This is a genomic window from Streptomyces sp. NPDC002825, from assembly GCF_040295385.1.
Lineage (GTDB): Bacteria > Actinomycetota > Actinomycetes > Streptomycetales > Streptomycetaceae > Streptomyces.
In genome coordinates, this window is sequence record NZ_JBEOVH010000041.1 from 1 (window position 1) to 56,736 (window position 56,736).

The 56,736-nt window shown below is 71.8% G+C and carries 49 protein-coding genes, 1 tRNA gene and 3 pseudogenes; 28 read left to right on the forward strand and 25 right to left on the reverse strand.

Features of this window, described 5'->3' with window-relative positions; translation table 11 throughout:
- Together ABT041_RS34900 and ABT041_RS34905 are read right to left on the reverse strand one after the other, a co-directional pair.
- Positions 1-164, reverse strand: a 164-nt coding sequence (locus tag ABT041_RS34900; protein ID WP_351192244.1) for a LacI family DNA-binding transcriptional regulator, incomplete at its 3' end; no start/stop codon positions are given.
- A gap of 97 nt (positions 165-261) precedes the next feature.
- Positions 262-699, reverse strand: a pseudogene (locus ABT041_RS34905) (hypothetical protein); the annotation flags it as partial.
- 58 nt (positions 700-757) lie between these two features.
- Here ABT041_RS34905 and ABT041_RS34910 point away from each other — a divergent pair.
- Positions 758-837, forward strand: a tRNA-OTHER gene (locus ABT041_RS34910).
- Between the two features lie 55 nt (positions 838-892).
- Here ABT041_RS34910 and ABT041_RS34915 read toward each other — a convergent pair.
- Positions 893-1,507, reverse strand: coding sequence for a TetR/AcrR family transcriptional regulator (locus tag ABT041_RS34915; protein ID WP_351192161.1), 615 nt, complete (start codon positions 1,505-1,507; stop codon positions 893-895).
- 107 nt (positions 1,508-1,614) lie between these two features.
- Here ABT041_RS34915 and ABT041_RS34920 point away from each other — a divergent pair, with 107 nt between their 5' ends.
- Entirely contained in the window at positions 1,615-2,184 is a 570-nt protein-coding gene (locus tag ABT041_RS34920; RefSeq protein WP_351192163.1) for an ester cyclase, read from the forward strand.
- 193 nt (positions 2,185-2,377) lie between these two features.
- Positions 2,378-3,139 carry a hypothetical protein gene (locus ABT041_RS34925; protein ID WP_351192165.1) on the forward strand — a complete coding sequence of 254 codons (762 nt, stop codon included), beginning with the start codon at positions 2,378-2,380 and terminating at the stop codon, positions 3,137-3,139.
- A gap of 114 nt (positions 3,140-3,253) precedes the next feature.
- Here ABT041_RS34925 and ABT041_RS34930 read toward each other — a convergent pair whose 3' ends face one another.
- The 15 genes and pseudogenes from ABT041_RS34930 to ABT041_RS35000 all read right to left on the reverse strand — a co-directional run bounded on the left by ABT041_RS34930 (position 3,254) and on the right by ABT041_RS35000 (position 20,322).
- A complete protein-coding gene (locus tag ABT041_RS34930; RefSeq protein WP_351192167.1) occupies positions 3,254-4,423 on the reverse strand; it encodes an agmatine deiminase family protein in 1,170 nt (389 codons plus the stop codon).
- Positions 4,424-4,482: 59 nt separating this feature from the next.
- Entirely contained in the window at positions 4,483-5,934 is a 1,452-nt protein-coding gene (locus tag ABT041_RS34935; protein WP_351192169.1) for a purine-cytosine permease family protein, read from the reverse strand.
- Between the two features lie 150 nt (positions 5,935-6,084).
- The gene (locus tag ABT041_RS34940) at positions 6,085-7,224 is read right to left on the reverse strand and encodes an agmatine deiminase family protein (RefSeq protein WP_351192171.1); all 1,140 of its coding nucleotides are present in this window, start codon (positions 7,222-7,224) and stop codon (positions 6,085-6,087) included.
- Positions 7,225-7,262: 38 nt separating this feature from the next.
- A complete protein-coding gene (locus tag ABT041_RS34945; protein WP_351192173.1) occupies positions 7,263-8,060 on the reverse strand; it encodes an ABC transporter ATP-binding protein in 798 nt (265 codons plus the stop codon).
- On the reverse strand, positions 8,053-9,039 hold the full coding sequence (locus ABT041_RS34950; RefSeq protein ID WP_351192175.1) for an ABC transporter ATP-binding protein: 987 nt from the start codon (positions 9,037-9,039) through the stop codon (positions 8,053-8,055). The genes ABT041_RS34945 and ABT041_RS34950 overlap by 8 nt, the downstream gene beginning before the upstream one ends.
- Positions 9,036-9,890 carry an ABC transporter permease gene (locus tag ABT041_RS34955; protein WP_351192176.1) on the reverse strand — a complete coding sequence of 285 codons (855 nt, stop codon included), beginning with the start codon at positions 9,888-9,890 and terminating at the stop codon, positions 9,036-9,038. The genes ABT041_RS34950 and ABT041_RS34955 overlap by 4 nt, the downstream gene beginning before the upstream one ends.
- The gene (locus ABT041_RS34960; RefSeq protein ID WP_351192178.1) at positions 9,887-10,846 is read right to left on the reverse strand and encodes an ABC transporter permease; all 960 of its coding nucleotides are present in this window, start codon (positions 10,844-10,846) and stop codon (positions 9,887-9,889) included. Before ABT041_RS34960 ends, ABT041_RS34955 begins: the two co-directional genes overlap by 4 nt.
- Entirely contained in the window at positions 10,843-12,519 is a 1,677-nt protein-coding gene (locus ABT041_RS34965; RefSeq protein ID WP_351192180.1) for an ABC transporter substrate-binding protein, read from the reverse strand. The genes ABT041_RS34960 and ABT041_RS34965 overlap by 4 nt, the downstream gene beginning before the upstream one ends.
- Positions 12,520-12,585: 66 nt before the next feature.
- Positions 12,586-13,599, reverse strand: a complete 1,014-nt coding sequence (locus ABT041_RS34970; protein ID WP_351192182.1) for an agmatine deiminase family protein — start codon at positions 13,597-13,599, stop codon at positions 12,586-12,588.
- A 163-nt stretch (positions 13,600-13,762) separates the two neighbouring features.
- Entirely contained in the window at positions 13,763-15,499 is a 1,737-nt protein-coding gene (locus ABT041_RS34975; RefSeq protein WP_351192184.1) for an urease subunit alpha, read from the reverse strand.
- On the reverse strand, positions 15,496-16,191 hold the full coding sequence (gene ureA, locus ABT041_RS34980) for an urease subunit gamma (protein WP_351192186.1): 696 nt from the start codon (positions 16,189-16,191) through the stop codon (positions 15,496-15,498). The genes ABT041_RS34975 and ureA overlap by 4 nt, the downstream gene beginning before the upstream one ends.
- Before the next feature lie 157 nt (positions 16,192-16,348).
- Positions 16,349-17,104 (reverse strand): alpha-ketoglutarate-dependent dioxygenase AlkB, encoded by a 756-nt coding sequence (locus ABT041_RS34985; protein WP_351192245.1) that lies wholly within the window; start codon positions 17,102-17,104, stop codon positions 16,349-16,351.
- Positions 17,091-18,264, reverse strand: a pseudogene (locus ABT041_RS34990) (hypothetical protein). The gene ABT041_RS34985 and the pseudogene ABT041_RS34990 overlap by 14 nt, the downstream one beginning before the upstream one ends.
- 86 nt (positions 18,265-18,350) lie before the next feature.
- The gene (locus ABT041_RS34995) at positions 18,351-18,932 is read right to left on the reverse strand and encodes a TetR/AcrR family transcriptional regulator (RefSeq protein ID WP_351192188.1); all 582 of its coding nucleotides are present in this window, start codon (positions 18,930-18,932) and stop codon (positions 18,351-18,353) included.
- Positions 18,933-19,155: 223 nt separating this feature from the next.
- On the reverse strand, positions 19,156-20,322 hold the full coding sequence (locus tag ABT041_RS35000) for an agmatine deiminase family protein (RefSeq protein ID WP_351192190.1): 1,167 nt from the start codon (positions 20,320-20,322) through the stop codon (positions 19,156-19,158).
- 153 nt (positions 20,323-20,475) lie between these two features.
- On the opposite strand from ABT041_RS35000, the gene ABT041_RS35005 reads away from it, so the two are divergent.
- From ABT041_RS35005 to ABT041_RS35015, 3 genes are all read left to right on the forward strand, one after another.
- The gene (locus ABT041_RS35005) at positions 20,476-21,057 is read left to right on the forward strand and encodes a TetR/AcrR family transcriptional regulator (protein WP_351192192.1); all 582 of its coding nucleotides are present in this window, start codon (positions 20,476-20,478) and stop codon (positions 21,055-21,057) included.
- 171 nt (positions 21,058-21,228) lie between these two features.
- Positions 21,229-22,095: a D-alanyl-D-alanine carboxypeptidase family protein gene (locus ABT041_RS35010; RefSeq protein WP_351192246.1), complete on the forward strand. Its 867-nt coding sequence runs from the start codon at positions 21,229-21,231 to the stop codon at positions 22,093-22,095.
- A gap of 116 nt (positions 22,096-22,211) precedes the next feature.
- Entirely contained in the window at positions 22,212-22,631 is a 420-nt protein-coding gene (locus tag ABT041_RS35015) for a DUF3592 domain-containing protein (protein WP_351192194.1), read from the forward strand.
- Positions 22,632-22,713: 82 nt separating this feature from the next.
- On the opposite strand, the gene ABT041_RS35020 is transcribed toward ABT041_RS35015, so the two are convergent.
- Positions 22,714-22,968, reverse strand: coding sequence for a DUF6332 family protein (locus tag ABT041_RS35020; protein WP_351192196.1), 255 nt, complete (start codon positions 22,966-22,968; stop codon positions 22,714-22,716).
- A gap of 115 nt (positions 22,969-23,083) precedes the next feature.
- Between ABT041_RS35020 and ABT041_RS35025 the strand changes: the two genes are divergently transcribed.
- The 7 genes from ABT041_RS35025 (at position 23,084) to ABT041_RS35055 (ending at position 31,848) form a co-directional block, all read left to right on the forward strand.
- Complete coding sequence (locus ABT041_RS35025; RefSeq protein WP_351192198.1) at positions 23,084-23,548, forward strand: GNAT family N-acetyltransferase; 465 nt, start codon at positions 23,084-23,086, stop codon at positions 23,546-23,548.
- A gap of 345 nt (positions 23,549-23,893) precedes the next feature.
- Complete coding sequence (locus ABT041_RS35030) at positions 23,894-24,145, forward strand: hypothetical protein (protein WP_351192200.1); 252 nt, start codon at positions 23,894-23,896, stop codon at positions 24,143-24,145.
- A gap of 122 nt (positions 24,146-24,267) precedes the next feature.
- Entirely contained in the window at positions 24,268-25,074 is an 807-nt protein-coding gene (locus ABT041_RS35035) for a biotin/lipoyl-containing protein (protein WP_351192201.1), read from the forward strand.
- Positions 25,071-27,374: an NHLP family bacteriocin export ABC transporter peptidase/permease/ATPase subunit gene (locus tag ABT041_RS35040; protein ID WP_502976673.1), complete on the forward strand. Its 2,304-nt coding sequence runs from the start codon at positions 25,071-25,073 to the stop codon at positions 27,372-27,374. Before ABT041_RS35035 ends, ABT041_RS35040 begins: the two co-directional genes overlap by 4 nt.
- A gap of 1 nt (position 27,375) precedes the next feature.
- Positions 27,376-30,372, forward strand: coding sequence for an NHLP bacteriocin export ABC transporter permease/ATPase subunit (locus tag ABT041_RS35045; protein ID WP_351192203.1), 2,997 nt, complete (start codon positions 27,376-27,378; stop codon positions 30,370-30,372).
- A gap of 61 nt (positions 30,373-30,433) precedes the next feature.
- Complete coding sequence (gene bla / locus ABT041_RS35050) at positions 30,434-31,378, forward strand: class A beta-lactamase (protein WP_351192205.1); 945 nt, start codon at positions 30,434-30,436, stop codon at positions 31,376-31,378.
- A gap of 44 nt (positions 31,379-31,422) precedes the next feature.
- Positions 31,423-31,848 (forward strand): SRPBCC family protein, encoded by a 426-nt coding sequence (locus tag ABT041_RS35055; RefSeq protein ID WP_351192207.1) that lies wholly within the window; start codon positions 31,423-31,425, stop codon positions 31,846-31,848.
- Positions 31,849-31,874: 26 nt separating this feature from the next.
- Here the strand turns inward: ABT041_RS35055 and ABT041_RS35060 are convergent, their stop codons facing one another.
- Positions 31,875-32,384: a hypothetical protein gene (locus tag ABT041_RS35060; RefSeq protein ID WP_351192209.1), complete on the reverse strand. Its 510-nt coding sequence runs from the start codon at positions 32,382-32,384 to the stop codon at positions 31,875-31,877.
- Positions 32,381-33,328: an arginase family protein gene (locus ABT041_RS35065; RefSeq protein WP_351192211.1), complete on the reverse strand. Its 948-nt coding sequence runs from the start codon at positions 33,326-33,328 to the stop codon at positions 32,381-32,383. Before ABT041_RS35065 ends, ABT041_RS35060 begins: the two co-directional genes overlap by 4 nt.
- A 125-nt stretch (positions 33,329-33,453) precedes the next feature.
- Between ABT041_RS35065 and ABT041_RS35070 the strand changes: the two genes are divergently transcribed.
- Positions 33,454-34,158 carry a CGNR zinc finger domain-containing protein gene (locus tag ABT041_RS35070; protein ID WP_351192213.1) on the forward strand — a complete coding sequence of 235 codons (705 nt, stop codon included), beginning with the start codon at positions 33,454-33,456 and terminating at the stop codon, positions 34,156-34,158.
- Here the strand turns inward: ABT041_RS35070 and ABT041_RS35075 are convergent.
- Together ABT041_RS35075 and ABT041_RS35080 are read right to left on the reverse strand one after the other, a co-directional pair.
- Positions 34,121-34,726 carry a TetR/AcrR family transcriptional regulator gene (locus ABT041_RS35075; protein WP_351192214.1) on the reverse strand — a complete coding sequence of 202 codons (606 nt, stop codon included), beginning with the start codon at positions 34,724-34,726 and terminating at the stop codon, positions 34,121-34,123. The genes ABT041_RS35070 and ABT041_RS35075 overlap by 38 nt on opposite strands.
- A 94-nt stretch (positions 34,727-34,820) precedes the next feature.
- Entirely contained in the window at positions 34,821-36,089 is a 1,269-nt protein-coding gene (locus ABT041_RS35080) for an amino acid deaminase/aldolase (protein WP_351192216.1), read from the reverse strand.
- A 175-nt stretch (positions 36,090-36,264) separates the two neighbouring features.
- Between ABT041_RS35080 and ABT041_RS35085 the strand changes: the two genes are divergently transcribed.
- The 7 genes from ABT041_RS35085 (at position 36,265) to ABT041_RS35115 (ending at position 47,481) form a co-directional block, all read left to right on the forward strand.
- Positions 36,265-37,587: a D-arabinono-1,4-lactone oxidase gene (locus ABT041_RS35085; protein WP_351192218.1), complete on the forward strand. Its 1,323-nt coding sequence runs from the start codon at positions 36,265-36,267 to the stop codon at positions 37,585-37,587.
- Positions 37,588-37,784: 197 nt separating this feature from the next.
- Positions 37,785-38,414, forward strand: a complete 630-nt coding sequence (locus ABT041_RS35090) for a class I SAM-dependent methyltransferase (protein ID WP_351192220.1) — start codon at positions 37,785-37,787, stop codon at positions 38,412-38,414.
- Positions 38,415-38,797: 383 nt separating this feature from the next.
- Positions 38,798-40,714, forward strand: coding sequence for a DNRLRE domain-containing protein (locus ABT041_RS35095; RefSeq protein ID WP_351192222.1), 1,917 nt, complete (start codon positions 38,798-38,800; stop codon positions 40,712-40,714).
- Positions 40,715-40,859: 145 nt separating this feature from the next.
- Positions 40,860-42,242 (forward strand): rhodanese-like domain-containing protein, encoded by a 1,383-nt coding sequence (locus ABT041_RS35100; protein WP_351192250.1) that lies wholly within the window; start codon positions 40,860-40,862, stop codon positions 42,240-42,242.
- Between the two features lie 94 nt (positions 42,243-42,336).
- On the forward strand, positions 42,337-42,909 hold the full coding sequence (locus ABT041_RS35105) for a rhodanese-like domain-containing protein (protein ID WP_351192224.1): 573 nt from the start codon (positions 42,337-42,339) through the stop codon (positions 42,907-42,909).
- The gene (locus ABT041_RS35110) at positions 42,906-43,754 is read left to right on the forward strand and encodes a sulfite exporter TauE/SafE family protein (RefSeq protein ID WP_351192226.1); all 849 of its coding nucleotides are present in this window, start codon (positions 42,906-42,908) and stop codon (positions 43,752-43,754) included. Before ABT041_RS35105 ends, ABT041_RS35110 begins: the two co-directional genes overlap by 4 nt.
- Before the next feature lie 82 nt (positions 43,755-43,836).
- On the forward strand, positions 43,837-47,481 hold the full coding sequence (locus ABT041_RS35115; RefSeq protein WP_351192228.1) for a hypothetical protein: 3,645 nt from the start codon (positions 43,837-43,839) through the stop codon (positions 47,479-47,481).
- 62 nt (positions 47,482-47,543) lie between these two features.
- Here ABT041_RS35115 and ABT041_RS35120 read toward each other — a convergent pair whose 3' ends face one another.
- Entirely contained in the window at positions 47,544-48,218 is a 675-nt protein-coding gene (locus ABT041_RS35120; protein ID WP_351192230.1) for a DUF4232 domain-containing protein, read from the reverse strand.
- Between the two features lie 181 nt (positions 48,219-48,399).
- Here ABT041_RS35120 and ABT041_RS35125 point away from each other — a divergent pair, with 181 nt between their 5' ends.
- Positions 48,400-49,134, forward strand: a complete 735-nt coding sequence (locus ABT041_RS35125) for a DUF7873 family protein (protein WP_351192232.1) — start codon at positions 48,400-48,402, stop codon at positions 49,132-49,134.
- Between the two features lie 35 nt (positions 49,135-49,169).
- Positions 49,170-49,257: pseudogene (locus ABT041_RS35130) on the forward strand.
- A gap of 310 nt (positions 49,258-49,567) precedes the next feature.
- On the opposite strand, the gene ABT041_RS35135 reads toward ABT041_RS35130, so the two are convergent.
- Positions 49,568-50,353 (reverse strand): SDR family oxidoreductase, encoded by a 786-nt coding sequence (locus tag ABT041_RS35135; protein WP_351192234.1) that lies wholly within the window; start codon positions 50,351-50,353, stop codon positions 49,568-49,570.
- A gap of 203 nt (positions 50,354-50,556) precedes the next feature.
- Between ABT041_RS35135 and ABT041_RS35140 the strand changes: the two genes are divergently transcribed.
- The 5 genes from ABT041_RS35140 (at position 50,557) to ABT041_RS35160 (ending at position 56,725) form a co-directional block, all read left to right on the forward strand.
- The gene (locus ABT041_RS35140; RefSeq protein WP_351192236.1) at positions 50,557-51,483 is read left to right on the forward strand and encodes a helix-turn-helix transcriptional regulator; all 927 of its coding nucleotides are present in this window, start codon (positions 50,557-50,559) and stop codon (positions 51,481-51,483) included.
- A 172-nt stretch (positions 51,484-51,655) separates the two neighbouring features.
- Positions 51,656-54,349, forward strand: a complete 2,694-nt coding sequence (lanL, locus tag ABT041_RS35145) for a class IV lanthionine synthetase LanL (protein WP_351192237.1) — start codon at positions 51,656-51,658, stop codon at positions 54,347-54,349.
- A 151-nt stretch (positions 54,350-54,500) separates the two neighbouring features.
- Positions 54,501-54,656 carry a VenA family class IV lanthipeptide gene (locus ABT041_RS35150; RefSeq protein ID WP_351192239.1) on the forward strand — a complete coding sequence of 52 codons (156 nt, stop codon included), beginning with the start codon at positions 54,501-54,503 and terminating at the stop codon, positions 54,654-54,656.
- A 117-nt stretch (positions 54,657-54,773) separates the two neighbouring features.
- Positions 54,774-55,871: an ABC transporter ATP-binding protein gene (locus ABT041_RS35155; protein ID WP_351192241.1), complete on the forward strand. Its 1,098-nt coding sequence runs from the start codon at positions 54,774-54,776 to the stop codon at positions 55,869-55,871.
- A complete protein-coding gene (locus ABT041_RS35160) occupies positions 55,868-56,725 on the forward strand; it encodes an ABC transporter permease (RefSeq protein ID WP_351192243.1) in 858 nt (285 codons plus the stop codon). Before ABT041_RS35155 ends, ABT041_RS35160 begins: the two co-directional genes overlap by 4 nt.
- The last annotated feature ends 11 nt before the right edge of the window (positions 56,726-56,736 follow it).

Here is a 56,736-nt window from a genome sequence, read left to right on the forward strand (position 1 = left end):
CGGTAGCCCAGCCTGTCGGCGACCTCGCGGACGTGGCGGCGGGTGGCGTCCGGGAGTCGGCCCTTGCCGTTGAGCGCGTCGGAGACAGTCGTGATCGAGACCCCGGCGGCCGTGGCCACGTCCCGGATGCCTGCCCGGTCAGAACGGTGATCAGCGTGGTTCATAGAGCGTCGAAGGATAGAGGCAAGATCCACCCGCTCGGATCTCCACACCTTCGGCACACGCGGAGTTGACGGTACGTCCGCGGCGGCTCCGCTCGCGTCAGGCCGGCGACCCGCGCTCGGCAAGTGCGTGCGCGAGGAGGAACTCGGTCGCTCCCGCGATGGCCTCGGCGTACGTGCCGTGAAGCGGCTCGGACTCCTCGCTCTGCTGGTCGGCGGCAGTGGCGGTGTACCACCAGGCGTCGGCGTCGGCATCGTGATGCACGACGGCCGTGCCGCCCGCGTAGCTCAGCGGGGTGGACTCCTTCGCGGAGTTCCGCACCACGGCATGGGGCCACTTGAGACGGGCGGACTGGCGCTTGATCCCGCCCCGGGCGGCGCCGAGTTGGGCGTGGTTCGCCCCGCTGCGGCCGGCCACGGTGGCCGCGCTCTCCGCCAGCCGGTCGACGGACAGTTTGGCCTCGCACAGCGCCCGCAGGAGCGCCGGCTGCACATCGGGCGCCGCCATGAGTACGGGGTCGAAGGGCTTACCGGCGGCGTCGGGTCCTCGCTCTATCCCGGTGCGCCCCTTCGCCCCTGCTTGCAGCCCGGCGCAGGCCCTCGTCGTCCAGCGGCCAAGGACACCGGTCGCCGGTTCGCCGGAGCCGGAACCCGGGTTCGAATCCCGGCGAGGGCGTCCCCCGCCAGGGCGCCGCACGCCCTCCGGCCATCGGCCGCCTGGCCGCCCGGACTCAGGGCGTCCGGAGTGTCGCGAGGGCGGTGCGGAGGAGGAACGCTTCGGCGCGGTCCCAGGGCCAGCCGTTCTCCGCGACCAGGGTGCGCCAGCCGCTCGGGCCGAACCAGAACCACAGGAGGTCCGCGGTCTCCTCCTCCCCGAAGGCCGGCGCCGCCACGGTGCGCAGGTGCCGCGCGGTGGCACGGAGGGCAGTGCGGTAGTCGGCCGTGGCACGCTCCCACAGCGCCTCGCCGTCCTCGTGCGAGGGCAGCGCCTTGTGGATCGCCTCGTGCACGGTGAACAGGCCCTCGTTGCCCCTCCGGGTGCCGTGGGCCAGTGCCCCGAGCACGGACTCCAGGTCCCGCTCGGCGAGCACCGCCCGCATCGTCTCCTCGTCGCCGGAGGCTCGTACGGCCGTGTCGACGATCTCGTTGAGGATGTCCCCCTTGCTGCCGGCGCTCGCGAAGACGGCCTTCGACGAGACGCCCGCCTCGGCCGCGATGTCCGCGACGGTCACGCGCCCGTAGCCGCGTTCGGCGAACAGCCGGGTCGCCGACCGGAGGATCAGCGCGCGCGTCTGGGCTGCGGCTTCCTCGCGCCGGGGCGAGACGTACTTGCGTTTGGTCGGCATGGGGTCAGCCTAGCCGTGGAAATGGTCAACCTATTCAATAGGTGGTGTGTAACCTGAATATCGGTCAGGGCGGCGACCCGCCCCATGCGCGAGAGGAACCGAACCCGATGGGAATGTCACCCGAGGACGCGGCCCGCGGACTCTTCACCGTTCTGGCGACCGGCGACGCGGCGCTCGCCGCCGAAGTCGTCCACCAGGACTTCACCAACCGCGAGGCGGTCGTCTCCCCCGCCGCCTGCTCACTGCCCGGGCCCGCGGGCGCGCTGGCGTCGGGAGCCTGGCTGCGCTCCGCCTTCACCGACCTGAGCTTCCCCGTCACCGACCTCGTCCACGACGGCGATCAGGTGTGGATACGGCTGCACATGCGGGGCCGGCACACGGGTCCCTTCGTCCACTACCGCGACGGGGCTCTCCTCCAGGCCATCCCGCCCACCGGGGCCGAGATCGACTCCGAGCAGGTCCACGTCCTGCACCTTCAGGACGGCAAGGTCGTCCGGCACGAGGCGGTCCGCAACGACCTCTCCCTGCTCGGGCAGCTCGGCATCTTTCCTCCCGGCCCCACCGTCCAGCTCATCGACGAGTGGCTCGCGGACGGACGCGCCGCCCGCGCGGCCGCCGAAGTCGCCGAGGCCGCCGAGGGGGCGGCCGCCACTGCCCGCGAGCACGCACGCGGCTGAAGCCGGACCTCGGCGGCGCCGGTCACTCGCATGACGGCGCGGCCGTTCTCCACGCTTCGGACGATCGGGCGACGAAGCACGCGAGAACGGCCGCAGGCCTCCCCCACAAAGCCGTGGCGGCCCGGATGCAGTGCCGGTAAGGTCGCGATCTTCGGCCGTCCGTGGCGGACCGGAGTCCCCGAAGGCGAACGCCATGACGAACCCTCCTCAGCGCCCCGCACGACTGCGCCTCGACGCAGCGCTGGACCGACTCGCCGTCACTTTCCGCGGCATGACCGCCCGCCCCGACGAGTCCAACTGCGACTGCCACTGGGGCAGCGCGGAAGAGGTCGCGCAGCTCAAGACGGCGGACGTGGAGCTGGATCTCGATCTCCTGGAACGCACATGGATGGCCACGGACTGGAAAGACAAGCCGTCCGTGCTGCGCCGGATCCTGCCCCAGCTCGCCTCCACCCTCGTCCACGGCCTCACCAGGCCCGTCTCCGGCATGGAACGGGTCGGGCTGGCCTTCGCTCTCGGCCGGTGGCAGGAGTGGCCCGCCGAGCAGGCCGCCGCGGTGGAGGAATTCCTACGGGCCTGGTGGGCCCACACGCTGTCCGATCCGGATCCCACCGTGGCCGCGCATGAGCTCCTCGTCCTGACCGCCGAGGCCACGGGCACGCTGAGTCCGTGGCTCGACACCTGGGAAGCGCTGCGCGGTCCGGTCCCGGACGGACACCTGGCCGAGATGGCGGACTGCTGGGAGTACGACCTGCTCGGCGACCAACTCCCCTGGAGTGCGTGGGAGAACGGGGAGGAGATGCGCAGCGAGCTGACCGCCTGGCTCGTCCGCCACGCGCCGGCCCGGCTTCGCGCCCCTGGCGTCTCCGAGGATCTGCTGCACCGGATACGGCTGCTCGGCCTCACCGGCCCCGACCGCTGGGAGGACCCGCATTGGCCTGGGCACCGCTACTGATGCGGCGCCCTGCGGTGGAACCTGGACGCGTCACGTTCCAGCACCGCCTGGAAGGCCGATGCCCCTACGCGCCGAACCCGGGTCTCGGAGGCGAGACCCGGGTTCGGCGTTCGTTCAGCGGCTGGGCTCCTGCATCGTGACGCAGTGGGCGCCACCGCCGCCGTTGCCGTAGAGGTTGTCGAGGTTCAGCTGGACGACGGGCCGGCCGTAGGCGGCGGCGATGGCCGACTTGGCCGCCGCGTCCTTGGCGGTGTCGCCGAACTGGGTGGTGATGATCGCCTGGTTGGTCACCGTCCAGTTCATGTAGGAGCTGAGGAAGTCTGCCTGCTTGCCCACCTGGATACGGGGCAGGGTGTCGGGTCCTTCGATCGTGAGGACCTGGAGCCTGCGCCCCCTGGCGTCGGTCGCGTTGACCAGGGTGTCGCGGATGGCCTGGGCGTTGGCCGTCCAGACGTCGGGGCGTACGGCGCCGGCCAACTGCACCATGACCACGCCGGGCCGGATGTAACGGGCGGTTCCGTCGATGTGGCCGTCGGTGACGTCCTGCCCGGTGACGCCGGGCAGCCAGATCATCTTGGAGGCGCCGAAGCGGGACAGCAGCTCCGCCTCGATCTGACTGCGCGTCTTGCCGGGGTTGCGGTTGCTGTTCACCCAGCAGCTCTCGGTGGCCATCAGGGTGCCGTCGCCGTCGTACTCGATGCCGCCGCCCTCACCGACCACGGACGCCTTCGCGAACGGCACGCCGTCGTAGGCGGCGACCTTCTGGGCGACCGTGCGGTCCTTGTCGTAGGCGGAGGCGGGGAGGCCGTAGAAGGTCGTGGCGTTCTCGCCCCAGGCGTTGAAGTTGAGGCCGAAGGCGTCGAGCCCGCCGGCGTCGTCGATGCGGAACAGCGGGCCGGTGTCCCGCATCCAGCAGTCCGAGACGGGGATGGAGCTGATGACCGTGACGGTGGAGCCGCAGGCGGTCCTCGCCTGCGAGGCGGCCGAGGAGCCGTCGGCGCACATGACGACCGGCTCGTACTTGGCGACTTCCCTGGCGAGCTTGGCGATGTCGCTCTGGATCTTGGACAGCAGATTGCCCCAGATCGTGTAGCTGGACGGCCAGGCCATCCAGGTCCGCTTGTGCGACTCGTCCTCGCCGGGCACGCGCCAGGACGCGGCCACGGCGGGCTGGACGCCGCCGAGGACGGGGCCGACCGCGAGGGCGGCCGCGGCAGCTCCGGTGCGGGCGAGGAGGGTTCTGCGGCTGATGCCGGGGCGTTCGCCGTCGTGCTCTGTCTTCACGTGGTGCTCCTTCTCTCAAAGGTTCTGTACGTGCAGGCGCGGTGTGCTCAGCGGATCGCTCAGTGGAGTGGGTCCAGCAGCCCCTCCTCCCGGACCATCCGGCGTTCGGTGGCCAGATCGAGGCTTCGGGCGAAGGCCCAGTAGAGGCCTCCGGCCACGGGCAGGCCGACGAGGATCGAGCAGTCGACGCCGCCGAGGCGCTCCGCGACGGGCCCGACGAAGAGACCGGTGATGACCATGAACGGGGCCATGCAGGCCAGGCCGATCACATAGGCGAGGTTGCCGCGCCAGCCCCATCGGCCGTAGATCCCGTGCGGATTGAAGATCTCCTTGACCACGTACAGGCCGCGCCGGACGAAGAAGAAGTCGACGAGGTTGATGGCGGTCCACGGGATGAAGAGGTACGTGAGGACGACCACCACGTTGGCGAAGAACCAGTTGAACTGGTCGATGCCGACGAGGGTGGAGACCGTGCCGACGGCGGCCAGCATGATCCCGATCGTGGCGACCCGGATGGTCCGGGTCGGCTTGACCGGTCGGAACGAGTCGACGATGGAGATCATCGTGAGGCTGCCGCCGTACTGGTTGATCGCCATGATGGACAGCAGTCCGATCAGCAGGACGACGACCGCGACCGTGCCGAACCCGCCGAACAGCCGGTCGGCAGAGAGCTTCAGGGCGGTGACCGGGTCCGTGCCCTCGGGGGCCGCGGCCGAGACGACGGCGCCGAGGACGAAGACCCAGATCCCGGAGACCGCGCTGGGCAGGTAGGTCCACCAGAAGGTGCTGCGCACGGAGACGTCGGGTCTGAGATAGCGCGAGTAGTCCGAGACGTACGGCGCCCAGCCCAGCTGGAAGCCGGCGACGAAGACGAACACGAGCATGAACGGTGCGAGTTCGAACGGACCCGCGCTCCAGACGCCGTCGGGCAGCCCTCCGCCGAACAGGGCGGACGCGGTGACGGCAGCGGTGATCACGACGAAGGGCCAGGTGAGCCACTTGTTGATCTTGTGGATCCACTCGTATCCGAAGAGCGCGATCACGGTCGCCACCGCGGCGGCGAGGAGGTATCCGAGGGTGTTGGGTATCCCGGTGAGCAGGTTCACTGCCTGGCCGGACAGCAGGGCGTCCGAGGTGTTGAAGGCCACGTAGTTGACCAGGGCGAACACCCACACGGTGAGCGCGGCCCCCAGGTAGCCGAACTGGGGCCGCGACTGCACGAGCTGGGGCAGCCCCAGCTGGGGTCCCTGGGCCGAGTGGAACGCCATGAAGAACGTCCCGAAGAGGGAGCCGAGCACGGTGGCGATCACCGTCCACAGGAGCGTGGCTCCCATGGACAGCGTGACGACGCCGGTCGCGAGTCCGGTGAGGTTGAGACTGCCGACGAACCAGATGGCCCCGACGCTCGACGGTGTGCCGTGCCGTTCCGAGAGGGGCACCCAGTCGATCGAGTGCTGTTCGATGCCCGCGTGCGGCGCGGATCCACGCGTGGACGAGTCAACTGGCCCCATGTGGGCTCCTGTTCAGGGGTGTGTTCATGAAGCCGTACAGCGCTGGGCGACCCGCCGGCGCTGTACGGTGCGCTCACCCTAGGGACTGACTCAAATTTCAGTCAATGACCGGGACGCGGCTCGCTGACGAAAATTTCAGTCACGCGGGCCTCAGGCGACCGGCTGCTGCTGCGTGACGCAGTGGATGCCTCCGCCGCCCGTGCCGAGACGGTCGATGTTCAGCTGCTCGACGTATCGGTCGGGGTAGAGGCGCTGCAGCGTCGTCCGGGCCGCCTCGTCCGCCCTCCGGTCGCCGAACTGGGCGGAGACGACCGCGTCGTTGCAGAGGTAGAAGTTGGCGTACGAGGCGAGGAAGTCCCGGTGGGTGGAGCGGATCCTGTTGTAGTCGGGGCCCTGGAGGCGCATCACGTCCATGGCCCGGCCCTTCGCGGTGGTCGAGGCCGACAGGGTGCTGTACTGCCGGCGGGCGTCGCGGGCGAAGGCGTCGTCGGCGGCGGCGACGGGCATCTGGACGAGGGCCTCCCCGGGCGCGAGGAAGCGGGAGGTCGCGTCCACGTGGTCGTCGGTGATGTCCTGTCCGCGTACGCCGTCGAACCAGACGACCTTCGACGCGCCGTACGCGTCGCACATCGCCGCCTCCAGCTGCCGCTCCGACACCCCGGGGTTCCGGTTGCGGTTCACCAGGCTGCTCCGGGTCGCCATCAGGGTGCCGGCGCCGTCCTGCTCGATGGCTCCGCCCTCGCCGACCAGGTCGGCGGAGGTGAAGGGCACGCCCACATGGGCGGCGATCCGCTCGGCGACGAGGGCGTCCCTGGTGTGGGTCTGCTTGTTGCCCCAGCCGTTGAAGTTGAGGCCCACGGTGTCGAGGCCTCCGTAACCGTCGGTACGGAAGACGGGTCCGGTGTCGCGCATCCAGCAGTCGTCGACGGGGATGGAGCTGATGACGGTGACCGTGGAGCCGCACATCGAGCGGGCCTTCGCGGCGCTCTCCGGGTTGGCGCACAGGACGACGGGTTCGTACCGGGCGATCGTACGGGCGATCAGGGCGATGTCCGCCTGGACGCCGCTCAGCCTGCCGGGCCAGATCGCGGTGCTGTCCGGCCAGGCCATCCACGTACGGGTGTGCCGGACGTCCTCGGCGGGGACCCGGAAGGTGCCGGCGACGGCGCGCGCCTTCTCGGGCAGGGTCGTCGTGAGCGCCGCGCCCGCGGCGGCCGCGCCGGTGGCGACGAGGAACCCTCGCCGGTTCAGGCCCCTGTTCGCGTGCCGGCCGGCGGTTCGTTCGTCCATGGTTGACCTCCTGTGTCAACGGCAGTGGGGGGTTGTGTTCAGAGCGCCCGGCGGGCCGCGGCTATCGCCTCGGGGTCCCAGCCGGGGCGGGGTACGGACTCCAACAGGAGCCTTGTGTAGGCGTGCTGGGGCGCGGCGAGCACCTCGGCCGTGGGGCCGGCTTCGACGACACGGCCCTGGCGCATGACGATGACGTCGTCGGTAACGCACCGGACCACGCCGAGGTCATGGGTGATGAACAGGTAGCCGATCCGGGTCTCCTCGCGGATGTCGGCCAGCAGGTTGAGGATCTGCGCCTGTACGGAGACGTCGAGGGCGGCGACCGCCTCGTCCAGGACGAGGACGGCCGGTTCGACGGCGAGGGCGCGGGCGATGGCGACGCGCTGGCGCTGGCCGCCGGAGAGCTGCCGGGGCCGCGCGTCGGCGGCGCGGGTGCCCAGGCCGACCTGGTCGAGGAGCTCCCGGACGCGCGGGGCGTGGTCGGTGCCGGGGAAGTGCAGGCGCAGGGTCTCGCGCAGGACCTGTTCGACGCTGGTGCGCGGGTCGAGGGACAGGTACGGGTCCTGGAAGACCATCTGGACCTCGCGCGCGCGTGCCAGGCGCCGGGCCCGGCCGCGGTGGCGCGCCTCGCGGGCCTCTCCTCGTACGAGCACCTCGCCGGCGTCGGCCTGTTCCAGACCGACGACGATCCGGGCGGTGGTGGTCTTGCCGGAGCCGGATTCGCCGACGATGCCCAGGGATCCGCCCTCGGGGAGGGCGAAGGACACGTCGTCGACGGCGTGGACGCTCCCGAAGGTGCGGTGGAGTCCGACGGCCTCCAGGACGTTTTCAGGCATCGACGGGGCTCCCTTCGAGTCGTTCGCTGTGGTGACAGGCGGCCTGGTGGTGCGGCAGACCGGGGGCGGACCGGGGCTCGGGCGCCTGCCGGCCGCAGAGCTCGGTGGCGAGGTGGCAGCGGGCGGCGAAGGGGCAGCCGCGCAGCTCCTGGCGGAGGTCGGGCGGCTGGCCGTCGATCGCGTCGAGCCTGCCCCGAGGGGCTTCCAGGCGGGGCGTGGAGGCGAGCAGCGCCGAGGTGTACGGGTGCCGGGGCCGCGCGAAGAGGGCGTCGGCGGGGCCGCTCTCCGCGATCCGGCCGGCGTACATGACGTACACGCGGTCGCTGATGGCCGCGGCGAGGTCGAGGTCGTGGGTGACGAAGAGCAGGCCGGTGCCGAAGCGTGCGCGGAGTCGGGCGAGGAGGGCGACGACCTCGGCCTGGGTGGTGACGTCGAGGGCGGTGGTGGGCTCGTCGGCGAGCAGGAGGGCGGGGTCGCCCATCAGGGCGGCCGCGATCATGACGCGTTGCAGCATGCCGCCGGACACCTGACCGGGGTACTTGCGCAGGGCCGAGTCGTCGAGGCCGACGGCCTGCAGGAGCTCACCGGCGCGGGCGGTGGCGTCCGCCCGGCTCATGCCGACGGTCAGGGTCACGCTCTCGGTGAGGAAGTCGCCGATGCGACGCAGGGGGTTGAGGGCGGTGCGCGGGTCCTGGAAGATCATGGACACCGTGCCGCTGCGCAGGGCGCGCAGCTGGTCGGCGTTCATGGTGAGGACGTCCTCGCCGCGGACCCGGACGGCGCCTTCGACGACGGCGCCGGGTGGCAGCAGGTTCAGGGCGCTGCGTGAGGTGAGGGTCTTCCCTGACCCGGACTCGCCGACGAGGGCGACGGTCTCGCCCGCCGCGACGTGGAGGTCGACGCCGTCGAGGACGGGACGGGCCGTGCCGGGCAGGGTGATGCGCAGCCGTTGGACGTCGAGGGTGTACGTATCGGTCATCGGTCTCTCCTGGCGACGCGGTCGGCCCAGCGCTCTCCGACCACGTTGAAGGCGACGACGGTGAGCACGATGAACGCGCAGGGCAGGATCGCGGACAGCGGGTAGCCGTGCTGGATGGCGGTCTGGCCGTCGAAGACCATGCGGCCCCAGTCGGGGGTGAGCGCGGGGACGCCCAGGCCGAGGAAGGAGAGGCCGGCGAGGTCCATCAGTGCGTAGCCGAAGTTGATGGTGGACTGGGCGAGGACGACGGGGGCGATGTTGGGCAGGATGTGGCGCAGGCTGATCTGGAGGGCCGAGTGCCCCTGGACCTGGTAGGCGCTGACGTAGGGGCGTCTGCGTTCGGCCAGGACGAGGGAGCGGGTGAGCCGGCTGACGTACGGCAGGTAGGCGATGGAGAGGGCGATGACGGGGGCGAGCAGCCCTTCGCCGTAGATCGAGATGATCAGGATGGCGAGCAGCATGCCGGGGAACGCGAAGACGAGTTCGGTGCTGCGGGACAGGACGGAGTCCAGCCAGCCGCCCCGCCAGCCCGCCGCCATGCCGACCGCGACGCCGGCGAGGGTGGAGAAGGCCACGACGCCGAGGGGCCCGAGGAGTGAGGTGCGGGCACCGAGGAGCAGCCGGGAGAGGGTGTCGCGTCCGGCGGCGTCCGCGCCGAGCAGGTGCTCGGAGGAGGGTCCGGCCAGTGCGTTGCCGAGGTCGACGGCGTTGGGGTCGTACGGCACGAGCCAGGGTGCGAGGAGCGCGCCGGCGGTGACGAGGGCGACGAGGCCGAGGCAGACCAGGTGGAGCGGGGACCGGGCGGTGCGGATCTTCGCGAGGCCGGGCCGGCGGGTCAGGACGGCGGTCATACGGAGGAGCTCCTCGATCCGAGGGTGATCCGCGGGTCGACCAGCGGCAGCAGCAGGTCGACGACCAGGTTCACGGTCATGAAGAGAGCGACGATGATCAAGGAGATGGCCTGGACGGTCGGGAAGTCCTTGGTCGTGGTGGACAGTTCGAGGAGCTGTCCGACGCCGCCGATGCTGAAGGCGGTCTCGACGAGGATCGTGCAGACCAGGAGCGTGGAGACGATCAGTCCGCCGGTGGTGAGGACGGTGCCGAGCGAGTTGCGGAACACATGGCGGCGGATGACCTGGCTCTCGGGGACGCCCCGGCTGCGGGCGACGGTGACGTGCTCGCTGTCGAGGGCTTCGGCCATGGCGGAGCGGGTGACGCGGGCGAGCATGCCGATCAGATAGAGCGCGAGGGCGGTCGCCGGGAGGGTGAGGTGCCAGACCTGGTCGAGGAAGCCCTCGCCGGAACCGCTGCTGGGGAACCAGCCGAGGTTGACGGCGAAGAGTCCCTGGAGCAGGACGGCCGCGACGAAGGAGGGGGTGCCGACGGCGAGCGTGGTTCCGACGAGGACGGCCGCGTCGGTCCCGCCGCCGCGCACGGCCGCCACCCAGCCCAGGGCCAGGCCGATCACGACGACCACGGCCAGGGCCATCACGACGAGCAGCAGCGTGGTGGGGAGGCGGTCGGCCAGGAGCCGGGAGACGTCGGTGCGGTAGGTGATGGACCGGCCGAAGTCCCCTTGGACGATGTCGCCGAGCCAGCGGAGGTAGCGGACGAGGAAGGGATCGTCCAGGTGGTACTGGGCGTTGATCGCGGAGAGGGCCTCGGGCGAGGCGGAGCGGCCGGAGAGCAGGAAGGCGGCCGGGTTGCCCGGCGCCAGGTACAGGGCGCCGAAGACCACGAACGACGCACCGAGCAGGGTGGCGGCCATCTCCGCCACCCGGCGTGCGGCGAATCTCAGGAAGTTCACGGGGTGGCCCCCGCGGCCGGTGCGCCGACCTCCGCGGCCCACGGGTAGTACATGTAGGCGATGGTGGTGGGAGCGCCGGTGATCCTCTTGTTGAGGAAGACGGCGGTGGGCCACTCCGCGACCGGGATCCACGGCAGCTGCTCGGCGGCCCGCTTCTGCAGCTCGGCCTCGGTCTTCATCCGCTGGTCCGGCTCGTACGAGGCGGTGGCCTGGTCGACGAGGGCGTCGTAGCCCTTGTCGGTGTAGCCGGCGAAGTTCATGTACGCGCCGGTCTTGAAGTTCTGCAGCAGGTCCAGCGGGTCGGTGATCGACTGGTAGTAGGTGAGCGGGAACATGTCGATGCCCTCGCGCGCCTGGGGGTCGGTGAACAGCGCCGTGAAGGCGTTGGGGGCGATCGTCTTGAGGTTGATCTTCAGACCGATCTGGCTGCCCGCGGCCTGGATCGCGGTGGCGAGGAGGGAGACGTCCTGGCCGATGGAGCTGGTGGCGACGGTCAGGGTCTTGCCGGTGGCGCCGGCCTCCTTGATGAGCGCCTTGGCCTTCTCGATGTCCTGGGCGGCGGGCGGCAGGGCACCGAAGGCGGCCTGCCGGGTCCGCTCCGAGGCTCCGGCCCAGGCGGCACGGGTGGTGAGCGAGCCGGTGACGGTGCCTGCTCCGCCGAGTCCGGCCTTGACGAAGCCGGAGCGGTCGAGGGCCAGGGAGAGCGCCTTGCGCACCCGGAGGTCGCCGAGCGGGCCCGTCATGTTGGTGATGTTGACGTTGACGGTGCTCAGGCCCTCGCCGAAGTACAGGGCGCCGACGCCGCTGTCGCGCAGTCGTCCGTAGCTCTCGGTGGGGATCAGGTAGCCGCCGTCGATCTCGCCGCTGAGCATCGCGTTCGTGCGGGCCGAGGGGTCGGTCAGGACCCGGAAGACGGCCTTCTTCGCCTTGGCCTTCGGACCCCAGTAGCCGTCGAAGCGTGTCAGCTCGATCGACTGGCCCTTGGTCCACGTGCCGAGCTCGAACGGGCCGGTGCAGGCGAGGCCACCGGTGGTGCCGTAGTCCTTGCCCGCCGCCTCGACGCCGGACTTGGAGGCGATCACGCCCGCGGCGGTGGCCATGTACTGGGGGAACTGGGAGTCCGACTTCTTGAGCTTGACGGTGACCTGGAGCGGACCGGTCTTCCGTATGGAGGCGACGTTCTGGAAGGTCTGCGCCCAGGCGGCGGCGTTGTCCGGGTCCGTCTGGCGGCCGAGGCTGTAGACCACGTCGTCGGCGGTCATCACCTTCCCGTCGTGAAAGCGCACCCCCGGGCGCAGGTCGTAGATCCAGGTCATGGGGTCCGGGTTCGACGCCTTCCGCGCCAGGCCGGGCTCCACGGTGAGGCCCGGCGTCCAGCGCATCAGGCTCTCGCACACGTTGGACAGGATCGTGTTCTGCGGGTAGTCGAACGCGACCGTGTAGTCGAGGGTGGGCGGCTCGGCGTAGACGGCCCAGGTGAACGAGTCGATCTCGCCGCGGGCCGGAGGCGTGGAGGCGGAGAGCTTCACCTCGGGGGCGTCGGCACCGGTCGTCTTCGGCGGGCCGGCGCAGGCCGCGAGGGCCGCGAGGGAGGTCAGGGCGGCCGTCGCCACGGCGATCCGTCCACGCGGGTTGCGGGGACGTCTGCTGCCGGCGGGCAGGGTTGGGGTCATCGTCGCGCTCTCATTCCGTGATGTCGGTGCGGGGCTTGGGGTTGGGCCGTAAGGCCCGTCCGCGGTTCAGGCGGTGGCGGGCGCGGCCGGGATCTGCTGCGTGATGCAGTGGACCCCGCCGCCGCCGTACGCGATCGCGGGCGCCCGCACGCCGACGACCTTGCGGCCCGGGTAGGCGGCGGCGATGACCGCGAGCGCATCGTCGTCCTGGGGCACTCCGGCCACCGGGACGACGACGCCGCCGTTGGCCACGTAGTAGTTCAGGTACGAGACCTCGACCTCGCCGCCGGCGATGTCGGCGAACGCCGTCTGCGGGACGTCGAGGATCTCGAACGGCCGCCCCTGGGCGTCGGTCGTGGCCTCGAGTACCGCGCGGTTGGCGCGCATCCGGGCGTAGTCGGGGTGCGCGGGGTCGTCGGGCAGCGAGACGACGACCTTGCCGGGAGCGGCGAAGGCGCACACGCCGTCGACGTGCCCGTCGGTCTCCGTGTCGAGCAGACCTCCGTACGGGAGCCAGACGACCTTGTCCACGCCGAGTTGGGATTTCAGTTCCGTCTCGATCTCGTCCCGCTGCATGCCGGGGTTCCGGTTGGGGTGGAGCAGGCACTGCTCGGTCGTGATCAGGGTGCCTTCGCCGTCGACGGTGATCGCTCCGCCCTCCAGGATCATGTCGGAGGGAATGCGCTCGATGCCCAGGTGCTCCAGGAGGAGGCCGCTGATCCGGTCGTCGGAGTCGTACGGGCTGTGCTTGCGTCCCCAGGCGTTGAAGCGGAAGTCCACTCCGGCGCGGTTGCCGTCGGCGTCGAGGACGAAGAGCGGGGCGGAGTCCCGGAACCAGGAGTCGTCCTGGGCCAGCTCGACGACGGTGATCGCGTGGCCGCACCTCGTGCGCGCCTCCTCCCCGTGGCCGGGCGGCGCGACCATGGTCACGGGCTCGAACGCGGCGATGGCGCGGGCGACGTTCGCGTACTCCTCCTTGACGTCGTCCAGCACGCTGCCCCAGAGGTCCTCCCGGACGGGCCAGGCCATCAGGCATCCTTCGTGCGCGGACCACTCGGCAGGCATACGGAATGCAGTCATCACGGGTCTCTCTTCGTTTCGCCAGAAGCACCCGTCGGCGGCGGCCGGCTCAGCCTGGCGGAGACGCGGGACGGGTACGCGGTGTGAACAGCATCCTCCTCTCGACTGAAAATTCAGTCAAGAGAAGGGACATGGCTTTGAAAAATCGGTCAGCGGAGCTTGATCAGAGGAAGTACAGGCGGCTCAGCGAGACCTGCTGCGCCGGCTGGGAGCGCATCGGATCGCCGTCGAGGGTCACGAGCCCGCTGCGCGGGTCGACGTCCACCTGCCCCAGACGGGCGTTGTGCGGCATGTCGGCGGGGCCGATGCCACGGGTGCCCTGTACGGCCACCCTGCGGCGGCGCGTCGGCATCGCGTCGGCACCGAGACCGGCGGCGGCGCGGCTGACGAAGGCGACGGAGAGCTCGGCCGGGGCGGCCCCGTGGGCGCCGAACAGTGGGCCGAGGACCAGGGGCTCGCAGGTGTCGGTGGCGGCGTTCGGATCGCCCGTGACGCCGTAGGCGGGGAAGCCGGACTTGAGGACCATCTGCGGTTTGGCCCCGAAGAACGGCGGGCGCCAGAGCACGATGTCGGCGAGTTTGCCGATCTCGATGGAGCCCACCTCGTGGGCGAGGCCGTGGGCGATCGCCGGGTTGACGGTGAGTTTGGCGATGTAGCGCAGCACGCGCGCGTTGTCGTCCTGCACACCGTCGCCTTCGAGGGGCCCGAGCTCGGCCTTCATCTTCCCGGCCATGGCGAACGTGCGCCGGATGGTCTCCCCCGCCCGGCCCATGCCCTGCGCGTCGGAGGAGGTGATCCCGATCGCGCCGAGGTCGTGCAGGACGTCCTCCGCCCCCATGGTCCCGGCCCGGATCCGGTCGCGCGCCATGGCGGCGTCGCCCGGGAGGTCCGTCTTGAGCGCATGGACGGAGACGATCATCCCGTAGTGCTCGGCGATGGCGTCGCGCCCGAAGGGCAGGGTGGGGTTGGTGGAGGAGCCGATGACGTTCGGCACGCCCGCCATCTTCAGGACGTTGGGGACGTGCCCGCCGCCGCAGCCCTCGATGTGGAAGGCGTGGATCGTACGGCCTTCCAGGACGCGGAGGGTGTCCTCGACGGACAGGCACTCGTTCAGACCGTCGCTGTGCAGCGCGACCTGGACGTCGTGCTCCTCGGCCACCCGCAGCGCGGTGTCCAGGGCCCGGGTGTGGGCGCCCATGTCCTCGTGGACCTTGAAACCGCAGGCACCGCCCTCGGCCAGGGCCTCCACCAGCGGGGCCTCGTCGGAGGCGGAACCCCGGGCGAGGAAGCCGATGTTGACCGGCCAGGCGTCGAAGGCGCCGAACCCGAGCTTGAGCGCCCACGGGGAGTTCACGCCGACGCCCCAGCTCGGCCCGATCTCCTGGCCGATGATCGTCGTGACGCCGGAGGCGAGGGACGCCTCCATGATCCGCGGGGAGAGCAGGTGGACATGGGTGTCGATCGCCCCGGCGGTGGCGATCAGGCCCTCGCCCGGGACCATCGTGGTCCCGGTGCCGACGACGACGTCGACGCCGTCGAGCGTGTCGGGGTTGCCGGCCCGGCCGATCGCGTGGATCCGGCCCTCGCGGATGCCGATGGACACCTTGCGGATGCCGAGCACCGCGTCGATGACCAGGACGTTGGTGATGACGACGTCGCATGTGTCCCGGACGGCCGCGGCCTTGAGGTGGAGGCCGTCCCGGGCGGTCTTGCCGAACCCCGCGAGGAACTCGTCGCCGTACGCCTGCGAGTCCGCCTCCACCCGTACGACGAGCCCGGAGTCCCCGAGCCGGACCCGGTCCCCCGCACGGGGCCCGTGCACGGTGGCGTACTCGTACGGATCGATGTGCCGGCTGCCGCCGGGCGCGCAGTGGTCGCTGTGTCTGGTGGGCCTGCTCATCGCTCCACCCCTTCCGCTCCGAGATAGCCGCAGGCGGCGGCGCGCTTGAGGGCCTCGGCCTGCGCGCCGGGCGCGTCGAGCGGCCCGTCGACCAGGCCAGCGAAACCGATGGCGATCCGGTCTCCGCCCATCGGCACGAGCCCCACCTCGACGACGGCGCCCGGGTCGAAGCGCGTGGACGACCCGGCCGGGGCCGCGAGCCGCATGCCGTAGGCGGCGGCCCGGTCGAAGTCGAGGCGCGGGTTCGCCTCGAAGAAGTGGAAGTGGGAGGTCACGCTGACCGGGACCGCGGCCGTGTTGCGCACCCGCAGGGTGAGCAGCGGTTCCGGCTCCGGCAGGGTCTCCGTGTGGGGCAGTACGGCCCCGGGGGCGCCGTCGTCGTGCTCCACGTCGCCGAACGGCGCGCTGATGACGGCCAGTCGGGTGCCGTCGTCGAACACGGCCTCGACCTGGATCTCCGTCACGACGTCGGTGACGCCGGGAAGGAGGTCGTCCGGGCCGAGGACACCGCGGCCGCGGTCGACGGCTTCGGCCAGGCGGAGGCCGTCGCGGGCGGCCTCGCACACGGTGTCGGCGATCAGTGCGGTCGCCTCGGGCACGTTGAGCCGCAGCCCGCGCTCCAGGCGGGTCCGGGCGAGCTGGGCGGCGGTGAACAGCAGGAGCCGGTCCCGTTCGGTAGGAGTCAGAGGCATGTCGCCTCCTGACGGAAGGGCCTGGTCATGCGCAGGTGTCCCTTTCCACGAAGTCGGAGGTGGTGGCGAGGCACTCACTGTGGCACTGACTGAAATATCAGTCAAGATTGCGGGCGGCACTGAGGGAGGGAGCGGGCCGTTGGGGTGCCTCAAGGTGTCAGACGGGCGGCGTCAGATCACTCTCGCTGATGGTGTACGTCAGCAGGGGGTAGGTGAAGTCCGTTTCGTGGTTCTCGCGGCGTCGGAGTTGGTAGAACTCGCGGCTCTGACCGTCGTCGGCCGACGTGAGCCGGGACCCGTGCGGGAGGTACACCTGTCCGTCACGGAAGCGGACGACGGTCTTCGACGTCCGGAAGGTGACACCCAGCCATTGGTTGTCCGCGGCCTCTGCGGGCGCGTCCAAGACGATCTTGTGCCTGAGTCGCCGATTCGACTCGACAGAGAACACGACAACGCTGTTGTGGGCGAGGGGGACTTCGAACTTCTCACCACCGGGCCCCTTCGATTCGAAGACGAGCTTCCTCGGCGGGCCCGCCTCGGGACGTCGATAGCAGGAGAAGACGGCGATGCACGAGCCGTCGGCCAGATCGAGGGCCTGGTCGGAATGGCTGCCCATCTTCGTGTAGGCGTTCGTGTAGCACTCGATGAGAGCGTTGTTGAAGCCGACCGGCAGCGCAGCGCGTTCGCGGATCTGTCGCGCCAGCCGTTCGTGCACCGACCGGAAGCGCTGCGCCGGACTGCCGTACCGGGTGGTCGTACGTACGAGGGGCACCCCACCCGCCTCGTCGATCTTGGCGAGGACGGCGCCTCGCCGGCCTTTCCCCACGTCCTCCAGACGGGCCGACGCGGACAGTTCCGCGAAGAGGTCCTCCTCGGTCGGCAGAGCGAACGAGAGGACCTCATCCGAGATCATGGGCTCGGGGGGCAAGGTAGTCTCCCGTGTTCATGCTGAAGCGGAACTGGTCGCCGTAGTCGATGAAGGACGAGGTCCTGTTCTCCTCGGCGTACAGCCGCCGCAGCTCGTCCATGCCCGCCTGCGTGGGCGGCTCCAGCTTCACCAGGCCGTCGGCCACCTTGAGGAACGTGTCGCCGTTCTTGTGAACGGCTTCGGCGCTCGAACAGCGCACCACGTACCCCAGTCGGGTCGGGAGCAGCTCGGCGTCCAACGTCGAGGGCCGGATCTCGTGTGTGTACAGCCGGTTGGTGGACAGCGGCATGAAGAAGACGGAGCCGGGATAGAGCGTCACGGTGAACTGCGCGGGGAGTGTGACTCCGTCGCCTTCCTCGACCCGCTCCTTGAGGCGGAAGTGAAGCCTCGTCAGCCCGCTGGCGCCCCTCACCCCGTGGTCGAAGGCGTCGTCGGCCAGGGGCTGCAGCTCGTCGAGCCCGTCGTAGAAGGTGCAGAAGGCCATGATGCCGTTGACGGGCATGTCCTTGGTCTTGTCGGCATGGGCCGAGATCTTGGCCTTGGCCTGCTTGCGCTCTGCCGTGGCAAGGGTGTTGTGGTAGATCTGCGCGAGGACGTGATTGAGCGGTGCCGGGTTCCGGAAGACGGCGGCGGCCTCGCGGTTCAGGGCCTCGACGATACGGGCGTCGGTCGGGCCGAAGCCCTCGGTCGGCCCCGAGAGGTTCGTGGAGCACCGGAGCAGACGGAAACGCAGTTCGTCACCGTCCCGGGTGACGGGCGTCAGATAGATGCCGCTGCGATGGGCGGTTCCGGGCTTGGTGGACTCGGTCAGGGACTGGAATGCGTGCTCGGCGCGTATCCGTCCGAAGTGATCGGCGTCGAGTCCGAAGAAGCGGCGGTAGTACACGGCCGGCGCCGTGCACGCGGACGGGAACCCGTCCGAGGTCGACGACGGTCCACGGTCCGTCGGTGGCCCCGGGGTGAGTGCCGCACAGCTCCCGGACGACGAACACCCGGGCTGCCGCGTGCAGTTGGCCGCTGTTGATCCCGGATGTGTCGCCCCACAGGTAGACGGTCTTCCCGGCGGGGTCGGCCGCCCCGGAGGCGAGGTCCTCCGGCGTGATCACGGACCCGAAGAAGTCCTCGACCATGTCGTTGTCGTGCAACGCCGAGGGAGCAACCAGGATGTTGTTCGCATCCTCGATGCGGGCTTCTGTCGCGGGCCGGCAAGGCTCACTTCGTAGGTACTGCGTCACGGGCGGCCCAGTCGTTCGAGTTCGGCGTCGATGGCCTCGCCCATCTGGGTCCGGGCGTGGGCGATCTGGAGCGTGCCGCTGAGCCAGCGCATGCTCAGGCCCTCCAGGAGGGCGGTGAGCCGCTCGGCCGAGGCCGTGAGGGCGGCCGCCGGGGCCTTGGGCGTGACCTGACCGAGCAGGGAAGCCACCTCCTGGACCCAGACCAGGGTGGCTCGCGCCAGGTCCTCGCGCAGCAGTTCGTCGAAGACGGCGCTCGCCCTCAACTCGCCCCAGGCGCTGCTGTTCTCCCTGACCTCGGTCGTGTCCTGGAGTTCCAGGAGGAGCGTCTGGTCGAGTTCCTCGCGCGGGCTGAGCGGTTCGGCGTCGGGATCGCGGTGGGTCGTGTACCGCTCGGCGCGGTCGTTGATGAACTCCAGCGTCTTGCTCAGGATCCCCGCACGGTCCTTGAAGTGGTAGTAGATCAGCGCGGTGGACACGCCCGCCTCGGCCGCGAGCTCCTCCACGCGCAGGCCGCGGACCCCGCGCCGGGCGATCACCCGTGCGGCGGCTTCCAGGATCTGAGTGCTGCGAGACGCCATGGCCCGAACCTTACCGGGCGCCTCCCGCGCCGGGAATCAAGTAACTGATCACTGCGGCGGGGAGCGGGCCGGCCCTGCGCGCAGGCACCTTTCGTCGCCCCCCATCGGCCGGCACAAGGCGCAAGGCCGACAACAGAAGCAACCGGCGCCGCCTATCCCTCTCCCTGAGGGGCCGGCCGCCGCCGAGAGGCGGCGACCGGCGGGTCAGGACAACAGCGTCCGGTCAGACGGCCGGGGGCACGACGGGCTGCGACTGGGTGGCGCAGTGGATGCCGCCACCGCCGGTCGCGATGTTGTCGATGTCGAGCTGGACGATGTTGCGGCCCGGGTAGGCGGCCGCGAGGATGCTGTACGCCACGCCGTCGGCGTATCCGTCGCCGAACTGGGGGACGAGGACCGCGCCGTTGGCCGTGTAGTAGTTGGTGTAGCTGGACAGGAAGGCGCTGCCCCTGTCCTTGCCGCGGATGCGGCTGCGGTCCGGGCCGGGGAGTTCGGTGACGGTCAGCCGGCGGCCCTGTGCGTCGCTCGCGCCGAGCAGGATCTGCTTGGTCTCGTTGTAGACGGCGACCCACTTGGGGTCGGTGCCGGGACCGGGCTGGTCCAGGATGACCTGTCCCGGCGCTACGAAGCGGGCCAGGCAGTCGATGTGGCAGTCGGTGATGTCCTGGCCGGCGAGTCCCGGCACCCAGATCACCTTGTCGATGCCGAGTGCCGCCTTCACGGCCTGCTCGACCTGGTCCCGACTCATGCCGGGGTTGCGGTTGCTGTTGACGAGGGAGCTGACGGTGGCGAGCAGGGTGCCCTGGCCGTCGGTCTCCAGCGAACCGCCTTCGCCGACGAAGCCTGCCTGCACGCGCGGGACGCCGTACTGGGCGAGCAGGGTCGCGGCCGCCGCGGCGTCGTTGGCGTACGGCTGCGCGTACGACGTGCCGGTCTTGCCCCAGCCGTTGAAGTTGGTGTCCACGCCCGCGACGGCGCCGGGGGCGACGACGAAGGTGGGGCCGAAGTCCCTGATCCACAGGTCGTCGTTGGGTATCTCGACGATCTCGATGCCGTAGTAGGCACCGGCTCCGCACTGGTACCGCGCGTCGGCCGCCTGCTCGGGGCGGGCGAGCATCACGACGGGCTCGTAGCGGGAGATCGCGTCGGCCACGCGCGCGATGTCACGGCGCACGCCCGTGAGGTACGGGGACCAGACCGACGACAGCGCGGGCCAGGCCATGAAGGTGCGCACGTGGCGGTCGTGCTCGGCCGGCATGCGCAGCGTGGCGCCGGAGGGGCTGGTGGCGGCGCGGGCGACGGTGGGCAGGGCCGACCCGAGGGCTGCGAGGGGCAGAGCCGCCGCGCCGAGCTGGAGCAGCCGGCGTCGGGAGGTCGTGGACGTGTCCATGGAACTCCTACCTGGAGGGAGGGGGCGGATGTTCCCCCGCATGGTGCCGCAGACTGAAAATTCAGTCAACGATTTCGCGATCATGACTAAAGATTCAGTCAGTATGTGACACTGGTGGTTCAGACCACTCAGACCATTCGCGAGGGGGAACACGTGGCGAGGGACCGCCGAAGGGCCATCTTGGAGGGTGCCGCGCGCGTCATCGCGCGGCGAGGGGTCCGCGGACTGCGGATGGAGGAGCTCGCGACGGAGGCCGGGGTGTCGACGGCGCTGATCTACTACCACTTCAAGGACCGCGCCGGCGTCCTGCGCCACACCCTCGAGTTCATCAGCGACCGGGCCGATCGGTACACGTCAGACGCGGGCGGCGGCACCGGACCGCACGACGCCCGGGAGGAGCTGACGCAGTCCCTCCTCCTGGAGTTCCAGGACGTTCCCGAAGTCCGGGAGAACAGCACGGCCTGGGGCGAGCTGCGCGCCAGCGCGATCTTCGAGCCCGAGCTCCGCGGAGATCTGGCGAGGGCCACGCTGGGCTGGATCCACGATGTCGCGGACCTTCTGAGCGGTGTCCGGCCGTCGGCTCCCGCACCGGCCCTGGCGGCTGCCGCGGAGCGGCTCACCGGTCTCCTGGAGGGACTCAGCACGCGTTGGCTCAGCGGCGCGCTGCCGCTGGACCACGCGCGCGAACTGGTGCGCGAGGCGGTCTCCCTGGAGATCGAGCGGTTGAGTCACTGAGCCGGTGGACGGCGTCACCTGAAAAGGAAGAAAGATCACCGTCACGGCGCGCATCCTCGAAGCCCTCTCGATCGTCTTGTAGGCGCCGGGTCCGTGCGGACACCGTCCCTGGACCCGGGCGACATCGATTCCTACCAAGGGCAGAAGACTTTGCTGACTCCCCCACTCGGTCTGCGCAGCGCCGTGACCGTCTCGCTCACGGCCTCGGCCGTACTGGCCGGCGGCCTCTTCGCCGGCCAGGCGCACGCCGCGACGCCCGCCCCGTCGATCACCGCCCCGGGCGGCTTCGTCATGAACAACGGAACGGGCACGACGCTGTTCGGGAAGGCCGCGGACACCCGTCGGCCGACCGGCTCCACCACGAAGATCATGACCGCGAAGGTGGTGCTGGCCCAGCCGAACCTCAACCTCGACGCCAAGGTCACGATCCAGAAGGCCTACAGCGACTACATCGTCGCCAAGAACGCCTCCTCGGCCCGGCTCATCGTCGGGGACAAGGTGACCGTCCGGCAGCTCCTCTACGGCCTCATGCTGCCGTCGGGCTGTGACGCCGCCTACGCGCTGGCCGACAAGTTCGGTACGGGCTCCACGCGGGACGCCCGCGTCAAGTCGTTCATCGGGAAGATGAACGACGAGGCGCGGAGGCTCGGCCTGCGGAACACCCACTTCGACTCGTTCGACGGGATAGGGGGTCCGCAGAACTACTCGACGCCGCGTGATCTGACGAAGATCGCCAGCAGCGCGATGAAGAACGCGACGTTCCGCAACGTCGTCAAGACGAAGTCGACGAAGCAGAAGGTGACCACGAAGAGCGGTGGTTACCGGTACATGTCGTGGACCAACACGAACAAGCTGCTCAGCACGTACAGCGGCGCGATCGGCGTGAAGACCGGTTCGGGTCCGCAGGCCAAGTACTGCCTCGTCTTCGCGGCCACCCGCGGCAACAAGACGGTCATCGGCACGGTGCTCGCCTCCCCGTCCGAGGCGAACCGGGCGGCCGACGTGAAGAAGCTGCTGGACTACGGCTTCGCCAGGTAGAGGTGGTGGCGACGGCGCTGCCTCCCGGCGACGGGAGGCAGCGCCGTCGCGGTCTGTCGCCGGAAGCTCTGGTGAAGGACTGACGGAGCGCGCTGCCGGCGAGCTAGGTTGCAGGAATGACTTCCGTCGACATCGTCGCCGGGCTGGGCGCCTTGATGAGCGGCTTCGTCGCGGTCGCCAGCCTCGGCAGCGCCTGGATCGGCGTCCTCCTGCTGGTCCGTGGCAAGCGCATCGAGGCCGAGGTGGTCGGTGTGCGCGAGGAGAAGGACACCGACGGAGACACCCGGTACTTCCCGGTGGTTGCCTTCACTCCGCCGGGAGGCGCCCGCGTCGAAGCCGAATCCCCCACGGGCAAGCCGCATCCTCCCGAGTGGGGGCGCGGCCCCGGGTCGAAGGTCGGCGTCGTCTACGACCCCGCCCGGCCGACCAGGGTGCAGGTCGACGGATACCCCTCGAACAGCGTCTTCATGGCCCTGATTGCTGCCGCGGGCAGCGGATCGCTGACCTGGACGTGCGTCAGTTGGCTGCTCTCCTGACGGAGCCGAAGGGCTGCGGCGGACCGGGCCCCGGGACGGACTTCCGGGTGAGCGTGGGACCCACCCCCCGGATCCCACGCCGTCAACGCCCCTGTCGGCGCGCCCTGTCGAAGCGGACCAGCACCCGCACCACCCGCCACACCGCGGCGAGTCCCGCCAGTACGGCCCCCGCCCCCAGCAGGGCCTTCCCGGCCGGCTCGTCGACGCCGACGAGCAGGGCCGGCACCAAGAGGACGCCGAAGACGAGCGCGGCCAGGACGGCGGCCGTCACCAGGGCGAAGCCGATCTCCACCGTCATCGCGTCCTTCTCCCACCGCGACTCTCGTCCCATGTCCATGACGCGAGTCTCACACAGTTCCCCGGCGCCTACTGAACCTGGGTTCAGTGGCGGGATCGCGGCGTGATCCACTTGCCCGGCACCGCAGGGAGCGGTGCGTGAGGAGCGTGAAGCAATGTCCGACACCGCCGCCGTCGTGGTCCGCCCGGTCCGGGAGGCCGATTTCGAGCAGTGGCGTGCCCTCTACCGGGGGTACGCCGACTTCTACCGGGTCGAGCAGACCGAGGAGGCCGCGCGGCTCGTCTGGTCCTGGATCCACGACCCCGGTCACGAGGTGGAGGGCCTGGTGGCGGAGGCCGCCGACGGCCGGCTTCTCGGGCTCGCCCACTTCCGGGCCTTCGCCCGCCCGCTCTCCGCCACCGTCGGCGGCTGGCTCGACGACCTGTTCGTGGATCCGGCGAGCCGCGGCTCCGGTGTGGTGGACCTGCTGCTCGGCGCCCTGCGCGGGATCGGGGCCGAGCGCGGCTGGAGCGTCGTCCGCTGGATCACGGCCGACGACAACCACCGCGCCCGGTCCAAGTACGACCAGGTGGCCACGCGGACGATGTGGATCACGTACGACATGGCCCCCGAGGCCTGACGGGCGGTCCGGCGCCGCGCCTGCCGGAAACCTGCACAACGTGTGCGTGTGGAGGGGCGGGGCCTTCACCCTTCCCCGACACCCCGGGCTGCGGGGCCGCCCTGACGGAACCCTTCTGTCCGTTTAGGTTCCCCGCGCGAGGCGGGCGGGCCGGATCTGTTACTCGGATCCGAGGAGAAGGTGTCGGCATTCGGTGAAATTGAATGCACGGCCGCTTCCCGAGGTGCAGAAGAAGCCCCGACGAGGCGTCAACAGAATTTCTCCGGTCAGTCGTTCACGTGATTGGATCAATCTCGCTGCGGCCGCAGAAGACGGATTCCCCCCCATGAACGAAGGGTGCGCATCATGCGTCACGACCTTGAGACCGTTGAGATCTCCGACGCCGACCTCGACGCCGTGTCCGGCGGTCTCGTCACCGTCTCCGGCGGCCTCGCCGGCGCCCTGACCACCGACGTCACCAACGTGCTCGGCACCGTCGGCTCCCTGCAGACGGTCCAGGGCGTCGAGGGCCTCGTCTCCGGCGTTCCCGGCCTGGCCGCCGGCATCACCGGCGTCTCGGTGAACACCGCGGGCGTCACCGGCATCGCCGGTATCTGAGCCCCATAAGGGTCGTGAACCCCGGAACCCTCCCGGTTCCGGGGTTCACGGACACCCCCGAGCCCGACCGCGGAATATCCGGCCGCGGAAATTGCGAGAGAATGCAGCCGAAGGAATAGTCCGTGCAGTTCCGCCGCAATGCGCTTTCCAAGCTGCAATCCCCCGAAGAACTCGACGTGCCCGTGCGTTTCGCGCGCCCGCAGGGCCGTCTCGTCCTCGCCGTCACCGTCGTCGTCATGGCGGCCGCGTGCGTCTGGGCGCTCACGGGGACGGTGACGTCCAAGGTGAACGCCCCCGGTCTCCTCACCCACGCCGAGGGCACCTATCTGCTCCAGAGCCCCGTCGCCGGCCAGGTCACGGAGGTCCTCGTCGAAGAGGGCCGGCCCGTCGCTCCCGGCGCGCCCCTGCTGACCGTCCGTACGGACCGGGGCGACCGGCCCGTACGCGCCGTCGCCGGCGGTCGCGTCACCACGCTGCACGCCAGGCTCGGTTCGGTCGTCACCGCCGGCGCCGACGTGGCGACCGTGGAGCGCGTGACCGACCCGCACGCCCCTCTGGTGGCCGTCCTGTACCTGCCGGGCGACACCGCCGCCACGATCCGCGTGGGCGCCCGGGTGGACCTCGGCGTCCAGTCCGCCCCGCGCGACCGGTCCGGCGTGCTCCGGGGCAGGGTCAGCGCCGTCGGCAGCACGCCCCAGACGCAGGCGCGACTCGTCTCCTTCCTCGGCGACGCCGGTCTCGCCGCGCGGTTCTCCCGCCAGGGCGATCCCGTCGCGGTCCTCGTGACCCTGGACCGCTCCCCCGCCACCGCCTCCGGATACGCCTGGTCCTCCACGGACGGGCCCCCGCAGGCGCCCGCGTCCGGCACGCCGGTCACCGGCGCCGTCCACCTCGCCGCGCAGCGGCCCGTCGACTGGCTGCTGCCGTGAGCGCGGCACGAGGAGCCACCCGGGCGGGCGTCCGGTCCGGCGGCAGGGCGCGGACGACCTCCCGCAGGCTCCCGCCCGCCGCCGTGCCCGAACCCGGCGCCCCCGCGGGCCGGCCCCGCCGCCGTACACCCGCCGCCAAGGGCCGACGGCCGCGGACCGTCCGCACGCCCACCGTGCTCCAGATGGAGGCGGTCGAGTGCGGCGCCGCCGCCCTCGCGATGGTGCTCGGCCACCACGGCCGCTTCGTGCCGCTGGAGGAGCTCCGGATCGCCTGCGGCGTCTCCCGCGACGGGTCACGGGCCGGGAACCTCCTCAAAGCGGCTCGCGGTTACGGGCTCCAGGCCAAGGGCATGCAGATGGACCTGGCGGCGCTCGCCGAGGTCCGCGCCCCGGCCGTCCTGTTCTGGGAGTTCAACCACTACGTCGTCTACGAGGGCACGGGCCGCCGTTTCGGCCGCCCCGGCGTGTACATCAACGACCCCGGCAGCGGCCGCCGGTTCGTCCCCATGGACCAGTTCGACACCAGCTTCACCGGCATCGTGCTCACCTTCGAGCCGGGACCCGGTTTCCGGCGCGGCGGAAGCCGGCCGGGTGTCCTCGCCGCCCTGCCCGGCCGCTTGCGCGGCACCTCCGGCACCATGGCCGCAGCGGTCGTCGCCAGTCTCCTCCTGGTGGCCGTCGGCGCCTGGGTGCCGGCCCTGAGCCGTACGTACATCGACATGTTCCTCATCGGGAACCAGACCTCCCTGCTCGGCGTGGTCTTCGCGGCGATGGCAACCGCCCTCGTCCTCACCGCGACGCTCACCGGCCTCCAACAGGCCAATCTGCTGCGCGGGCGCATCATCGCCTCCACCCTGGGCAGCGCCCGCTTCCTGCGGCACCTGCTCCGGCTCCCGCTCGCCTTCTACGCCCAGCGCAACCCCGCCGACCTCGTCCAACGCCTCCAGTCCAACGACGCCGTCGCCGAGACCCTCGCCCGTGACCTCGCCGCGGCGGCCGTCGACGCCGTCGTCGTCCTCCTCTACGCGGTCCTGCTCTGGACGTACGACCCGCAGCTGACCGTCGTCGGCGTGCTGATCGCCCTGCTCAACGTCGTCGCCCTGCGCGTCGTCGTCCATGTCCGGGCCACCGGCACCCAGAAGCTCCGCGCCGAGAGCGCCCGGCTGACCAACACCGCGTACAGCGGACTCCAGCTCATCGAGACGATGAAGGCCACCGGCGGCGAGGACGGCTTCTTCCGCCGCTGGGCCGGACAGCACGCCACCACCCTCGACGTGCAGCAGCGGCTCGGCGTGCCCAGCGCGTGGCTCGCGGTCGTCGCGCCCACCCTCGCCGCCCTCAACAGCGCGCTGATCCTCACGATCGGCGGTCTGCGGGCCGTGGAGGGCCACCTCACCGTCGGGCTGCTCGTCGCCTTCCAGGCCCTCGTCACGGGCTTCACCGCACCGATCACCCGGCTCAACGGAGTGGCGGGCCGCATCCAGGACTTCGCGGCCGACGTCGCCCGGCTCAGGGACGTCGAGGACTTCCCCGTCGACCCGGTCCACACCCGACGCGCCGCGCACGCCCCCACCCGGCGCCTCACCGGCCACGTCGAACTGGACGGCGTCACCTTCGGCTACAGCCCCCTCGACGCCCCGCTGCTCAAGGACTTCACGCTCGCCGTCGGCCCGGGTCAGCAGGTCGCCCTGGTCGGCGGCTCCGGCAGCGGCAAGTCGACCGTCTCGCGGCTGATGTCCGGCCTCTACACCCCCTGGGAGGGCGCGATCCGCATCGACGGGATGCGCCTGGACGACATCCCCCGCAGCGCCCTCGCCGCCTCCGTCTCCTTCGTCGACCAGGACGTGTTCCTCTTCGAGGGCACCGTCCGTGACAACGTGGCCCTCTGGGACCCCTCCGTCACGGACGAGGCCGTCGTCAGCGCCCTCCAGGACGCCGCCGTGTACGACGAGGTCGCCCGCCGCCCCGGCAGCATCCGCAGCCGGGTCGAGCAGGACGGCCGCAACTTCTCCGGCGGCCAGCGCCAGCGCCTGGAGATCGCCCGCGCGCTGGTGCGCCGCCCCAGCGTCCTGATCCTCGACGAGGTGACCAGCGCCCTCGACGCGGCCACCGAACAGATCGTCATCGACAACCTGCGTCGGCGCGGCTGCGCCTGCGTGGTCATCGCCCACCGGCTGAGCACCGTGCGCGACAGCGACGAGATCGTCGTGCTCGACCGGGGCACGGTCGTGGAACGCGGGCGCCACGAAGAGCTCGTCGCGGCGCGGGGCGCGTACGCCGGCCTGGTCAAGGAGCACTGACGTGACCTTCCCCCACCCGCCCGCCGACCTCGACGGCGAACGACACGGCGGCGCCCAGGACCCGGTCGTCGCCGCCCTGGGCGCCCTGGGCGGCGCGGTCGACTGCGCCGGGCTGCGCAGTGTCTCCCTCGAAGGCCCGCACGTCCTCTGGCTGGTCGTCGAGGGCGCGATGGACCTCTTCGCCGTCGACGTGGCGCGGCTCGGCCCCTGGCATTCCCTGGGCCGCGTCGAGTCGGGCACACTGCTGCTCGGCCCGGTCGACGGCGCCGCGCACACCCTGATCGGCCGCCCCGCGCAGGGCTGTGTGCTGCGCCGCATCGAACTGCGCGAACTGCCGTACGGGGCGGGGCAGATGTACGGGGCGGGGCAGATGTACGGCGAGCAGGCGTACGCAGCTGGGCAGGGGTACGGGGAGCACGGGTTCGGGGAGCCGGGGTACGGGCAGCAGGGTTTCGACGGCCGGTGGTACGAGGGTCAGTGGTACGCGGACGGCTGGTACGAGCACCAGAACGCGTACGGCATGCCGGCCGAGGCCCCGCCCAGCCCCCTGGAGCACGCCTTCGCGCTCGGCATCGGGCGCGGCCTGCGCGTCCTGTACCAGGCGGCCCTCGACGACGCCTCGGGCGCGGCCGACGGCGACGTCCTCTGGATGCAGGTCGCTCCCGGCAGCATCGCGTACGGAGCGGCGTACGAGGGCCATCAGGGCCACGGGGCCGGCACCCTCCTGATCGACTCCACGACCTGGCAGGGCATGGTGGACCAGCAGTACCGGCTGCTGTACGCCCTGGACGACTGGATCGAGCAGCTCGAACGCGAGCACGAGGACCGCGCGGCCGCCGGCGTCGAAGCGGGAAAGGCGGCACGCACGCGCGCGGACCGCACCCTGCTCGCCTCCATCGGCCGCTCCGGCGGCGGCTCCTCGGCCGATCGTGCGGGCGACGACGCGACCTATGCCGTGTGCCGGGCCGTCGCCGACGAGGCGCGCATCGTCCTCGCGGAACCGGCCGCCGTCGACACGGAGACCGGACGCCTCGACCCCGTCGAGCGCATCGCGCTCGCCTCCCGGATCCGGACCCGGGGCGTCCGGCTCGGCGAGCGCTGGTGGCGCGAGGACAGCGGCCCGCTCGTGGGCCACCGCTCGACGGACGGAACACCCGTCGCCCTGCTGTGGCGGCGCGGACGGTACGTGGCCTTCGACCCGGCCACCGGCGAGCGGGAGCGCGTCGGCCGGACCTGCGCCGAGGAGTTCGCGCCGCGGGCCGTGATGTTCTACCGGCCGCTGCCCGACCGGCCGGTCGGCGTGCTGCGGCTGCTCCGGTTCAGTGTCCGAGGCACCCGGGCGGAGCTTCGCGACCTGCTCCTCGGCGGGCTGGTCGCGGTCGCGCTCGGCGCCCTCGTCCCCGTCGCCACCGGCAAGGTGCTCGGCGCGTACGTACCGGCGGCGGAGACCGGACTCATCGTCCAGGCCGGGGTCGCGATCATCGCGACCAGCGTCGTGTCGGCCGCCTTCATGCTGCTCCAGAACACGGCGATCCTCCGCATGGAGGGCCGGATCGAGGCCACGCTCCAACCGGCCGTCTGGGACCGTCTGCTGCGCCTGCCGACGACGTTCTTCGCCGGCCGCTCGACCGGTGAAGTGGCCGGTGCCGCCATGGGCATCAGCGCCATCCGCCGGGTCCTGTCCGGCATCGGCCCGGTGGTCGTCCAGGCCGGCACGGTCGGCACGGTGAACCTGGTGCTGCTCCTCGTCTACAGCGTGCCCCTGGCCCTCGTCGCCCTCGCCCTGCTGCTCTGCACGGCCGCGGTCTTCCTGGGCTTCGGCCTGTGGCAGCTGCGGTACCAGCGGCAGCTGATCCGGCTCGGCCACCAGCTCGACAACCAGGCCTTCCAGACCCTGCGCGGTCTGCCGAAGCTGCGCGTGGCGGCGGCCGAGAGCTTCGCGTACGCCGCCTGGGCGGGCCGCTTCGCCCGCACCCGCGAGCTGCACCGGCGCGTCGGGCGGATCAAGAACGTCCTCGCGGTCCTCGGCGCGGTCTGTCTGCCGCTGTGCACGCTCGTGATGTTCGCGCTCCTGGCCGGTCCGGCCCGCGGCACCCTGTCCGCGAGCGAGTTCCTCACGTTCAGCACCGCCGTCACGATGATGCTGTCCTCGGTCACGCAGCTGACCGGCGCGCTCCTCTCGGCCGCCGCCGTACAGCCCATGTTCGAACAGATCAGGCCGGTGTTCCGGGAGACGCCCGAAGTGCGCGGTTCCAGCGCCCCGCCCGGCGAACTGACCGGGGCGATCGAGGCGGAGAACCTCTCGTACCGCTACACCGAGGACGGCCCGCTGGTCCTCGACGGGGTCGGTCTGCGGGTGCGGCCGGGCGAGTTCGTCGCGATCGTCGGGGCCAGCGGCTGCGGCAAGTCCACGCTCCTGCGGCTGCTCATCGGCTTCGACCGGCCCGCCTCCGGCACCGTGCGCTACGACGGGCAGGACCTCGCGGCCCTCGACCAGGCGGCCGTGCGGCGCCAGTGCGGCGTCGTCCTCCAGAACGCCCAGCCGTTCTCGGGGTCCGTCCTCGACTGCATCCGGGGCGCCGGGGCCTACCCCCTGGAGGACGCGTGGGCCGCCGCGGCGATGGCGGGTCTGGCCGAGGACATCAAGGCCATGCCGATGGGCATGCACACGATGCTGACCGACGGCGGAGGCACCGTCTCGGGCGGGCAGCGCCAACGGCTGATGATCGCCCAGGCGCTCATCCGCAGGCCCCGCATCCTCTTCTTCGACGAGGCGACCAGCGCCCTGGACAACGAGGCGCAGCGGGCGGTCATCGAGTCGACCCGCGCGCTGAACGCGACGCGTGTGGTGATCGCGCACCGGCTGTCCACGATCATGGACGCGGACCGGGTGATCGCGCTGGCGGACGGACGCGTCGTGCAGGAAGGGACGCCCGCCGAGCTCCTCGCCGACACGGGCGGACTCTTCCACGAGCTGGTACGACGTCAACTGGGCTGAAACCGGCGGGGCCGTCGGGGCGTGTACGAGTACGACAGTGATCTTCGTGGAAGGAGACACCTTGCACACCGACGGACCCGCCCCGTCCCGCCGTACCGCGCTCACCCTGGGCGTGGGAGCGGCACTGACGGCAGCACTCTCCCTGAGCGGCGGAACCGCGCAGGCCTTACCGGAGCCGGGCGGCATCGTCGCGCGGCTGAGGCGCCTGGAGCAGGAGCACACCGCACGGCTCGGCGTGTTCGCCCGGGACATGCGCACGGGCAAGACCGTGACGTACCGGGGGCACGAGCGCTTCCCCATGGCCTCCCTGTTCAAGACGCTCGCCGCCGCTGCCGTCCTGCGCGACCTCGACCACGACGGCGAGTTCCTCGCCCGGCGCGTCCATTACACCCAGGCGTACGTCACACGGTCGGGCATCTCGCCGATCGCCGGGCTCGCCGAGAACGTCGCGGGCGGCATGACGATCGCCGAACTCTGTGACGCGACCATCCGCTTCAGCGACAACACCGCCGGAAACCTCCTCCTCAAGGAGCTGGGCGGCCCCACCGCCGTCACCCGCTTCAGCCGCTCGATCGGGGACCGCGTCACCCGGCTCGACCGCTGGGAGCCCGAGCTCAACTCGGCGGAGCCCTGGCGGGTCACCGACACCACCACCCCGCACGCCATCGGCCTCTCCTACGCCCGTCTCGTACTCGGCGACGCGCTGGAACCCCAGGACCGCGAGCGGCTCACCGACTGGCTGCTGGGCAACACCACCAGCACCCAGAAGTTCCGCCGCGGCCTGCCGGCGGACTGGCTCCTGGCCGACAAGACCGGCTCCCCGCGCTACGGCGGGGCCAACGACGCGGGCATCACCTGGCGGCCGGACGGCACTCCGATCGTCCTCGCCGTCCTCACCACTCAGCCCGAGGAGGACGCGCCGACGGACAACCCGCTGGTGGCATCCACCGCCGCGCTGCTGGCCGAGGAGTTCGGCGCGAGGGCGGATGCGGACCAGCGTGGCTGATTCGTTCAGGAGCACATGGGTGTCGGCCGACTAACGTCGATGCCATGACCATCACGGGCAAGGAATCACGCCACCTCAGCGTCCTGATCGACCGCACCGCCGCCGATGTCTACGCGTACGCGTCCGACCCGGCCCATCTGCCCGCGTGGGCGCACGGCCTGGGCGAATCCATCGAGAAGGTCGGGGATCAGTGGGTGGCGGATTCCTCGCCCCTCGGGCGCGTCGTGGTCGCGTTCACGCCGTACAACGAGCTGGGCGTGCTCGACCACGACGTGACCCTCCCCTCCGGGGAGACCGTCCACAACCCGGTCCGTGTGATCGCCGACGGCACCGCGAGCGAGGTGGTGTTCACTCTTCGCCGTCAGCCGGGGACGAGCGACGCCGACTTCGAGCGTGACGCCGCCACCGTCACGGCCGACCTGACCCGGCTGAAGGAGTTGCTGGAGTCCGCTCGAGGTCGGTCGCGCTGACCACCCGGAGCCCCGGCTCCGGGTGGTCAGGGCAGACGGCGGGCGTCGACCTCCTGGTCCAGTCGCCAGGTCCGGCCGCCGTCGGCCGAGCGCTCGTTGCGCCAGTGGAACGTGTCGGCGGTGATGTCGGCGAAGGTCCAGCGGACGAGGTCGCCGCCGACCGCCCGTTCCATGACGATCGCGTCGTCGATGCGGCGGGCGTACATGTGCACCTCGTCGCCGTGGGCGGTGCCGTGGAAGGTGAACCGCCACAGTTGGAGGCGCGGATCCCAGATCCGTACACACAGACCGCACTCCTGGTCCGGGGCGCGGCCTTCGGCGGGAAGCTCCTCGCGCCCGGGCCAGCGCCAGACGTCCAGGACCGCGCGTCCCTCCAGGGCGTAGCCGAACTCCCATTCGCCGCTGACGCTGCGGGCCGGGGAGCCGTCTGCGGCGTGGTACGTGATCCTGGTCGCCCAGTGGCCGGCGAGGCGTCCGAACTGCTCCATCTCGGTGGGGTGGAGCGGGCTGGGGCCGTCGGCGAGCAGCGTCTTCATGCGGGAGTCTCCACGGTTGCCTTCTCCGGGGTCACTGTCTCCGCGGTCGTCGTGAGCGGGGTCAGGGCATGGGCGAGGCAGTCGACGATGTGGGGGGCGAACGCGCCGTCCGGGTCGAGTTCGGGGTCGTAGATGGCCACGTCGAGCCCCACCACGCGGCCGCTGCCGGACAGGGTCGCGACGAGCTCGGCGAGCTGGGGGAAGTCGAGGCCCGGACGGCCCGGGGAGTCCACGGCGGGCAGGACGCGTTCGTCGAGCACGTCGAGGTCGACGTGGAGCCAGACGCTGTCGAGCTCTCGCCGCTCCAGGTGGCGGACGACCCGCTCCCCCAGCGCGGCGATGCCGACCCGCTGGATCTCCTGGGCGGTGAACCGGGTGACCGGGGGCGCCTCCTCGTCCTCCTCGCGGTCGCCGATCTGGACCACGTCCTCGTCGGCGACGAGCGGCCGGCCCACCACCGGCCAGTGGGTGAGAAGCAGTTCGCCGCGCCCGGTGGCCAGGGCCAGGTCCATTCCGGCGGCCGTGCCCAGGGTCGTACCGGCGTCGTGGTTGCCGGGGTGCCGGAAGTCGCTGTGTCCGTCGACGTGGACCAGGCCGCAGCGTCCGCGGCGCCGGGCTCCGAGCAGGCACCCGAGCAGGATGCTGCAGTCGCCGCCGAGGACGACCGGGAACCGGGAGGCGGCGAGCGCGGTGTGGACCGCTTCGCCGAGGCGCAGCGTGTGCTCGCGCAGGGTCACGCCGTTGCGGATGCGGGTCGCGGGCTGCGGGTCGAAGGCGTAGGGCGGGCGGTCGAGCTCCACCAGCCGGTCCGGTTTCAGGCGTGCTTCGAGGCCTGCGGCCAGCAGGGCGTGCGGGGCGCGCCAGGTTCCGGGCTCGTGCCCGGGTGCGGGCGGTCGCAGGCCGAGGTTCCAGGGGGCGGCGATGAGCTCGATGGCAGCGGTCACGGGCGTCTCCTCACATCCGAGCAACGGATATTCCGAACTTCCGAAGATCCGTGGCAGGGAATCCAACCGGATAACATCAGTACACTGGTTGGATTGGTGGAGGCAAGCAGCGGAAAGGCGGTCGTGTGGCGAGCAGCATCCGGCCTCATACCTTCACGGCCCGGGATCTGGTCGGCGGGCACCTCGCCGTCGACCTGGTGAACACCGTCACGGCGCGGAATGCCGAGCCCGTCGACTGGCTCGACGGGTATCCGCGCCTGCTGGAATGGGCGGCCCTCACGGGGCACTTCTCCCCCGCCGACCTCACTGCCCTGCGGGAGCTGGCCGACGCCGAACCGGGACCGGCCGAGGCGGCCCTGGACCGGATCCGCGAGCTGCGCGAGGCCCTGCACGAGCTGCTCACGGCACTGATCGGCCAGGAGGGTCCGGCTGCGGCTGGGGCCGCGGCTGCGACGGGAGGGGTCACCCAGGTCGAGAGGGACTGGAAGGACGCCGTCGCCCAGGCCCGTCTCACCCTGAACGGGACCACGCCCCGGCTCCACGTCGAGGTCCGGACGTCCGGGCTCGACTTCCTCCGCCACGAACTGGCCCTGCAAGCCTTCGACCTGCTTCGGGCGCTGCCGCTCGAACGCGCCCGCGTGTGCCCCGGCCCGCGCTGCGGCTGGCTGTTCCTGGACAGCTCCCGGGGCGGCCGCCGCCGCTGGTGCTCCATGGCCACCTGCGGGAACTCCGCGAAGGGCCGTACGCACTACGAGCGGAATCGAGCCGGAACCGGCTCCTCTGCCGACTCGCCTACCGAGCGGGGGTCAGGGGCGCGGCGACGGTGCTGAGGTGTTCGGCGTACTCGTCGAGGGCCGCCCGGGCCTGGTCGTCGTCGCGGTCGATCAGCCAGTTCAGGGTCAGTCCGTCCATGACGCTCAGGCCGTAGCGCGCCAGGGCCGGGAGCGGCACGGTCCAGCGGAAGCCCGCGAGGTCGGCGATGGCTTCGAGGTGGTCGCTGTAGACCTTGAGGTAGTGCTGGTACTGGCGGCGGGCGACGTCGGCCAGGCCGGGCTGGCGCAGGGCGTACTGGGTGAGCTCGTAGGTGACCATGTGCTCGGCGGGCCGCTCGCGGACCTGGTCCCAGTAGGTGTGCAGGGTGTGGAAGACGACGTCGCGGGTCGAGCCTTCCGCCGGCGTCGCGGTGGCGGGGGCGACGCTCCTCAGGGTGATGCGTTCGATCACGCTGTGGAGGAGTTCCTCCTTGGAGCGGAAGCAGTAGTGGAAGGCTCCGAGGGGAAGGCCCGCCTCGCCGACGACGGCGCGGGTCGTCGTCTTGGCGACGCCGTCGCGGATCATGACGCGGATGGCCGCCTCGACCAGCTGCTCACGGCGCTCGTCGGCTGAGCGGCGGGTCATGGGCGTCTCCATCGACGGGTGGGGCGGCGAACCCGATCAACGTATCCCAGGGGTGTCGGCGGCCTGTGACCAGGGCGACCTCGCGAGCGGTCGGTCACAGGAAAGCCCTCCCCTCCCCCCGGTAGGTCGGTACGACGTCGACGATCCGGTCGCCGTCGACGAGGTGGAGCTCGTTGACGCGTTCGCACAGTTCGCCCGCTTTGGCGTGGCGGAACCAGACCCGGTCGCCCGTCCGCAGGCCTGCCACACCGTCGCCGGTCAGGGGCGTCTGGACTTCACCCGCGCCTTCCTGGGAGAGGAGTCGCAGGCCGGTCGGCCACACGGGTGCGGGCAGCCGGTCGGCGCCGGGGGCGCCTGAGGCGATCCAGCCGCCGCCGAGGACGGTGGCGTGGTGCGGGCCGGGGCGGCGCACGACGGACAGCACGAAGTGGGCGGCGGGGTGTGGGCGGAAGCCCCGGTAGTGGTCGAAGAGGGTCGGGGCGTAGAGGCCGGAGCCGGCACCGAGTTCGGTGACGGCCGGCTCGGCGGAGGTGTTCTCGAGACTTCCGGTGCCTCCGCCGTTGACGAACTCCAGGGCTGTCACGGACTGCACGGCGCGGATGGCGGCGGCGCGTCGTTCGCGCAGTTCGCGGGTGGAGAGCTTCTGCATGAACCGGATCGCGGTGCGGCTGACGCGCGAGCCGGGCTGGTTGTCGCCGATGCCGGCGATCTGCCCTTCGTACGACATGACGCCGACGAGCCGGAGACGCGGGCGGGCGGCTACGGCCAGGGCCAGGTCCCGCGCCTGGTGCGGGGTGTGCAGGGGTGAGCGGCGCATGCCGAGGTGGAGGCGTCCGCCGGCCAGGCGCAGCGAGGCGTCCAGGTCGAGGCAGACGCGGACCGGGGGGCCGCTGGGGCCGATGGCGTCGGCCACGAGGTCGAGGTGCTCGACGGAGTCGATCATGACGGTGACGCGGGCGGCGAGCTGCTCGTCCGCTCCCAGCCGGCCGAGCGCGTCCGTGTCGACGGAGGGGTAGCCGACGAGGACGTCGTGGTGGTCCTCGGCGAGCCAGAGCGCTTCGGGGAGCGTGAAGGCGAGGATGCCGGAGAAGCCGGGGACGCGGAGGGTGTCGCCGATGAGGGCGCGGCAGCGGAGGGACTTGCTGGCGAGCCGGATGGGCTTGCCGCCGGCGCGCCGCGTCATCTGGGCGGTGTTGGCACGCAGGGCACCGAGGTCGACGACGGCGAACGGCGGCTGGAGGGCGGCCGTCGCCTCCTGGAGGCGTGGGAGCCCGGCGGGGCTCGGGGACTCGACGCGTGACGGCGGGCTCCCGAGTCGCTGCGGAGCGGGCGTCGTACGTGTGCCATACGGCTGCTGTGCCATGACCCTGTGGCCTTTCTCCAGACCTGCTCGGCCCCGCAACGGTCCCCTTGGTCAGCTGTCCAAGTCAAGCGTCCTGCACCCTTGACTTGGACAGGCGACCAAGTCCACTCTTCCGGGAACCGCCGCCCGGCAGAGGGCCGCGGCCGCCGTCGATCCACCCGAGAGGACTCCGGTCATGACCAGCGTGTGGCGCAACTGGGCGGGCAACGAGCAGGCGCGTCCCGTGCGCGTTGTGCATCCTGCGGACGCCGCCGAGGTGGCCGAGGCGGTACGGGGCGCGGCCGCGGACGGTCACCGGGTGAAGGCGATCGGCGCGGGCCATTCCTTCAGCCCGGTCGCCGTCGCTCCGGGGGTCCAGCTGCGCCTGGACCGCATGGCGGGTCTGCGGTCGGTGGACCGGGAGACCGGCCTCGTCACGGTCGACGCCGGCATGCCGCTGTGGCGGCTGAACCCGCTGCTCGCGGAGCACGGGCTGGCCATGGAGATCCTCGGCGACATCGACCGTCAGACCGTGTCCGGGGCCATCTCGACCGGCACGCACGGCTCCGGAACCCGCTTCGGAGGCATCGCCACGCAGGTGCGGGCGCTCGAACTCGTCCTCGCGGACGGCTCTTTGACGACCTGCTCGCCCGACGAGAGGCCGGAGCTCTTCGCAGCCGCCCGGGTCGGACTCGGTGCGCTCGGGGTCATCACGGCGGTGACCCTGCGCTGCGTGCCGCTGTTCGCCCTGCACGCCCACGACGCCGCCATGCCCGTCGCGGAGACCCTCGACCGGATCCACGAACTCGCCGACGGCAACGACCACTTCGAGTTCTTCTGGTTCCCGCACAGCACGACGACCCTGACCCGCCGCTTCCGGCGAGAGCCGGCCGACACCCCGCTGAAGCCCATCAGTCGGTTCGCGCGCCGGCTGGACGAGACCGTCAGCGGTCTCGGCTTCGAGGGACTCAACCGGCTCGGCACCCGCTACCCCGGGCTCATCCCCCCGATCACCCGCTTCGCGGCCCGGGCGATGTCCACCCGCGAGTGGTCGGACCTCTCGTACCGGATCTTCGCCTCACCGCGCGACGTGCGCTTCCACGAGGGCGAGTTCGCCATCCCACGGGAGCACGCCGTCGACGCGCTGCGGGAGATCAAGCAGTGGATCGACACGCAGGACGCGAGGGTGTCCTTCCCGCTGGAGGTCCGCTTCGCCGCCCCCGACGACATCTGGCTCTCCACGGCGTACGGCCGCGACAGCTGCTACATCGCCTTCCACCAGTACCACCGCATGCCGTACGCCCCGTACTTCGAGGCGTGCGAGAAGATCCTCGGCGCGTACGGGGGCCGCCCGCACTGGGGCAAGATGCACGGCCTCGACGCGGACCGCCTGCGCCCGCGGTACCCACGCTTCGACGACTTCACCGCCCTGCGCGACACCCTCGATCCGACCGGCGTCTTCGCCAACCCGTACCTCGACCGAGTCCTCGGCGTCGGACCGGAGGCGAAGCCGCTCTAGACGAACGAGTCCGGAGTCAGGGCGTCACCGGGGGTCGCCGAGGCCGGCGACCACGGCGGCCAGTCGGCCCATGGCGTGGGCCACGCCGAGCCCGTCCATACAGTCGCGGCCCAGGTGCCGTCCGTCTCGCAGCAGGCGGAAACCTCACCCCGACCGGCGACGAGATCAAGAGTCGGACCGGCTATAGAGTCCTGGCTGTGGCGCATCATCAGGACGAGACCAGAGCGGCCTACGACGGAGTCGTCGAGCTGTACGCATCGCTGTTCGCAGACGGGCTGGAGACACGGCCGTTCGCCCGGGCCATGATCGGCACCTTCGCCGAACTCGTGCGCGCGACGGGCAACCCGCGGGCGGCGGACGTCGGATGCGGGCCCGGACATGTGACGGCCATGCTGCACGAACTGGGCCTGGACGCCTTTGGACTCGACCTCTCCCCCGGCATGGTCGCCCACGCCCGGCGGTCCCATCCGGCGCTGCGCTTCCAGGAGGCGCGGATGGAGTCCCTGCCGGTCGAAGACGGCGCGCTCGGTGGCGTACTGGCCCACTACTCGATGATCCACACCCCTCCGGGAGAACTGCCGGAGCTGCTGGCCGAACAGGTACGCGTCCTGGCGCCAGGTGGTCTGCTCCTGGTCTCCTTCTTCGGGACCGACGGGCCGGAGCCGGTCCGGTTCGACCACAAGGTGACACCTGCCTACAGCTGGCCGGCGGACCGTCTTGCCGAACTGCTGACCGGCGCCGGGCTCGTCCCCTTCGCCCGACTGCTCCACGATCCGGCCTCCGAACGGGGCTTCCTCGACGCCCATGTGCTGGCCCGCCGTACGTAGGCCGGGGAATCGTCACACAGGCGCTAGTGACCCGAGTCAGGGATTCCCTTGCTGTTCCAGCAACCCTGATCCGCGGCGCCGCCGAGGAGCTCACCCGTGGCTGGGCCGGCAGCGCAGTTGTCGAGGATCACCGCTCGACACCCGCATCGGTGATCTTAAGGGGGACACCGGGCCGCGGGTCGTCACCGGATCCGCCGGCCGCCACGACTTCCCGTCCGAACCGCGCGACATGCCAGAGCCGATCCTCGTCTGCCCTGGCCGCCCACCGAGTCGTTCCAGGCCCGTACAACCCTTGGGCACGGGCCGGAGTCTCTGAACACGCTTGACGATCATCAGAGTTCAGCGACGAGACGGAATGAATAGTGCGTCATTACTTAGCGCGAATGCGACATGCCCGGCTCTTGGCGTTGGGGGGTGTTCTCTTCCTCGCCGCCTCTCTGGGGGCGCCTCCCGGCGCTGTCGCCCAGGCCGGGGAGACCCCGGCTCCGAGTACGGCGGCGACGCTGTCGACGGCTGCGGTCTCGCCGTTCGCCCAGTCCGGACCCAGGAATCTGATCAAGCGTCTGCAGGACACGTACATCAGCAGCACCGACGCGGCGGATCACTCGCAGGGTCACTTGCTCCACGTGGGAACGCCGGACAACGGCGCGACCAAGTACCGCAGCTTCCTGCGGTTCGACGTCTCGCGCCTCACCGGCGCGAACATCTCCAAGGCCTACCTGCGGGTGTACAACTCGTTCGTCCCCGCACCGGACTGCACCGCGAACCCCTGGATGGGCGTCTATCGCGTCGCCGAGCCCTGGGACGAGCACACGATCAACTGGTCGAACCAGCCGGCCGTCGCGGAGGGTGTGGGCAGCTGGTTCGGCGACGGCCACCCCGACGCGTGTCCCGATCTCCCGGACACGTACCAGCCCGACGATTCCAGAGGGCTCCAGCGCATCGACATCACCGACATGGTGACGGCCTGGACGAAGCCCGGTACCACCACGCCCAATCACGGCATTCGCCTGAGCACCACCGAGGGCGCCGCAAACCCCCAGACGGGCGCCACCGGGTACAAGGACTTCTGCTCCATGAACCCGACGACCCCCGCGAATGACGCCGCGTGCACGCGCGCGTACTTCGCCCCCACGCTGGAGGTCGAGTTCAACTCCGGTTCCACTCCGCTCATCGCCGGGAACGCGTACGGACCTCCGTACGCCGGCGGATACCCCGTGGCGACCGAGGCACTCGAGTTCCTGGATTCGGCGAACCCCTCCGTGTGGCCGGACTCCAAGCCCTATCAGCGGTGGCTCCCCGACGCATACCACTCCGTCGAGGACACGACCCTCAATGGGGCCGCGTGGAAGGGTGGAACGTCCCACAAGCTCCGCCCCGGAGGCGTCTACGGCAGCAAACCCGTGCTCGTCACGGGCGACGGCAGCAGCGGGTTCGTCGGCGTCATCCCCTACCCCGCCCTGGCCGGGTACCACTGGGCCATCAACGTCGGCGCCCCCGGCGACCTCCACGGCGTGGAACTCCTTCCCGACGGCAGCGTCGTGGCCGCCTTCGCGAGCCGGCCGATCAAGGGCGTCTCCGGAGGCGGTCTGCGCCTGTACAGCCGCAGCGCCGGGACGCCCGGGGCGTGGCGGAACACCCCGGTCTCGGAGCTTCCGTTCGCCGGCGCGCACGAAGTCGTCTACGACAGGACCACCGGCTACCTGTGGGCCCTTGGCCACCACGCCCTGCTCAAGATCAGTGTGAGCGGCGGGAATCTCCAGGTCGAAGACACCTTCTATCTGCCCCGGCAGACCGCCGACGGAGGCCCGAAGGGCGCTGCGGCCTACGGGCACGACCTGACGCCCGTGTACGGCAACCCGGACCGTCTGTGGGTGGCGGGCAACGGCGGCGTGACGCAGTTCTCCAAGAGCGGGAGTGCGGTGTGCTACGCGGGCACCACATCGACGAAGTGGCCCGTGCGGGAGCACGTCGAGACGCTGCGCGACGAGAAGGGCGAGGTCGACACCTCGAAGGACGGCCTCAGGCACTGGTGCACCGACTATCCCCACGAGTCCGAGATCAACGTGCGGATCGGCGTCAAGAGCATCGGCGACGACCCGGTGACCGGCAAGGTGGCCACCACGTGCGCGGACGACTGCCCCTTGGCCAACACCCACTACGAGAACGGCACCCTGAAGCGGGACTACCACACCTCGTGGATCGAGATCGTCCAGCCGGACGGCACTCGGGACCAGTTCCGCTGGTCCGAGAACAGTAAGCACTACAAGGCCACCTGGGCCGTGCCCGCCTACCAGTAACACCCACCCCCACCTCACCCCCCTGGGTCATTGATACCCGGGGGGGTATTTGACTTCGCCGCGGGACCTTGTTTACCGTCGAGTACGTAAATACCTAGGGGGGTATTTCCGATCCGGGGGTACCCCCATGCGTGAAGGGGCTGCCGTGTTCTTCGCCCAGTACTACCTCGACTGTCTCTCCCAGGCGTCTTACATGATCGCCGACGAGCGCACGGGCCGGGCGGTGGTCGTCGACCCCCGCCGGGACGTCTCGGAATACCTCGCCGACGCCCACGCCCGCGGATTCACCGTGGTCGGCGTGATCAACACCCACTTCCACGCCGACTTCGTCGCCGGCCATCTGGAGATGGCGGACGAGACCGGCGCCTGGATCGCATACGGCCGGCGCGCCGAGACCGAGTACCCGATCCGCAAGCTCGCCGAGGGCGAGCGGATCCCCCTCGGCGACGTCACGCTGGAGATCCTGGAGACCCCCGGTCACACACCGGAGTCGATCAGCGTCCTCGTGTACGAGCGGGCCGAGGACGAGGTGCCGTACGGCGTCCTGACCGGCGACGCCCTGTTCATCGGCGACGTCGGCCGGCCCGACCTGCTCGCCTCGGTGGGCGTGACCGCCGAGGAGCTCGGCGCGCTGCTCCACGACAGCGTGCAGAACAAGCTCATGGGCCTGCCGGACGAGGTGCGGGTCTTCCCCGCGCACGGCGCCGGATCCGCCTGCGGCAAGAACCTGTCGCCGGAGAAGCAGTCGACGATCGGCGAGCAGCGGGCCACCAACTACGCCTGCGCCCCGATGGGCCGCGAGGAGTTCGTCGCCCTCGTCACCGCAGGTCAGCCCGGTGCGCCCGGCTACTTCGCGTACGACGCCGAGCTCAACCGCAAGGACCGGGCCCGCTACGACGCCTCGGCTCCGCGTCCGCTGACGCTCGCCGAGTTCGCCGAGCTGCGTGCCGGTGACGCGATCGTGGTGGATGCCCGCGACCCGCAGGAGTTCGCCGCGGGCCATCTGCGCGGCGCGGTGAACGTACCCGCCGACGGCCGCTTCGCCGAGCAGGCCGGCACCGTCCTCCACCCGGCCGCCGAGCTGGTCGTCATGGCCCCGCAGAACCGGGAGGAGGAGGTCGTCACCCGCCTCGCCCGGATCGGCTTCGACCGCGTCGTCGGCTACCTGCGCAACCCCGAGGACGCCCTGGAGGCGCTGGCCGACGAGGTCTCCCCCGCCAGCCGCGTCAGCGCCGCCCATCTGCGCGCCGCACTCGCGGGCGAGCGGCCGCCGGTCGTCGTCGACGTGCGCACCTGCGGCGAGCGCGAGGCGAACGGCTTCGTCCAGTCCGCCCTGCACATCCCGCTCAGTGAACTTCCGGACCGCACGCACGAGTTGCCCACCGATCGACCCCTGGTCGTGCACTGCGCCGGCGGCCACCGCTCCTCCATCGCCGCGAGCCTGCTGCGACAGCGCGGCTTCCGGGACGTCTCCGACATCCTCGGCGGGTACGCGGCCTGGGCCCTGACGGAGTCGGCGGCGGTCTAGTCCGTCCACGCCCCCGGAAGAACCCGGACCCGGGCCCCTCACACCCCCCCATATACCCCCCTCGGTATATCTCACCGACTCGAAGTGGAATCGCATGAGCACCGCCCCCTCCCTCACCCCCACCGTGCTGCACCGGCTCGTCCAGGAAGGGCGCGCCCCGCGCCTCCTCGACGTGCGGACGCCGGCCGAGTTCCGTACGGCGCACATCCCCGGCTCGTACAACGTGCCCCTCGGCACCCTCCGTGAGCACCGCGCCGAGCTCCTCACCCACCTCGACGAGGACGTCGTCCTCGTCTGCCGCTCAGGACAGCGCGCCTCACAGGCCGAGAAGGCCCTCGCCGAGGCCGGGCTGCCGAACCTCCGCGTCCTCGAGGGCGGCATCGTCGCCTGGGAGACCGCCGGCGCGCCCGTCGAGCGCGGGCCCGAGCGGTGGGACATGGAGCGCCAGGTCCGGCTCGTGGCCGGCTCGCTCGTCCTGGCCACCGGACTCGCCGGGGTGTTCGTGCCGGGCGCCCACCTGATCGGCACCGCGATCGGAGCCGGCCTGACCTACGCGGCCCTCAGCAACTCCTGCGCCATGGGCATGCTGCTGTCCAAGCTGCCGTACAACCGCGGTCCGCGCCCCGACATCCGTACGGTGATCGCGGAGCTGCGGAGCACTTCGTGACCGCCCTGGTCGTCGCCGCTTCCCTGCTCGTCGGCGTCAGCCTCGGCGCCCTCGGGGGCGGCGGCTCGATCCTGACGGTGCCGATCCTGGTCTATCTGGCCGGGCTCGGGTCCAAGGAGGCGATCGCCACCTCCCTGTTCGTGGTCGGCGTCACCAGCCTCGCCGCGCTGGTCCCCCATGCGCGTGCCCGCCGTGTCCACTGGCGGACGGGGCTGCTCTTCGGCGGGTTCAGCATGGCCGGTGCGTACGGCGGCGGGCGGGTCGCCGAGTACCTCCCGGGCCCGGCCCTGCTCGTCGGCTTCGCCCTGATGATGCTGGCCACCGCGGTCGCGATGCTCCGCAAGCCCCGGTCCGCCCCGGAGGGGCCTGGCCGGGCTCTCCCCCTGAGGCGCATCGCGGTGGACGGTCTGGCCGTCGGGGCGGTGACCGGGCTTGTCGGCTCGGGCGGCGGTTTCCTCGTCGTCCCGGCGCTCGCCCTGCTCGCCGGGCTGCCCATGGGCATCGCGGTCGGCACCTCGCTCCTCGTCATCGCGATGAACTCCTTCGCAGGGCTCGCGGGGCACCTCTCGGGCGTCGGGATCGACTGGGGTCTGGCCCTCACCGTGACCGCGGCGGCCGTGGCCGGCAGTCTCGTGGGCGGACGGCTCGCGGGGCGCATCCCTCAGAACGCGCTGCGCACGACGTTCGGCTGGTTCGTCGTCGTCATGGGTGTCTTCGTCCTCGCACGGCAACTGGACACCGCCGTGTGGGCCCACCCGGTCACCTGGGCGGTCCTCGGGACGGCACTGGCCGGCGCGGTCGCCGTCCGGCTGCGACGGGGCTCGACCGCGAGGAGCACCCCTTGAGCTCCCGTACCCGGCCTTCCTCCCCACGGTCGATCCGATAATCGGTGGAGGCTGGAGCGCGCTCTCGCGCACAATGCCCGCGATGATCTCGACTGCCGAACAGCTGCTCGCCGCCCTCGAACCCCTGCCGCACGCCGCCCGGCTCCGGTTCACCGCCGTCACCGCGCACCGGCTCGCCTCCCGAGACGGACTGCGCCCGCTGCTCACGGCCCTGGACGCGCGGGGCCCGTACGAGCGCCGACTCGCCGCGCTGGCGGCCCTGGCCGCCGGGGACGCGGAGCACCTGGTCGCTCGGCTCGCCGACCCCGACCCCGTCGTCCGCCGGTACGCGCTGCGCGGGGCGCGACGGCTGCCCGTCGCGGACGCGGCCCTCGAAGACGCCTACGACGACGCGCCCGCCGTGGTCCGCGCCGACCTCGCGCGGCTGCTGCGCGACGGGCGACGGCCCGCGCTCGCCGAGCGCCTGGTGCTCCGGGCGCGCACCGAGTACGGCGACGGGGACGCGGCCCGTCTGCTGCCCGGGTGCTCGACGGAGTTCACGGCGCGGCTGCTGCCGGAACTCGCCGGGGCTCTCGCGTTCGAGGACTGGAGCACGCTGGCGGTCCGCCATCCCGCCGCCGTCATCGACCACGCGGAGCGCGAACTCGCCGGGCTCCCCGAGCAGTCGCGGACGCTCTGGTGGCGGCGGCACGCCGTCGGGATCGCCGCCGCCCTGCCCGCCGCGCCGGGGCGCGTGCTCGGCCTCCTTGAGCGGTACGGCCCCGACGAGCTGCCCGGTCCGGTGCACGACCGGCTCGGGGAGCTCGTCGCGGTCGACGCCGAGCGCGTCGCGCGCTGGTTCACCGATCCCCGCCGGGCGGCCGGGCGGTGGGAACGGACACCCGGCCGTGCGGTCCTGCGGCAGCTGGCGGCGGCGAACCCGCCGTCCCTGCCCGGGCTTGCGGCCCGGTGGTTCCACCGGGAAGCCTTCCGCGTTCTGCTGAGGTCGGTGCCACCGGCGCGTCGGCCCACGTTCGTGGACGCCGTCTTCGCCGCGGGGGATCCGCGCTGGAACGTCCGTGCGCACTCAGGGGTACTCGCCCTGCTGCCGGCCGCCGAGCGGCACGCCCGGGCCCGGGCCGCGATCGAGGGCGCCCGCGCCGAACGCCACTCGCGCTGGGACGTGTGGGGCCTCCTCGCCCTGCTCCCGGCCGCCGAGGCCCGTCCGCAACTGCTGGCGGACCTCCGGACCGACGACGCCGAAGAGCGGGGCGTGCTCTGGTACCACCTGGTCGTCAACGCCGGCCACACGCGTGATCCGGGGCAGGTGGCGGAGGTCCTCATGCTGGCCGCCGGGCGTCTCACCCACGAGCGCGACCCCGTACGCGAGGAAGCCCTGTCCGCATGCGCCGAACTGCCGGCGCCGCTGCTCGCGGCCGCCCTCGGGGCCGGGGCACCCACCGGGGAACGCACCGGGTCCGACGCCCTGGAGCGGCTGTGTCTGGACGCCCTGGGCGCCCGGGACTGCTCGCCTCGGACCCGTGACACGATCCGGACGCTGGCGCTGACCCTGCTCTCCGCCGCCGCGGACGCGCCTGCGGACAACCTCGACTCTGCGGACGCGTACGGCGGTGACCGAGGCGACCTTGGGGACGTAGCGCCACCAGGGGCGGCCACCGCCCTGCCCGCCACCGCCCGTCCCGTCACCGGTCGGCCCCCCGCCGCCAGGTCTACCGCTGACCTCGACTCCGCTGCGGGCGCGACTGCTTTCGACCCCGACTCCGCCGCGGACGCCCCCGCCGACGATCCCCCTTCACCCGCCGCGCGGACCGCGGTACGCCTCGTGGAAGCGCTGACCGCTCATTCCGGAACGCCGGAACTCGGCCTCGTGGGCGCCATGGCGCGCGGCAGCGGGGCCGGACGTCTGCTCGGCGTACTCCGGCCATGGCTGGACCGGGCCGCCGACCGTGGCGATGTCACGCCCCTGCTCGCGCTGGTCCGATCCGCCGGACGCCGTGCGCACCGGATCCCGGAGCTCCAGGGCCGGCTCGAACAGGCCCTGCGCTCCTGCCCGGACGGGATGTTCGCCGAGGTCGCGGCGGCCTGGCTGGCCGACCCCGCGACCCGGGGCGACCGCGCGGCCCTGTTGCTGGCGCGGGAGCCGTCCGCGGCCTTCGTACCCCCGGTGCTCGCCGTACTCGCCGCGGAACGCACCGACCTGCTGGACCACGCCCTGCCCGAGACACCGCTGCCGGGCGGGCGGTTCCCCGCCGCCGGCGTTCCCCGGCCGCTGCCTGCCTTCCGGTACGCCGACCGGTGGCTGCCCCGCCAGCAGGAGGACGCGGTCCGACTGGCCGCGACCGTGGTCGCGGATGACGGCCGGGGTCTCGACGAACGTGCCGCGCTGCTCCGTACGGTGGCCTCGGTGCCGACGTACGGGAGGGCACTGCTCCAGCGGTACGCCGCGCCACTGCCGACGGTGGGCGCCCGTGGCGAGCCTGCTCTGAGGGCGGCGGCTCTCGACGCGGCCGCCCACACCGACGACCCGGCCTCGGCCCTCGGCGCCCTGCTCGATCACGCGGGCGACGAGGAGGCCGCTGCCGCCTGGTCCGCCGCCACCCGCGCGGCCGCCCACGCCCGGCCCAGCCGGGTCGCCGCGCTCCTCCGTGACGTCCTGACCCGCGAGACCGGGGTGAAGGTGACCGTCCGGAAGGCGGCGGCGCGGCTCGCCGCCCGCCATCTGCCCCCGGGCCCCGCCACCGCGCTCCTCTCCGCCGTGGCCCGCACCCCGGGCATCCATCCGGACGTGCACGCGACCGTCGTCGGCCTCGCCCCGGCGCTGCTGCCGGACGAGCAGATGTGGTCCCTGCTGGAGGCGGTGGTCGCCGACGGGCCCGGCGCGGCCCGGCGCACGCTCCTGGACCTGAACCCGGTGGAGCTGACGCCCGCCCACCGGTCGCGGTACGGGGAACTGGTCACCCGACTCGTCCACGTACCCGAGGAACAGGCTGCGGAGAAGGCCCTGCTCGCTCTCCGCGACTGGGCGCGGTACACACCCGCGGCCGGTGCGGCCCTCGCGGACGTCTACACGGACCTCGCCTCGCCGTTGAACAGCGATCGGGCGGGCTACAGCCTGACGGAGCTCGCCCGGTCCGAGCTGCCCCACCCGATCGGCGGCGCGGAGCCCGGCAGCCTGCTGCACGGCGTCGTGGACCGGCTCCTGGCGCTCATCGCGGCCGGGGAGCCGGAGGGCGGCGGCCCCGGCGGGGACCTGCCCGCGCGGCGTCGTCTGCACTCCCTCGTCGGCACGTCGATCCACGACCACCGGATGTGCGCGGCCCTGGCGCGGCAGCTGGCGGCCGAGCCGGCCGCCACCGCCACCCGCACCGCTCTCCTCGTACGGGCGATCGACCTGGAGGCGACCGAGCCCGAGCTGCTGCTCTCGCTGCGCGACCTGTCCGCCGCGGTCGAGGGCCGCCCCGTGCTCGCGGCCCGGGTGGCCAAGGCCGTGGAGGAAGCGCACCACCGGTACGGCAGGCCGCTCGCCGACCCCGCCCCGGCTCTGGCCGCGATACGTGTACTGGGCGACGACGGCGGGCTCGTGGAGGGTCTCCTCGCCGCCGCCCTCGCCACCGTCCTCGGCAGCCGCCTGAACTGGCCGGAGCCCTGCCGCGCGGCCGTCATGGCGCTGCGGCGGCACCCGGACCGGGAGGTCCGGGAGACGGCGTACGCGACGGTACTGGGGTAGGAACGCGGCTTCCGGCCGGCGGTGGAGGCTCAGAGGAACGACCTGACGACCGGCAGCTCCGGCTAGAGGCTGAGCGCGTCCTCGGCGTTGTCCATCCACGCGGTGACGGAGTTGGTCGCGGAGACGTTCAGGCCGGGCGTCGAGGCCTTGAGCGGCACCTGCTCCAGGTCGGACTCGGTGTCCATCGTCATCGCGATGGACGAGACCGTCTTGCTCTTGGCGTCCTTCAGGCCGCCCATGAGCCCCGCGTAGGCGGACTCGCCGGCTTCGAGCCGGATGGCCTCCTCGATGCCGGGGGCGGTGCCGCGCTGCGTCGCCTGCCCGTCGAGGTCGCCGAAGGTCACGATGGGGTGGCCGAGGACCCGACACGGCTTCCCGCTCTTGTTGGTGATCTTCAGCAGGTAGCTGCTGGTCGTGGACTCGGCCAGGCTCGCGGTGAACGTCACGTCGTAGGTGCTGCAGGGGAAGACGCCGTAGTCCGGATCGGTGGACGGCGAGGCGGGGGTGGACGGCTTGGCGGGCGTGGAGGGCTTGGCCGACGACGTGGGCTTGGCGGGCGTCGACGGCTTGGCCGGGGTCGACGGCTTGCCCGGCGCGGACGGGGACGTGGAGGCGGGAGGAGTCGTGGCCGGCACGTCGGGGCCACCGGCGGCACCGTCCTCGGACGGCCCGCAGGCGGTCAGGGCCAGCGCGGACACCGCGACGAGGACGAAAGCGGCTCTGCGAACGGAACTCATGGCGGTACTCCCCCCGATGACAGCGCACGTACTGCGCTGAGGTGAACTCCAGGTTCGCGTGTCCGCTTCACAGTTCTGTGACGGTGTCTTACCGAAATCACCACGGTTCGTCCCGGGTCCCGGAATCCGGGGCAGAAAAACCGTTCGATCCCGGAGGGCCGCTCGCCATAGGGTCGGCGACGTGGCAACGAAACTGAACCAGATCATCGCAGTGGAGAAGGGTGTCAAGTCCCGGGCGCACCAGGACCTGACAGCGGCGCATCACGGTCTGCAGAAGCCCGCGTTGCTCGCCGGCATCTCCCGCACCTACCAGCCCAAGGACGAGGAGGGTGAGCAGCTGCCGCCCGAGTCGACGCTGGTGCAGGTGAAGGCGGAGGACGTGCTGCGCGACACCGCGCGGGCGCTGACCCGCCTGTTCGATGTGACGGCCACCAAGGACTGGGCGAACTGCGACGCCCGTGCGGACGTCACGGTCGACGGGCGCGTGCTCGTGAGCCAGGTGCCCGTGGCGTACCTGCTGTTCCTGGAGAAGCAGCTGACGGACATCAACACCTTCGTCCGCAAGCTTCCGGTGCTCGACGCCGCCGAGTCGTGGACGCAGGACCCGTCGACGGACGCGTGGAAGACCGAGGTCGTGCGCACGGTCCGTACGAAGAAGGTGCCGCGCAACCACGTCAAGGCGGAGGCGACGGACAAGCATCCGGCGCAGGTCGAGGTGTACTACGAGGACGTGCCGGTCGGTTACTGGACCACGGTGAAGTTCTCGGGCGCGCTGCCGGCCCGCCGGGTCAACGAGCTGCTGGAGCGGGTGGAGAAGCTCCAGCAGGCGGTGAAGTTCGCCCGTGAGGAGGCGAACAGCGCCGAGGTCACCGACCAGCGGGTCGGCGACGCCGTCTTCGGCTACCTCTTCGGGTAGCCGCGACACCACAGACTCCCCGGCCACAGAACACGGCCGGGGTGCGCGAGGAGCGCAAAGCTGAAGCTGAGCCTTGTCGTGACATCCGCGGTTCCAGTGGAGGTTCGAGTCCTCCTCCCGGCACTTCCCGCCGGGATGGCCCAACCTGGCAGAGGCAGACCGCGGTCAATCTCAGACTATTGCTCCAGACTCAGCATGCGCCGCTCATCGCCGGATCGACCGGGCCCGGGCCCTGGTGCGTCGAAATGCCAGTTCGAATCTGGTCCGCCGAGCTCGATCGGCGGTGGTCCAAAGGCAGGACGCGACGCAATGACGAATGACCCGGGTCCTCAAGTGTGCCGGCGTGTGATGTGAGCGGCATCCACAGGGTCCGGGGGCAGGCTACGCCCCCGGACCCGCTCCTTTTTTCCGTACGAAGCCGCCGGCTGTCGCGTCAGCTCGCCTGGGCCGTCGGCATGAGGGTGACCTGCTGGAGGTTGGCCCGCGGCGGGAGGCTCGCGACGAAGCCGACGGTCTGGGCGACGTCCTCGGGCGTGAGCCACTCCATGGTCCCCTTGGAGTCCTCCAGCCACGCGAGGGCGCCGGCGTCGGTGACGTGGCTCTGCAGCTCGGTGCCGACGATGCCCGGTTCGATCGCCGAGACCCGGACGTTCTTCGCGCCGAGCTCGGCCCGCAGGTGCCGGGAGAGATGGGTGACGTACGCCTTCGTCGCGGAGTAGACGGCGAAGTTCGGGAAGATGTTCTGCGCCGCGATCGACGAGGTGTTGATCAGGTCCGCGACGCCACGTTCGGCGGCGGCCGCGACCAGCTGCGGGGTGAAGGCCCCGATCACGTTCATCAGGCCGGTGACGTTGAGGTCGATCTGCCGCTGCCACTGCTCGGTGGCCAACTCCTCGACGGGGGCCGGCAGCATCACTCCCGCATTGTTGAACAGCAGGTCGGCGCCGCCGAATTCGGCCGCCACCCGTTCCGCGGCGGCACGGACGGCCGCCTGGTCGGTCACATCGGCCGGCAGGGCCAGCGCCTGCCCGCCGTCCTTCTCGATCCGGGCGACGAGCTCCGCCAGGCGGTCCGCTCGCCGCGCCAGGACGACGATTCGGGCTCCGAGCGCGGCGAGGTGCTCGGCGGTCGCCTCACCGATGCCGCTGGAGGCACCGGTCACCACCGCGACGCGGCCGGAGAGGGGACGGACGGAGGAGTGCGCAGGGTGCGTGGTCATGGGACACGCCTTTCGGGGTGGATGAGGTGAAGGGGTCCAGGACCGCGGCCTGTCGCCGTCGGCCCCCGAACAAGAACACCACTCGGAGGCACCCCCCCGGGACGCCGAGAAGTGCCCTGACCAGGCAGGTATCCCCGAGGCAGGTACCGCCGGTACTACCCGCCACCAGGGTGCGGCCCGCCCGCACCCGGCACACTGGGGGCATGGATGACCGTGGTCGCGAACTCGCCGACTTCCTCCGCACCCGCCGTTCCCGGGTGACCCCCGACCAGGCCGGACTGCCCGAGGACGGTCGGGTGCGCCGCGTACCCGGCCTGCGCCGGGACGAGGTCGCCCGACTCGCCGGCGTCAGTACGGAGTACTACACGCGCCTCGAACAGGGCCGGGCCCAGAACCCCTCCCCCGAGGTCGTCGAAGCCCTCGCCGGCGCGCTGCGCCTCGACCCGTCCGAGCGGGAACACCTCACCGACCTCCTGGCCAGGCCCGCATCGGCCCGCCGCGCCCCGGCCGGTCCCCAGCGGGTGCGCCCCGGCCTGTATCTGATGCTGCAGACGCTCGACCACGTGCCCGCGTTCATCCTGGGCCGGCGCACCGACGTCCTGGCCTCCAACCGCCTCGCCCGCGAAGTCCTCACCGACTTCGACGCCTTGCCCGCGCCCCACCGCAACCTCGCCCGCTACTACCTCCTCGACCCCGAGGCCCGCGCCCGCGTCGGCGACTGGGAGCGCATCGCCGCCGAGACCGTCGCCATCCTCCGCCTCGAAGCCGGACGCAGCACCCACGACCGGCGCCTCGCCGACCTCATCGGTGAACTCACCGTGAAGTCACCTGAGTTCACCCGCTGGTGGAACGACCACCGGGTACTGCGCCGCACCCACGGCGCCAAGCACTACCAGCACCCGAGCGTCGGTGAACTCCACTTCTCCTACGAGTCCTTCCAGGTCCCCGGTGACGCCGAACAGACCCTGTGCGTCTACAACGTCGAGCCGGGCTCCGCCACCGCACGCGCCCTCCGGACGCTCTCGGCTCTCGCCGCACCCGCACCCGGTGTCACCGTCGAGGAAGACCGGGAGGCGACGGACGCGGGCCTGACGACGCCGGCCGGCATCGAAGGCGTACGGGCGTCGTGACGTCGTCGGACGTCGCATTCGTGCGCCGCTCGCTGCGCCGGGCGCGCCTCTTGGCAGGGGTATCACGTCGCGCGCTCGCTGAATGAAGTGAATACGGGTGCCCCCGTGTTGGTCCGTTCACGTCGTCGGGCACCTTCCCGTCAGCGGTTCTCACCGTTGAGAGGGACACGCAATGACGAGCCACGCTACCGAAGTCGAGCTGGAAGACCTCCTCCGCCGAGCGCTGCACGCCACGGGTACGGGTGCGCGCTGGGCGGTCGAGGCGGACGAGATGTGGTGCAAGGTCGCGCCCGTCGGCGGGACGCGGCGCGCGCAGGGGTGGAAGCTGCACCTCTCGGCCACGACCGCTTCCGCGCCGACGGTCCTCACCAAGGCCCTCGGCGTGCTGCTGCGGGAGAGGTCGGGGTTCAAGTTCGCCCGGTCCCTGGAGCAGGTCGGTGCCCTCAACTCCCGTGCGACGCCCCGGGGAAGCTCGGGCAAGTTCATCACCGTGTATCCGCGTTCGGACGCCGAGGCGGCCGCGCTCGCCCAGGAGCTGCACGGCGCCACGGCGGGCCTCGCCGGCCCCCGGATCCTGTCCGACCAGCCGTACGCCGTGCGCAGCCTGGTGCACTACCGCTACGGGTCGTTCGTCGGCCGGCGGCGGCTGTCGGACGACGGTCTGCTGGTGTGGTTCATCGAGGACCCCGACGGCAACCCGGTGGAGGACAGGCGCACCGGCCAGTACTCCGCGCCGCCCTGGGCCGAGTGTCCGTTCCCCGCCGTGGTGCCGGTGGCGCCGCGTAGCGGGGAGGCGAAGGACCGTCCGGTGGTGCTCGGGGGCCGCTTCGCGGTACGGGAGGCGATCCGGCAGACGAACAAGGGCGGTGTGTACCGGGGCAGCGATGCCCGTACCGGCGCGGGCGTGGTGATCAAGGAGGCCCGGCCGCATGTGGAGGGCGATGCCTCCGGCGGGGACGTGCGGGACTGGCTGCGCGCCGAGGCCAGGACGCTGGAGAAGCTCGCGGGCACGGGGCTCGCCCCGGAGGCCGTGGCGCTGTTCGAGCACGGCGGGCATCTGTTCCTGGCCCAGGAGGAGGTGCCGGGCGTCACCTTGCGCACCTGGGTCGCCGAGCACTTCCGCGACGCGGGAGGGGAGCGCTACCGCGCCGACGCGCTCGCGCAGGTCGCCCGTCTGGTGGAGCTGGTGGCGGAGGCACACGCCCACGGGCTGGTCCTGCGGGACTTCACTCCGGGCAACGTCATGGTCCGCCCCGACGGCGAACTGCGCCTCATCGACCTGGAGCTCGCCGTCCTGGAGGACGAGCCCGCGCTGCCGACGCGTGTGGGGACGCCCGGGTTCAGCGCCCCCGAACGCCTGGTCGACGCGCCCGTGTCCCCGACGGCCGACTACTACAGTCTCGGGGCCACCGTCTGCTTCGTCCTGGCCGGGAAGGTTCCGAACCTCCTGACCGAGGAGCCCGACGCCAGGCCCGCCGAGGAGCGGCTCGCCGCCTGGCTGGCGGCCAGCGCCGCCCCGCTCCGCCTCCCCTGCCGCCTCGTGGAGACGATCCTCGGGCTGATGCGCGACGATCCCGCCGAGCGGTGGGATCCGGCGGCGGCTCGCGAGGCCCTGGGGAGGTCGGATTCCGGGGCGCGGGACCTGGACCGGTCGGCGCCCTGGACAGGAGCCGGGAATCCGAAGGGCACCTCGCAGGACGCCAGGCTGCACGAGGAGGCGGTGGCCGGGCTCGTGAACCATCTCGTCGACTCGATGACTCCCGCGGACGACAGACGCCTGTGGCCGGTGTCGACCCTGGCCGGGGAGAGCGACCCCTGCACCGTGCAGCAGGGTGCCGCCGGTGTCCTGGCCGTCCTGACGCGGTACTTCGAACTCACCGGCGACCCGCGCCTGCCCGGGCTGCTCTCGACCGCGGGCCACTGGATCGCGGACCGCACCGACCTCCGCTCCCCGCGCCCCGGCCTGCACTTCGGCGGTCGTGGCACCGCCTGGGCGCTGTGCGAGGCGGGGCGCGCGGTCGAGGACCGTCGGCTCGTCGACCACGCCGTGGCCCTGGCGCTCGCGCCTCAGCAGGTGACACCCCATCACGACGTCACCCACGGCACCGCGGGGAGCGGTCTGGCCGCCCTCCACCTCTGGCAGCGCACCGGGGACACCCGCTTCGCCGAACTGGCCGTCGACGCGGCCGACCGGCTGACCGACGCCGTCACGCGCGAGGCCGCCGGAGTGGGCTGGGCCGTGCCCGGGGAGGCCGATTCCCCGGAGGGCGGCAAACGCTACCTCGGTTTCGCGCACGGGACGGCCGGCATCGGCTGCTTCCTCCTCGCCGCCTCGGACCTCTCCCGGCGTCCCGACCACCGGGAGCTGGCCGTGGAGATCGGCGAGGACCTCCTGGCCGCTGCCGTACGGACCGGGGAGGCGGCCCAGTGGCCGGCACAGGCCGGTGACGTGCCCACGGCCCCGTACTGGTGCCACGGCGCGGCGGGCATCGGGACCTTCCTCGTCCGGCTGTGGCAGGCCACCGGGGACGCCAGGTTCGGCGAGCTCGCCCGCCGCGGCACCCACGCCGTCACGGAACGCGCCTCCCGTGCCGCACTCACCCAGTGCCACGGGCTCGCCGGCAACGGCGACTTCCTCCTCGACATGGCCGAGGCCACGGGAGAGGCCGTCTACCACGTCATGGCCCAGGATCTGGCCGGCCTCCTCCTGGCCGAGAGAGCCCACCGCGGGGACCGGGTGGTGTTCCCCAACGAGTACGGGGACGTGTCGACCAGCTGGAGCGACGGGTCCGCCGGGATCCTCGCCTTCCTCCTGCGGGTCCGCCGCACCAGCCCCCGGCACTGGATGGTCGAGCAGGCGGGCTGAGCCCGCCGCATCGGTCGCAGGCCTCGCTCCGCGTCACCGCCCAACGCCTTCCGCGTTCCCTCCCCCAAGACTCCCGGCGCCGGCCCGACCGGACGCCGGGTCGAGCGGCAGAGCAGTGCTGCCGCCACCTCAGAGAAAGAAGGAAGATCCCATGGAGAACCAGGACCTCGAACTGCTGGCCCGTCTGCACGCCCTTCCGGAGACCGACCCCGTCGGCGCCGACGGAGCGCCGTTCGCCGCGACGTGTGAGTGCGTCGGCCTGCTGACCCTCCTCAACACGGTCTGCATCGGCGTCAGCTGCGCGTAGGACAGCCGGCACCATCCGGCCGGCGGCTGTCCCGGGCAGCCGCCGGCCGGAGCACCGAAGGGACGAGCACGGACCGGTGACCGCCGACTCCGCGAACCCGCAGACGAGGACCAGACCATGCAGCGACACGCCGGTGATGACGAGCTCGCCCGGGCGGCCCTCAGGACGGCCGCGCCCCCTAGCCCGCGCACCCCACACCACCCGCCCTCGTCCGCGTACGCCATCAGCACGCGCGGTCTGGTCAAGAGCTACCCGGGGCCGGAGGGCACGACCACCCACGCCGTACGCGGCCTGGACCTGGACGTGACACGGGGCGAGACGTTCGCCTTCCTCGGCCCCAACGGCGCAGGGAAGTCCACCACCATCGCCCTGCTGTGCGCGCTCGCCCGCCCCACCTCCGGTCATGCCACGGTGGCCGGGGCCGACGTCCTCACCCGGCCCCACGACGTACGGCGCCGGGTCGGCATGCTCTTCCAGCACAGCGCCGTGGACCCGGACCTGACGGCCGAACAGAACCTCCACATCCACGCACGGCTCTACGGCCTGTCCCGCCGCGACGCCCGCGGACGGACCGCCGAAGTGCTCGAGACCGCAGGTCTCGCCGAGCGGCGCCGCTCCCCCGTGCGCACCCTGTCCGGCGGCATGCGGCGCCGGCTGGAGATCGCGCGCCAGCTGCTGCACGCCCCCAGCGTGCTGTTCCTGGACGAGCCGACCACCGGTCTCGACCCGCACGCCCGGGCTCAGGTCTGGGAGCATTTGCGTGCCCTGCGGGAGAGGCACGGCAGCACTCTCTTCGTCACCACCCACTACCTGGAGGAGGCGGAGAACTGCGATCGTCTCGCCATCATCGACCGCGGCCGGCTGGTGGCACAGGGCACGCCCCTCGGGCTCAAGTCCGCGATCGGGGACGACCGGATCGTTCTGCGCACCGGCGACGACCCGGCGGCGCAGCGCGTCGTCCGCAGGATCGCGCCGCCCGAGCGTGCGGTCAGCGTGGAAGCGGACGGCATCCGTCTGCGACTGCCGGGCGGGAGCGGGTGGATCCCCCGGCTGTGTGCGGCGCTGGAGGCCGACGGGATCGCGGTGCACGCCGCTTCGGCGACCCCGCCCACGCTCGACGACGTCTTCTTCCACCACACCGGGCGCAGCATGGACGCCACACCAGCCGTTCGGCCGACCGCCGGCGTGGCGGCGGAGACCGGCGGCGGCCGATGACCGCCCTTGTCCGGAAGCCCTCGGAGACGCCCGCCGCCGAGCCGGCCTCCCACCGTCTGCGGCACGAACTGCGCGCGGTCCACGCCCTGGTCCACCGCGATCTGCTGCGCCTGGCCGGTCAGCGCACCCACACGGCGCTGATGCTGCTCCACCCCGTGCTCTACCTCTTCATCCTCGGCGGCGGACTGGCCGCCCTCATCCCCCGGTCCTCGCTGGGTGTCGGCTACCAGACGTATCTCTTCCCCGGCATGCTGATGATGACGGTGCAGACACCCGCGATCATGGTCGGGATCCGGCTGATCACCGACCGGGAGAGCGGCTATCTGCGGGAGCTCCTGATGGCGCCGGTGCGCCGCTCCACCCTGCTCCTGGGAAGCTGCGCGGGCGGCACGCTGACGGCCACCGTGCAGGGTGCCGTCCTGCTGGGCCTGGCGGGCGTGGCGGGGCTGCCGTACGACCCTCTCCTCCTGGTGCTGCTGCTCGCCGGCATGATCCTGGCGTCCTTCACCGTCACGGCCCTGGCGCTCGCGCTGGCCGTGGGTCTGCGCAGGGCCGAGACGTTCCACACGCTGCTCGGCCTGGTGATGATGCCGTTGCTGTTCCTCTCGGGGGGCTTCTTCCCGCTCGCGGCTCTGCCCGGCTGGGTCCGGGCACTGTCCGACGCCAACCCGCTCGCGTACGCGGTCGACCTCCTCCGCCGCACGATCGCCCTCCGGGTACCGGACCGGGCGGCGGCCGCCGGCATCGAGTGGGCCGGCGGGCCACCGCCCCTCCTCCTCGAAGCGGTCCTCCTCCTGGCCGGCGGCGCCCTCGCCCTGCTGTGGGCCGCGCACCGCTTCAACCGTCCCGAATGACCGGCGACGCC

Bases quoted from the DNA above. Each gene is read 5' to 3' on its own strand.
- lanL (WP_351192237.1), top strand. From the start codon at position 51,656: ATGACGAGCCACGCTACCGAAGTCGAGCTGGAAGACCTCCTCCGCCGA.
- ABT041_RS35095 (WP_351192222.1), top strand. From the start codon at position 38,798: ATGCGACATGCCCGGCTCTTGGCGTTGGGGGGTGTTCTCTTCCTCGCC.
- ABT041_RS35030 (WP_351192200.1), top strand. From the start codon at position 23,894: ATGCGTCACGACCTTGAGACCGTTGAGATCTCCGACGCCGACCTCGAC.
- ABT041_RS34970 (WP_351192182.1), bottom strand. From the start codon at position 13,599: ATGACTGCATTCCGTATGCCTGCCGAGTGGTCCGCGCACGAAGGATGC.
- ABT041_RS35055 (WP_351192207.1), top strand. From the start codon at position 31,423: ATGACCATCACGGGCAAGGAATCACGCCACCTCAGCGTCCTGATCGAC.
- ABT041_RS34955 (WP_351192176.1), bottom strand. From the start codon at position 9,890: ATGACCGCCGTCCTGACCCGCCGGCCCGGCCTCGCGAAGATCCGCACC.
- ABT041_RS35155 (WP_351192241.1), top strand. From the start codon at position 54,774: ATGCAGCGACACGCCGGTGATGACGAGCTCGCCCGGGCGGCCCTCAGG.
- ABT041_RS35025 (WP_351192198.1), top strand. From the start codon at position 23,084: ATGTCCGACACCGCCGCCGTCGTGGTCCGCCCGGTCCGGGAGGCCGAT.
- ABT041_RS34940 (WP_351192171.1), bottom strand. From the start codon at position 7,224: ATGGACGAACGAACCGCCGGCCGGCACGCGAACAGGGGCCTGAACCGG.
- ABT041_RS34985 (WP_351192245.1), bottom strand. From the start codon at position 17,104: ATGATCTCGGATGAGGTCCTCTCGTTCGCTCTGCCGACCGAGGAGGAC.
- ABT041_RS35115 (WP_351192228.1), top strand. From the start codon at position 43,837: ATGATCTCGACTGCCGAACAGCTGCTCGCCGCCCTCGAACCCCTGCCG.
- ABT041_RS34915 (WP_351192161.1), bottom strand. From the start codon at position 1,507: ATGCCGACCAAACGCAAGTACGTCTCGCCCCGGCGCGAGGAAGCCGCA.
- ABT041_RS34945 (WP_351192173.1), bottom strand. From the start codon at position 8,060: ATGCCTGAAAACGTCCTGGAGGCCGTCGGACTCCACCGCACCTTCGGG.
- ABT041_RS34935 (WP_351192169.1), bottom strand. From the start codon at position 5,934: ATGGGGCCAGTTGACTCGTCCACGCGTGGATCCGCGCCGCACGCGGGC.
- ABT041_RS34975 (WP_351192184.1), bottom strand. From the start codon at position 15,499: ATGAGCAGGCCCACCAGACACAGCGACCACTGCGCGCCCGGCGGCAGC.
- ABT041_RS35000 (WP_351192190.1), bottom strand. From the start codon at position 20,322: ATGGACACGTCCACGACCTCCCGACGCCGGCTGCTCCAGCTCGGCGCG.
- ABT041_RS35120 (WP_351192230.1), bottom strand. From the start codon at position 48,218: ATGAGTTCCGTTCGCAGAGCCGCTTTCGTCCTCGTCGCGGTGTCCGCG.
- ABT041_RS34950 (WP_351192175.1), bottom strand. From the start codon at position 9,039: ATGACCGATACGTACACCCTCGACGTCCAACGGCTGCGCATCACCCTG.
- ABT041_RS35160 (WP_351192243.1), top strand. From the start codon at position 55,868: ATGACCGCCCTTGTCCGGAAGCCCTCGGAGACGCCCGCCGCCGAGCCG.
- ABT041_RS35075 (WP_351192214.1), bottom strand. From the start codon at position 34,726: ATGACCCGCCGCTCAGCCGACGAGCGCCGTGAGCAGCTGGTCGAGGCG.
- ABT041_RS35150 (WP_351192239.1), top strand. From the start codon at position 54,501: ATGGAGAACCAGGACCTCGAACTGCTGGCCCGTCTGCACGCCCTTCCG.
- ABT041_RS35080 (WP_351192216.1), bottom strand. From the start codon at position 36,089: ATGGCACAGCAGCCGTATGGCACACGTACGACGCCCGCTCCGCAGCGA.
- ABT041_RS35020 (WP_351192196.1), bottom strand. From the start codon at position 22,968: ATGGACATGGGACGAGAGTCGCGGTGGGAGAAGGACGCGATGACGGTG.
- ABT041_RS35060 (WP_351192209.1), bottom strand. From the start codon at position 32,384: ATGAAGACGCTGCTCGCCGACGGCCCCAGCCCGCTCCACCCCACCGAG.
- ureA (WP_351192186.1), bottom strand. From the start codon at position 16,191: ATGCCTCTGACTCCTACCGAACGGGACCGGCTCCTGCTGTTCACCGCC.
- ABT041_RS34995 (WP_351192188.1), bottom strand. From the start codon at position 18,932: ATGGCGTCTCGCAGCACTCAGATCCTGGAAGCCGCCGCACGGGTGATC.
- ABT041_RS34925 (WP_351192165.1), top strand. From the start codon at position 2,378: ATGACGAACCCTCCTCAGCGCCCCGCACGACTGCGCCTCGACGCAGCG.
- ABT041_RS34965 (WP_351192180.1), bottom strand. From the start codon at position 12,519: ATGACCCCAACCCTGCCCGCCGGCAGCAGACGTCCCCGCAACCCGCGT.
- ABT041_RS35085 (WP_351192218.1), top strand. From the start codon at position 36,265: ATGACCAGCGTGTGGCGCAACTGGGCGGGCAACGAGCAGGCGCGTCCC.
- ABT041_RS35135 (WP_351192234.1), bottom strand. From the start codon at position 50,353: ATGACCACGCACCCTGCGCACTCCTCCGTCCGTCCCCTCTCCGGCCGC.
- ABT041_RS35105 (WP_351192224.1), top strand. From the start codon at position 42,337: ATGAGCACCGCCCCCTCCCTCACCCCCACCGTGCTGCACCGGCTCGTC.
- ABT041_RS35015 (WP_351192194.1), top strand. From the start codon at position 22,212: ATGACTTCCGTCGACATCGTCGCCGGGCTGGGCGCCTTGATGAGCGGC.
- ABT041_RS35140 (WP_351192236.1), top strand. From the start codon at position 50,557: ATGGATGACCGTGGTCGCGAACTCGCCGACTTCCTCCGCACCCGCCGT.
- ABT041_RS34920 (WP_351192163.1), top strand. From the start codon at position 1,615: ATGGGAATGTCACCCGAGGACGCGGCCCGCGGACTCTTCACCGTTCTG.